Raw genomic sequence first — 57,157 nt, 5'->3', positions numbered from 1 at the left:
GGTTGAGCGGATGCGATCGGCCAGCCCCAAGCGCTTGAGTCCGGCGGCGGCAAGGATGATGGCTGCGTAGTCGCCGCGATCCAGCTTGGACAGGCGCGTATCCAGATTGCCACGCAGCGGCTGGATGACCAGATGAGGAAAGCGCGCGCGCAGCGAAGCTTCGCGGCGCAGGCTGGACGTGCCCACCACGGCGCCGGTCGGCAACGAGGCCAGATCGGCGTAGTGGTTGGAGACGAAGGCGTCGCGCGGGTCTTCACGCTCCAGGATGGCCGACAGCGCGAAGCCTTCAGGCAGCTCCATCGGCACATCTTTGAGCGAATGGACGGCCAGATCGGCGCGCCCCTCGGCCAGCGCGACTTCCAGTTCCTTCACGAACAAACCTTTGCCCCCCACCTTGGCGAGGGAGCGATCGAGAATCTGGTCGCCGCGCGTAGTCATGCCAAGGATGGACACGTCGCACGCGGGATAGTATTTTTGCAATGCAGCACGCACGTGCTCGGCCTGCCAGAGAGCAAGCCGGCTTTCGCGCGAGGCAATGACCAGCTTGGTCGGCGCCTGAGCTGCAGGAGCAGTTACAAGCTGGGATTCGACGGAAGTCGGGCGGGCATGAGAAGACATGCGGCAATGGTAGCACGCAGCATTTTCACCACAGCCCGGCTATCACGTGGAAGTGATGCAGAAAAGAGGGCCATTCAGGCACCTTGACCATCCAACTTAGGAGACACCATGACGCAGCCCGCCGCGCGCCGCGCTTCCTCGCGCGCGACCACCGCCCGCAAGGCTTCCGCCGCCCCCGCCAAGACCATCAAGGCAGCCAAGCCCACCGCCAAACCCGCCCCCAAGGCCAATGGCGCGGACGAAGCCAACGGTGGATCACTTGGCCCAACCTCGCGCCGCTCGTCGGGCAGCGCCGCAGCCAAGGATCAGCCGCTGAAAGAGGACATCCGCTTCCTCGGGCGCCTGCTGGGCGACGTGCTGCGTGATCAGGAAGGCGGCACCGTCTTCGAAACCGTCGAAACCATCCGCCAGACCGCCGTACGCTTTCGCCGCGATGGCGACCGCCAGGCCGAACAGGAACTCGACCGGCTGCTGAAAACCCTCTCGCGCGACCAGACCACCTCGGTCGTGCGCGCGTTCAGCTATTTCTCGCACCTGGCCAACATCGCCGAAGACCAGCATCACAACCGCCGCCGCCGCGTGCACGCGCTGGCCGGCTCGCCGCCGCAGCCGGGCAGCCTGATGCGTGCGCTGCTGTCAGCGGCCGATGAAGGGCTGTCGGGCGACGTACTGCGCCGCTTCTTCGAGTCTGCGCTGATCGTGCCGGTGCTGACTGCGCACCCGACCGAGGTGCAGCGCAAGAGCATCCTGGATGCGCAACGCGACATCGCCCGCCTGCTGGCCGAGCGCGACGCGCCGCTCACCGCGCGCGAGAGCGAACGCAATACCGCTAGCCTGCGCGCCCACGTCACCAAACTGTGGCAGACGCGCATGTTGCGCACCACGCGCCTGATGGTGGCCGACGAGATCGAGAACGCGCTGTCGTACTACCAGACCACCTTCCTGCGCGAGATTCCCGCGCTGTACCGTGAGCTGGAAGAAGATGTTGCCGCCGTGTTCCCGCGCCGCGGTGCACGCGGCGAGCCGGCTCCGCTGCCCGCTTTCTTCCAGATGGGCTCGTGGATCGGCGGCGACCGCGACGGCAACCCCTTCGTTACCGCCGAGACACTGCGCTATGCCGCGCGCAAGCAAGCCAGCGTGATCCTCGCGTGGTACCTGGACGAGATCCATGCGCTGGGCACCGAGCTGTCGATGTCCACGTCGCTGGTGGACGTGAGTGCCGAACTGCAGGCGCTGGCCGAACGCTCGCCCGATCACTCCGAACACCGCGTGGACGAGCCATACCGCCGTGCACTGATTGGTGTGTATGCGCGCTTGGCGGCCACCTGCCGCGAACTGACGGGTGAGGATGCTGGCCGCCACGCTGTGGGCCCGGCCCCCGCCTATGCGAGCGCAGAAGAACTGCGCGCCGACATCCAGATCGTGATCGATTCGCTGGCGGCGCACCACGGCGAGGTGCTGGCCGATGCGCGGCTGGCATCGCTGGCGCGCGCGATTGATGTGTTCGGCTTCCACCTGTCGTCGATCGACCTGCGTCAGGTGTCGGACGTGCACGAAGCGACCGTCGCAGAACTGCTCAAGGTGGCGGGTGTGGAAGGTGCCTACGCGGCGCTGTCCGAGGCCGACAAGCGCACGCTGCTGCTGCGCGAGCTGCAACAGCCCCGCGTGCTGACGCTGCCGTTCCATGCGTACAGCGAACAGACGACGTCGGAGATCGACATCTTCCGTGCCGCACGCGAGGTACGCGCCCGCTACGGCAACCGCATCGTGCGCAACTACATCATCTCGCACACCGAGACGCTGTCCGACCTGCTGGAAGTGATGTTGCTGCAGAAGGAAGCCGGCATGTTCCGCGCCGGCACGAACGGCAACGGCGGCGCCGGGCTGGACGTGATGGTGATCCCGCTGTTCGAAACCATCGAAGACTTGCGCAACGCCCCACAGATCATGGGTGATTTGCTGGCCCTGCCCGGCTTCGATGCCGTGCTGGCCGCGCAGGGCAACGAGCAGGAAGTCATGCTCGGCTATTCGGATTCCAACAAGGACGGCGGCTTCCTCACCTCCAACTGGGAGCTGTACAAGGCCGAGCTGGCGCTGGTGGAGCTATTCGAGCGCAAGGGCGTGCGCCTGCGCCTGTTCCACGGCCGCGGCGGCACGGTAGGCCGAGGCGGCGGCCCGACCTACCAGGCCATCCTGTCGCAGCCGCCTGGCACGGTGAATGGGCAGATCCGCCTGACCGAACAGGGCGAAATCATCTCCAGCAAGTTCGCCAACCCTGAGATCGGCCGGCGCAACCTGGAGACCATCGTCGCGGCCACGCTGGAAGCCACGCTGCTGCCGACACGCAACCGCCCGAAGGGCCTGGAGGAATTCGAAGCCGCCATGCAGGCGCTGTCGGACCACGCCTTTAGCGCCTACCGCAATCTCGTCTACGAAACCCCGGGCTTCAAGGATTACTTCTTCGCCACCACGCCCATCACCGAAATTGCCGACCTGAACCTCGGTTCGCGCCCAGCCTCTCGCAAACTGATGGACAAGAAGCACCGCCGCATCGAAGACCTGCGCGCGATTCCGTGGGGCTTTTCGTGGGGCCAGTGCCGCCTGCTGCTGCCGGGCTGGTTCGGCTTTGGCAGCGCGGTGCAGCGCTGGCTGGACGAGGCTGGCAACGCCAAGGCCCGCGCCGCACGCCTGGCCACACTCAAGCGCATGCACAAGCAGTGGCCGTTCTTCGCCAACCTGCTGTCGAACATGGACATGGTGCTGTCCAAGGCCGATCTGAACGTGGCCTCGCGCTACGCGCAGCTCTGCGACGACCGCAAGCTGCGTAACGCGGTGTTCTCGCGCATCTCGGCCGAGTTCACGCTCACCGAGCAGATGCTCGCGGCCATCACCGGGCAATCGGAGCGACTGTCCGACAACCCGCTGCTGGCGCGTTCGATCAAGAACCGCTTCCCATACCTCGACCCGCTCAACCACTTGCAGGTGGAGCTGCTCAAGCGCTTCCGTTCGGGCAAGACCGGCAGCGACGATGCACGCGTGCGGCGCGGCATCCACCTGTCGATCAACGGGATTGCGGCGGGCCTGCGCAATAGCGGCTAAGGCAAGCGGCTGATCACGCCAATGCGGCGGCGGGGCGACGGCTGATCCACGCCATCGCCACCGCGCCGGTGTAGGACACCGCCATCAGGCCGAACACCGTCGGTAGCGCGCGTACCACGTCGGGCACCACGGTGACGACCGCGCCTGCCGCCGCCACGCCCAGCAGACTGCCGGTCTGACGTGCGGCATTGAGCAGCCCAGACGCCGTGCCCGCCAGTTCGCCCGGCGCCGCAGCGAGGATGGTGGACGTCATGGGCGCGATCGCCAGCGCGGTACCGCCACCGTACGCCACCGTCGCCGCGCAGACCAACCACAGCGGCGCATGCGCGGTGAGCGCGGCCGACGTTGCCAGCAAACCCATTCCGCCGATCACGAGGCCGCTCAGCATCATGCTGGGCATCGAAAAGCGCGCCATCAGCTTGCCCGCGAAGATGTTGCCCGCCGACAGGCTGAACGCCATCGGCAGCAGCGTGAGGCCGGTCTGGCGTGCGCTGAAGTGCTCGACGTTCTGCAAGTGCAGACTCAGCACGAACAGCGCGCCGTAGTAGCCGAAATTCAACAGGAAACCCACGCCGTTGACCGCGCCCAGCGTCCGATGCGCGAACCACGCCAGGGGCACCAGCGGCGCGCGCACCCGACGTTCGGCCCACACGAACAGCATGCCGGCGGCCACGGTCAGCAGTGCGGCGCCCCACACCCACGGCGACTGCACACCGCGCACCGGCCACTCGATGGCCGCAAAACACAACGCCGCGAGCATTGCCGTGCTGGTCACCTGCCCCGCCCAATCGAACGGGCGTGCGCGCGAAAGCTGCACATGGCGCACGATCACCCACGTGCCCAGCATGCCGGCCACGCCCAGCGGCACGTTGATGAGAAACGCGCTGCGCCACCCGTATGCGTCGACCAGCACACCGCCCAGCGCCGGGCCCACCGCCGCCGCAGTCGCCACAATGCCGCCCCACAGGCCGATGGCCCATGCGCGCTCGCGCGGATCTTCAAACGTCGCGCGCACGAGCGACAGTGAACTCGGCAGGAACATCGCCGCGCCCACGCCTTGCAGAACGCGCGCTGCAATCAGCGCAGCCACCGACGGCGCCAGCCCACACGCGGCGGAAGCAGCAATGAACACGGCCATGCCGGCCAGAAACACCGTGCGCGCGCCGATGCGGTCACTCAACAGGCCGCCCGTGAGGATGAAGGCGGCAAAGGCGAGCGTGTAGGCATCGACGATCCACGCGAGTTCGGCAATGCTGCTATGCAGGCTGTCACGCATGGCGATGAGTGCCACGTTGACGACCGTCGTGTCGAGCACTGCCATGAAGACCCCCGAGGTGAGGATGGCCAGCGTGGCATTGCGGCGCCAGCGGCTCAGATCGGCAGCAGGCGGCGCGACAGGAATGGCGGTGCAGGATGGCATGGCGGAACCCCCGGCGGAATCGTTTGGCAATTTCATGTGGCCAAGTGTAGGCTTGGCAAAGCATGCAAAAAAGCAGCGTTTATGCGGCAGAGCAATGCATTTATGCATCACCAAACAACACAGCAACGGAGCCAAACGTGAACTGGGACAACGCGCGCATCTTTCTGGCCGTGGCGCGCACAGGCACGCTGCGCGGCGCGGCACAGCGGCTGGGCGTGGACCAGGCCACCGTCGGCCGCCGCATCGCCGCGCTGGAGGCGGAACTTTCAGCCAAGCTGTTCCTGAGGACTTCGACGGCGCTGGTGCTCACAACCGCCGGTGAAGCGCTGCTCGGCCCGGCCGAAGCCATGGAGCAGGCCGCACACACGATCGAACGCCGCATTGCGGGCACGGACGAGCAACTCGCCGGCACTATCCGCGTGGCGACCACCGATACGCTGGCCGCCGCGTTCGTGCTGCCGGCCATTGCGCAACTGCGGCAGAAACACCCAGGCATCGACATCGTCTGCCTGGTGTCCAAGAGCATCGCCAATCTCACCAAGCGCGAAGCGGACGTCGCGGTGCGCACGCTACGGCCGGACGCGCCGGACCTGATCGCGCGGCGCATCGCACAATTGGAAACCGGCATCTACGCCAGCCGCGCTTACGTGGCGGCGCGCGGCATGCCGGAAGAAGGCAGCGCGTTTGCGGGGCACGACCTTGTGCTATATCCGCGCAACGAAACGCCCTGGTTCTGGGAAGAGCTGTGCGGCGAACCGATCTCACGCGGGCGCGTGGTACTGCAGACCGGCTCCGCCATGGCGATCTTCGAAGCGGTGGCTGCGGGCATCGGCATGACCGAGCTGGTCTGCTGCCGAGCTGATCCGCATCCTCAACTGGTACGCGTCATGCCCAGCCGCCGCCGGTTTCAGGACGTCTGGCTGGTCACGCACGCCGATCTGCACAAGACCGCTCGCGTGCGCGCCCTCATGGATTGCATCGTCGCCGCCTTCGATGCCTACAAAAAAGCCGCCACACCATAACGAGCGGACGGCGCGGCGGCCAGCGTCCGCCCCTCTACCGGACGGACACTGCAGAAGTTTCCGGCTCAGCCGACGAATGCCACCGGCACCGGGTCTTCACCCAGCACCGAAAGCAGCACGGCCCAGTGCATGGCTTCATCGCCCATGATGCTGGCGGCGGCCTTGGTCAGATCGCGCGTGTAGAAATTCGGCATCACGCCCACATAAGCCGAGGTGGCGCCCTTCTCCAGCCCAGCAGCAAAGCGCAGCACGTCGGCCTGCGTCTTCAACTGACTGACCGGAAAGTTGTATTCGGCGGTCTTCTTGGCCATCACCGGCGTGCCGCCCATCTTGGACACCGTACCCGCCAGCACCTGCGCGTGTGCCTTGTGGTGCCCCTGGAACTTGACAGCCGTATCCAGCACAGGCTTTTGCAGCAGACCGCTCTCGGCCCCAACCTGATATGCGGCGATGGCCTGGTACTCCAGCCCCAGCGCCACGTTCAGGATGTTGATGTCATCCTTTACGCTGCCCGACTGGGTCTGTGCCCATGCCGGCATCGACTGCCCCAGCGATACCGCCGCCAGCGAGCCTAGCGCCATCAGCCCCGGCGCGCGTAGCAGCACGCGGCGCCGCGCGTCGATGCGCGGGGTGTCTGCATCGAACAGCTCACCATCTTTGGTCGTATCCATCGTTGCACTCCTTGCGTTCATGGGAGGAGGCACAGCCCTTCTCGGGTCGTGCCGTCGGCGTTTGTCCAGCGCCTGCCCGCTTATACGAAGGTCATCGTCAAACGGATGCAAACCGCAGCGCGCCCCCCGTGAATTGCCCCGACGGCCCCGCTTTCTTCCTACACTTTGGGCAGGCCCCTCCACAAAGCCACCCGTGCTGACCTTCCAACGCACCGCCCCAGACCACGCAGCACCAGACGCCGACACACCGCCGGCGTCCACAGGCCGTGCCCAGAGCGCCGAGGCGGAAGAGCTGACCGCCCTGCTGCAACGCATCGGCCTGGGCGAGCGCGACGCCCTGCGCACGCTCTACACGCGCTGTGCGCCGAAACTGTTTGGGCTCGCGCTGCGTATCTTGGTCAGGAAAGACTGGGCCGAGGACGTCTTGCAAGAAAGCTTCGTCAACATCTGGCGCCACGCCGGCGATTACCGCCCCCACATGGCCGCCCCCATGACGTGGATGACCACCATCGTGCGCAACCGCGCACTCGATTGCCTGCGCAGGCAGCGTGCCGAACGTGTGCAGGAATCCGTGCCGCTGGATGACACCTACGCCGATGTCCTGGCAGACCACGCCCCTGGCCCGGCCGACCTCGCGCTCGCCGGCCAGCAGGCCCGCGCGCTGGCCGAATGCCTCAAGCGCCTGGACCCGAAGCAACGCGAGGTGGTGTCGCAGGCGTATCTGCGTGACCTGTCGCACAGCGAGCTGGCGCAGACGTTGTCGCTGCCGCTGGGCACCGTCAAGTCGTGGATGCGGCGCGGCCTGGAGCGCCTGCGCGAATGTTTAGGAGCGCCGTGATGGACCCGCGCCGCTACCCAGAGCTCGTCGACAAGCTGGCTGCCGAATACGCGGTCGGCACGTTGCGCGCCGGTGCACGCCGCCGCTTCGAGCAGATCATTCGCCACGACGACGCAGTGCGTGCCACGGTCGAGCGCTGGCAACGCTATCTGGCCGACCTGCCCGCATTGCAGCCGGCCACGGCCCCGTTGCCGGAAATCCTCTGCCGCGTGGAAGTGCAGCTTGGCTGGCGCGACCCGGCGCCGCCGCGGAAAGCCCTTTGGCAACGGCTTTGGCAAGGCACCGGCTTCTGGCGCGGCGCCACCGTAATCGCCGCCGTGGTCGCGGCGGTGGCGATCGGGCTGAACCTGCGGCTGGCGCAGCAATTGCGCGAGGCGCCTGTCGCCAACGCCGTTGCCGTGCTGCAGGACGCGCAGGCCCAGGCGGCCGTGCTCGTCACCTGGGATGCGCGCACCGGCACGCTATCGCTCAAGCGGCTGGATGCCACGCCGCTCAACACTGAACAGGCCTTGCAACTCTGGGCGCTGCCGCCCGGCGGGCATCCTCAGTCACTTGGGGTGATAGGGCACCAGCGCGCCGTGCGGCTGACGGTAGCGCAGCCGTTGCGGCAGGTGCCCGCACTGGCCATCAGCGTGGAACCGCGTGGCGGCTCACCCAATCCGGAGGGGCCGACCGGGCCGGTCATCTTCAAGGGCGCGCTGATCGACAACACGCTTTAGCCAGCTCTGGCGCGGGGGCTGAAAGGCCCGCCGGGCGATATAATCGCGGTTTCCTGAATTCGCGGCCGGCGCGTCCTGCCGTCCGCCCTCCTCCAGCTGTCCGCCCATGACCTCCCAACTCGCCAAGAAGGCCGAAGCGTGGTCCGCCCGCTTTAACGAGCCGGTGTCCGATCTTGTCAAGCGCTATACCGCGTCGGTGTTCTTCGACAAGCGCCTCGCACTGTTCGACATCCAGGGCTCGCTCGCGCACGCAGCCATGCTCGCCAAGCAGGGCATCATCGCCGAGGCCGACCGCGCCGCGATTGAGAAAGGCATGACGCAGATCCGCCAGGAGATCGAAGCCGGCGCGTTCGAGTGGAAGCTCGATCTGGAAGACGTGCACCTGAACATCGAAGCGCGCCTGACCGCGCTGGCGGGCGACGCCGGCAAGCGCCTGCACACCGGCCGCTCGCGCAACGACCAGGTCGCCACCGACATCCGCCTGTGGCTGCGCAGCGAGATTGACAACATCGTCGGTTTGCTCAAAGCCTTGCGCGGTGCCCTGCTGGACTTGGCCGAGCTGCATGCCGGCACCATCGTCCCAGGCTTCACGCACCTGCAGGTCGCGCAGCCCGTCACGTTCGGCCACCACCTGCTGGCTTATGTGGAAATGTTCACGCGCGATACCGAGCGCATGCTCGACGCCCGCCGCCGCGTCAACCGCCTGCCGCTGGGCGCCGCCGCGCTGGCCGGCACAAGCTACCCGATCGATCGCGAATTCGTCGCGCAGCAACTGGGCTTTGACGGCGTATGCCGCAATTCGCTGGATGCCGTGTCCGACCGCGACTTCGCCATCGAATTCTGCGCCGCAGCCGCGCTCATCATGACGCACGTCTCGCGCTTCTCTGAAGAACTGGTGCTGTGGATGAGCCCGCGTGTGGGCTTTATCGACATTGCCGACCGCTTCTGCACCGGCAGCTCGATCATGCCGCAGAAGAAGAACCCCGACGTGCCTGAACTGGCGCGCGGCAAGACCGGCCGCGTCAACGGCCACCTGATCGGCCTGCTCACGCTGATGAAGGGCCAACCGCTGGCCTACAACAAGGACAACCAGGAAGACAAGGAACCGCTGTTCGACACGGTGGATACCGTGGCCGACACGCTGCGCATCTTTGCCGACATGGTGCCGGGCATCACCGTCAAGGCCGACGCCATGCGCGCTGCCGCGCTGCAGGGCTACGCCACCGCCACCGACCTGGCCGACTACCTGGTCAAGCGCGGCCTGCCCTTCCGCGATGCACACGAAGCCGTGGCCCACGCGGTGCGCGCCTGCGACGATCTGCGCTGCGACTTGGCTGACCTGTCGGTCGCGCAATTGCGTGACATCAGCGGCCTGGGCGACAAGGCCAATCTGATCGGCGACGACGTGCACGCGGTGCTGACACTGGAAGGCTCGGTGGCTTCGCGCAACCACATCGGCGGGACAGCGCCGGAACAGGTGAAGCAGGCCATCGCGTTTGCACGCGCCGCGCTGGCCGAATAAGCCGTCGCGACGCTCCAAGCAAAAACGCCGCGCAATGATTTGCGCGGCGTTTTGCTTTTGTACGACCCGAACTTAACGCACGCAGTCGACGAAGTACCCCATCTTGCCGTCGACCTCCTCTTCGACCAGCCCGTGGATATCGGTCTCGAAGCCCGGGAACAGTTTGTTGAACTCACGCGCAAACTGCAGGTACTGCACGATCGTCTTATTGAAGCGCTCGCCAGGAATCAGCAGCGGAATGCCCGGCGGATACGGCGTCAGCAAGATGGCGGTGATGCGGCCTTCCAGATCGTCGATGCCGACGCGCTCGGTTTCGCGGTGCGCCATCTTGGCCCAGGCGTCGGACGGCTTCATCGCCGGTTCCATGTTCGACAGGTACATCTCGGTCGTCACGCGGGCCACGTCGTTGGCCTGGTAGACGCTGTGGATGCTGTCGCACAACTCACGCAAGCCGATGCGCTCGTACTGCGGATGCTGGCGCACGAACTCCGGCAGCACACGCCACAGTGGCTGGTTGTTGTCATAGTCGTCCTTGAATTGCTGCAGCTCGGTCACCATCGAGTTCCAGCGGCCCTTGGTGATGCCGATGGTGAACATGATGAAGAACGAGTACAGGCCAGTCTTTTCGACGATGATGCCGTGCTCGGCCAGATAGCGCGTGACGATGGCCGCCGGGATACCCGAATCGCTGAACTTGCCGTCCACGTCCAGGCCCGGGGTGATGATGGTGGCCTTGATCGGGTCAAGCAGGTTGAAGTCTTCAGCCAGGTTGCCAAAGCCATGCCAGCGCTCGTTGGCCTTGAGCATCCATGCTTCGCGGTCTTCGATGCCTTCGTCGGACAGGTCGTTCGGGCCCCAGACCTTGAACCACCAGTCGTCGCCGCGTCCATTGCCGCCATTCGTGCCGACGTATTCCTGCTCCACCTTGCGCATGGCGCGGCGGAAATCCAGCGCTTCGGCAATGCTCTCCTCTACCAGCGCAGTGCCGCCCGGCGCTTCCATCATCGCCGCGGCGACGTCGCACGACGCAATGATCGAGTATTGCGGGCTCGTCGACGTGTGCATCAGATACGCCTCGTTGAAGCGGTACGTATCGAGCTTGCGCGTCTCGGAGTCCTGCACGAGGATCTGCGACGCCTGCGACAGACCGGCCAGCAGCTTGTGCGTGCTCTGCGTGGCAAACACCAGCGCGTCCTTGCTTCGCGGACGGCCGTGGCCGATGGCGTGCATGTCCTCGTAGAACGGGTGGAACGACGCGTGCGGCAGCCAGGCCTCGTCAAAGTGCAGCGTGTCGATTTCGGTCGACAGCATGCTCTTGATCATCTCGGCGTTGTACAGCACGCCGTCGTACGTGCCCTGCGTGATGGTCAGGATGCGCGGCTTCTTGTTCTTGGCCTGGCTGGCGAACGGGTGATCGGCGATCTTCTTGGCAATCGTCTCGGGCTCGAACTCGCTCTTCGGGATCGGACCGATGATGCCGAAATGGTTGCGCGTCGGCATCAGGAAGACCGGGATCGCGCCCGTCATCATGATCGCGTGCAGGATCGACTTATGGCAGTTGCGGTCCACCACCACGATGTCGCCGGGTGCCACGTTGGCATGCCACACCATCTTGTTCGACGTGGACGTGCCGTTGGTCACGAAGAACATGTGGTCGGAGCCGAAGATGCGCGCGGCATTACGCTCGGACGCGGCCACGGGGCCGGTGTGGTCGAGCAATTGGCCGAGCTCTTCCACGGCGTTGCAGACATCGGCGCGCAGCATGTTCTCGCCGAAGAACTGGTGGAACACCTGACCCACCGGGCTCTTGAGGAACGCCACGCCGCCCGAGTGCCCCGGGCAGTGCCACGAATACGAACTGTCCTGCGCGTAGTCGATCAGCGCCTTGAAAAACGGCGGCGGCAGCGAGTCCAGATAGTTGCGCGCTTCACGGATGATGTGCCGGGCCACGAACTCGGGCGTGTCCTCGAACATGTGGATGAAGCCGTGCAGCTCGCGCAGCACGTCGTTCGGCAGGTGACGCGAGGTGCGCGTCTCGCCGTACAGGAAGATCGGAATGTCGGCATTGCGGCGGCGCACTTCGGCCACGAAGGCGCGCAGGTTCTCGACGGCTTCCGGTTCGGGCTTTTCGTTGTCCGGGTTGATGAATTCGTCGTCGTCGATCGAGACGATGAAGGTGGACGCACGGCTGGACTGTTGCGCGAACGAGGTCAGGTCACCATAGCTGGTGAGGCCCGTGACCTCCATGCCCTCTTCTTCAATGGCCTGCGCGAGCGCGCGAATGCCCGACCCGGAGATGTTCTCGGAGCGGAAATCCTCGTCGATGATGATGACGGGAAAGCGGAATTTCATCGGAGTTCCTTGACAGATGAAACAAAAGACACCGCTCCGGACGCGCGGAAACGGAAAACGAAAAACTAGGTCTTGGGCAGCGTGACGCCGTGCTGACCCTGGTACTTGCCACCACGATCCTTGTACGAGGTCTCGCACTCCTCGTCGCTCTCGAAGAACAGCACCTGCGCGCAGCCCTCGCCGGCGTAGATCTTGGCGGGCAGCGGTGTGGTGTTCGAGAACTCCAGCGTCACATAGCCTTCCCATTCGGGCTCGAACGGCGTGACATTGACGATGATCCCGCAGCGCGCATACGTGCTCTTGCCCAGACACACCGTGAGCACCGTGCGCGGGATACGGAAGTACTCCATCGTGCGGGCCAGCGCGAACGAGTTCGGCGGGATGATGCACACATCGCCCTTGAAGTCGACAAACGACTTCTCGTCGAAGTTCTTCGGGTCGACGATGGTGCTGTTGATGTTGGTGAAGATCTTGAATTCGTCGGCGCAGCGGATGTCGTAGCCGTAGCTCGACGTGCCGTAGGAGACGATGCGGCGGCCTTCGGACTCGCGCACCTGACCAGGCTCGAACGGCTCGATCATGCCGTGCTGCTCTGCCATGCGGCGGATCCACTTGTCGGATTTGATGCTCATGGAGCGTCCAGGTACCTTTGGATGAACAAATGGGGGCAGGCTTCGCGGTGCGAAAACTGTCCCCATTTGGTCACGGCAGCAGGGCCGGGCGGCGCTCAAGAACGCGGATTGTACTCCCAAACCCGTGACGGGAAACCCCGCGCGGGCTCATGGCTTGCACTGGCCTTACCGACCGGATTCCACAGCCTGCGGCAGCTCCCCGCGCGGGCCAACCACGCCGGCCATCTCCGCCTCGGCGATGAACCGGTCGCGGCCGGTGTAGAGCAAAAAGTGCCGCCCGGTGCACCGCGCAAACAGCGTCAGATTGACCCGCTGCGCCATCTGGTAGCCCATCTGCGTGACGCCGGAGCGCGACAGCAGGAACGGAATGCCCATCTGCGCGCCCTTGATGACCATCTCTGACGTCAAACGCCCGGTGGTGTAGAAAATCTTGTCGCCGCCATCCATCCCTTCCAGCCACATGCGGCCGGCGATGGCGTCCACGGCATTGTGGCGGCCAACGTCTTCGATGAAGATCAGCAATTCGCCTTGCGCGTCGAACAGCGCGCAGCCGTGCACTGAACCCGCCTGCTTGTAAATCGACTGCTGCAGCCGAATGGTGTCAACCACGCGGTACAGCGTGCTCTGCGTCATGCGCGCCTCGGGGCTCAGGTGGATGGCGTCGATCTCATCCATCAGCGAACCGAACACAGTGCCTTGCCCGCAGCCCGTGGTGACGGTGCGGCGCGCGGTCTTTTCTTCCAGATCGGCAATGCCGGCACGGGTGGTGACAGCGGCGGATTCGGTCTCCCAGTCGACCTGCACGGCGGCGATCTCTTCAACGCTGCCGACGAGGCGCTGGTTGCGCAGGTAGCCGAGCACGAGGGCCTCTGGCGCGCCGCCCAGCGTCATCAGGGTGACGAGCTCGCGCTTGTCGAGGTAGACCGTAAGCGGCCGCTCGCCGGGGATGTAGACGGCGCGCGCGCGGCCCAGCTCGTCGAGCACATCAACCTCATCGAGCAAGGGGACGGAAGCGTTGGTCAGTTCGGGGCGCAGCGGCATTGGGGTCTGTTCAAATAAAAATGCGCACGGCAAGCGTGCGCATTGGTATGCGGCCGGCGCCCGCCAAAGCAGGCGCCGCGTGCGGGCCCAGTCTTAGTTGGCCACGATCACGCCGCAGGCGATGCGCCCGCCGGAATTGCCGGTGGGCTGGGTCACATAGTCATCCTTGCCGGAGTGCACGACCAGCGCATGGCCGACTAGGCTGGTAGACCCTGGCGTAAGCGTCACGCCGGAGAGGACGATGGAGCCGACGGCCTTGCCGTTGGCATCGGATTGCAGCATCGGGATGTCGCCGGCGTGGTGCGGCCCGCTGCGCGGGTCACCATGTTGCTGGCCGGTCGGGTTGAAGTGGCCACCTGCGCTCATGCCGTCGGCCGAGGAGCAATCGCCCTTCTCATGTACGTGGAAACCGAACATGCCGTTGGCCGGCAGGCCGGAAATGTCCACGGCCATGGCAACCCGATTGTCGCCCTGCTGCACCAGCTTCACGCTACCTTGCACAGTGCTGCCGCTCTTGGCCGCCAGCACGGCCGAAGCCGCCATGGCTCCGTCGGCCGCCTTGGCCGTCGACGCGGTATTCGATGCGCAGCCAGCCATTAGGCCGATCACGGCAAGTCCAATCATGAGTTGCTTCATGTGTCACCTCCAGTCAGGGTTCACTTGCGAGCGGACGATTGTACTGCCGGATGATGAACTCGCAACATCGGCGCCGGATCAGCCTTTGGCGGCTGGTGCCGGCGCGGCGGGGGGCGCAGCCGGTGCGGGAGGCACGAACGGCCCCGGATCAGCGCACGGTGCCCCCGATTGCGTATGTGCCCCCTTGCCACTGGCCTGATAGGCCGCTGCCGCCTTGTCCTGCGCTTTGCACAACTGGAACGCGGCCACCTTGTCGCTCCAGGCAGCCTTGGCCTTGTCCACCACCGCCTTGGCCTTCTGTTCTTCGGTGGGCGCCGGCAGCTTGGCGCCGGCCGCCGCGCTCGCCAAACCCAACACGGCGGCAGCAAGCGTCATACCGACGGCGCGCGTCATTGCAGAGAAATGCATGGTGAGGTTCCTTGAATCGATGGCGGTCGGCCGCATCACGGCTTGGCGGGCTGTTCGCTCGGCGCCGGCGGCGCGGGCGGTTGCGAGCGCTGTGCCGGAATCTTGCCAGCCTTGATGTCGTCGTACCAGAGCTCGTGGTGCTCCTTGGCCCAGGCCTCGTCGACGTAACCGTCGCGCATGGCGCGGTAGGCACCCTCCATGCCGATCGTGCCCATGTAGATATGCCCCAGCGAGAGACAAATCATGCCCACCGCCGCGATGGCGTGGATGATCTCGGCCAGTTGCATCGTGCTGCGGTAGTAGTCAACGCCCGGGACGATGCGGTCGAGTACCCAGCCCGAGGCCGACAGGATCAGCCCGAACAGGACGAGGCCGCCCCAGAACCAGAGTTTCTCACCGGCATTGAAGCGGTGCGACGGCGGCTCGTGCCCCCCGCCAAACAAGCCGCCTGCCTTGAGCACCCATTGCAGGTCGATCCCGCGCGGCAGGTTGTCCCGCACCCACATGACAAACGCCACGATGATGCTGACCGTGAACAACGGCCCGATCAGGTTGTGCAGATTCTTCAGCACATAGGTCAGCCAGCCGAACAACTGGTGACCCAGGATCGGCAACAGGAAATGCTTGCCCCACAGCATGACGATGCCCGACACGCCCAGCGTGACGAACGAGATGGCCATAGTCCAGTGCACATAGCGCTCAGTGGGAGTGAAGCGTTCGATCTTGCGGCCCGTGGGCGCTTCCTTCAGGCGAATCTGGCCCTTCCACAGGAAGAAGCCCAGGATGGCCAGCGGCACAAGCACGATCAGCCAACCGCCCCACACCGTGATGACGCCGTTGCGGAATAGTCGCCATTTCTGGCCGGTGCGCTGGATCAGCACGCCGGCCTCCAGCCCGGGAATGCTCGCGTAGTGCGCTTGATCGGAATTCACCTCGCGCCAGACCGGCGCGTTGTTGCCGGGCTGATCGACGCGACGCGCCTTCTGGTCTTGCGCCTCTTTGGCAAGATCACGCTTGGTCAGGTTGAAGACGTTTTCCGAAACGACGTTGGAAAACGGCTGTGCCGGCTGCACCGCCGGATTGACAGGCGCCGCACCGGCGGGCGCGCTGGCTGGCTGCTGCGCACCAGCGATTGCCGCCATGCCGCCGAGCAGCACCGCCATCGCCCAGTGTTTCCAAGAAGTGCCCATGGATGGACCTCCGCTCGCGCGCGTCATGGCGTCTTGTTGTACTCGTTCTGGTACTGGCCGCGCGCGCGGATCTGGTTCTCCCAGCTCGTACGGTCGCCGGGCGTCCAGTTCTTGGCCATGAACGGATCGCCTTCCGCGCCCTTGTAGGCGGGTGCATCGTCCTTGCGGTGCGAAGCGACAGCGGTCTGCGCGCGCTCGCCGCAGGCGGACAGCAGCAGCAAGGTGCCCAGGGCGATCAGCAGGCCGGTCGATCGCACACGTAGGCTCACATGCGGGCTCATGATTGCGCTCCCGATGTGGAAGCCGGCGCGGCGGGCGCAGTTGGAGTGGCCGGCGTTGTCTGGCCACCCTTGCCCTGCGCACCGCCATAAGCCGTGCCCCACCCGAACAACTCTGCGCCCTTCCCCCGCTTCATTACCCGGTTACGCAAAATATCGGCAATCACATCGCCGTCACCGCCCAGCAGCGCCTTGGTCGAGCACATCTCCGCGCACAGCGGCAGCTTGCCTTCGGCCAGGCGGTTGCGGCCGTACTTCTCGAACTCTTCCTCGCTGCCGTTCTTTTCCGGGCCGCCCGCGCAGAACGTGCATTTGTCCATCTTGCCGCGCACGCCGAACGTGCCTTGGCTCGGGAACTGCGGCGCGCCGAACGGACACGCATACGAGCAGTAGCCGCAGCCGATGCAGACGTCCTTGTCGTGCAACACCACGCCGTCTTCGGTGCGGTAGAAACAGTCGACCGGGCAGACTGCCATGCACGGCGCATCGGAGCAGTGCATGCACGCCACGGAGATGGATTTCTCCGCGCCGATCATGCCGTCGTTGATGGTGACCACACGGCGCCGGTTGACGCCCCAGGGCACCTCGTGTTCGTTCTTGCAGGCCGTGGCGCAAGCGTTGCATTCGATGCAGCGCTCGCTGTCACAGATGAATTTCATGCGTGCCATGATCGCTCCCCGTTATGCGAAACGCTCGATCTGGCAGACCGTCGTTTTCGTTTCCTGCATCATCGTCACCGAGTCGTAGCCGTAGGTGGTGGCCGTGTTGACGGCCTCGCCGCGCACGATCGGGTGGGCGCCTTCCGGGTAGTAGCCGAGCAAATCCTTGCCCTGCCACCAGCCCGAGAAGTGGAAAGGGATGAAGGCGTGGTCCGCGCCCACGCGCTCCGTTACCAGCGCGCGCACCTTGATCTGGGCGCCGGTCGGCGTCTTGACCCAGACGAAATCGTTGTGGCGAATGCCCCGGTCAGCCGCGGCCTTCGGGTTGATTTCGACAAAGTTCTCCTGCTGCAACTCAGCCAGCCACGGGTTGGAGCGCGTTTCCTCGCCGCCGCCCTCGTACTCCACCAGGCGGCCGGAGGTGAGGATGATCGGGAATTTCTCGTAGACCTTGTTCTCGATATTGCGCTGCTGCACCGTCTTGTACAGCGTGGGCAAGCGCCAGAAAGCCTTCTTGTCGTCGTGCGTCGGGTACTTGGCGACCATGTCGGGCCGCGTGGAATACAACGGCTCCCGGTGCTGCGGGATGGCGTCAGGGAAGTTCCACACGATGGCGCGCGCCTTGGCGTTGCCGAATGGGTGGCAGCCGTGCTTCATCGCCACACGCTGGATACCGCCGGACAGGTCCGTCTTCCAGTTCTTGCCCTCGGCGGCCTTCTTTTCGGCTTCGGTCAGGTCGTCCCACCAGCCGAGCTTCTTGAGGAACACGTGGTCGAACTCGGGGTAGCCGGTGGTCAAATCCGCGCCCAGTGAGTGCGAGCCGTCTTCGGCCAGCAGGCTCACACCATCGCGCTCCACGCCGAAGTTGGCGCGAAAGTTGCCGCCGCCGTCCATCACGTGCTTGCTGGTGTCATACAGATTGGGCGAGCCCGGATGCTTGAGTTCCGGCGTGCCATAGCACGGCCACGGCAGGCCAAAGTAATCGCCGGTGAGGTCATAGCCGGTTTCCGGATCCTTGCCGCCCCTGCAGCGCAGCGTGCGCACGTCGAACAGGTGCATGTTGCGCATGTGGGCCTTCAGGCGCTCCGGCGATTGACCGGTGTAGCCGATGGTCCAGTTGCCGCGGTTGATCTCGCGCAGGATCGACTCGATCTCGGGCTCGCGCCAGGTCATGCCTGCGCGCTTGTATTCGGTAATTTTGCAGTTCTTCGACAGTTCCTTACCGAAGCCGAGGCGGTCCGCAAAGGCCTGCATGATGACGTGGTCCGGCTGCGATTCGAACAGCGGCTCGATCACCTTCTCGCGCCATTGCAGCGAGCGGTTCGACGCCGTGCACGAGCCCGACGTTTCGAACTGCGTGGCAGCGGGCAGCAGGTAGACGCTACGGTTCGGATTCGGTGGCGTGCCGTCCGCGGCGGGCATGTTGGCCATCGCGGCCGTGGCCGACGGATATGGGTCGACCACCACCAGCAGGTCGAGCTTGTCGAGCGCGCGCTTCATCTCCAGCCCGCGCGTCTGCGAGTTGGGCGCGTGGCCCCAGTAGAAGACCGCGCGGACGTTGTTGTCCTGGTCGATCAGCTCGTTCTTCTCAAGCACCGCGTCGATCCAGCGCGACACCGTCGTGCCGGATTTTTCCATCATCGCCTGCGAGGCGAAGCGGCCCTTGATCCAGTCGTAATCGACGCCCCACACCGATGCAAAGTGCTTCCACGCGCCAGCGGCCAAGCCGTAATAGCCCGGCAGCGAATCCGGGTTCGGGCCGACGTCAGTCGCGCCCTGCACGTTGTCGTGGCCGCGGAAGATGTTGGCGCCGCCACCCGACTTGCCGATGTTGCCCAGCGCCAGTTGCACGATGCACGATGCACGCACGATAGCGTTGCCAATGGTGTGCTGCGTCTGGCCCATGCACCACACCAGCGTGCTTGGACGGTTCATCGCCATCATCTCGGCAACTTTATGCACCTGCGCCTCGGGCACGCCACAGACCTCTTCGACCTTGTCCGGTGTCCACTTGGCGAGCACTTCCTCGCGCACCTTGTCCATGCCGTAGACGCGATCGTGCAGGTATTGCTTGTCTTCCCAGCCATTCTTGAAGATGTGGTACAGCACGCCGAACAGGAATGCGATATCAGTGCCCGAGCGGATGCGCACGTACTCATCGGACTTGGCCGCCGTTCGCGTGTAGCGCGGGTCCACCACGATGACCTTGCAGCCGGTTTCCTTGGCATGCAGCAGATGCAGCATCGACACCGGGTGCGCTTCTGCCGCATTCGAGCCGATATACAGCGCGCACTTGGCGTTCTGCATGTCGTTGTACGAGTTGGTCATCGCACCGTAGCCCCAGGTGTTTGCCACACCCGCCACCGTGGTGCTGTGGCAGATGCGCGCCTGGTGATCGCAGTTGTTGGTGCCGAAGAACGACACCCACTTGCGCAGCAGATACGACTGCTCGTTGCTGTGCTTGGACGAGCCGACGAAGAAGAACGAATCCGGCCCCGTCTCCTGGCGGATCGTCTTCATCTTCTCGACGATCTCGTTGAGCGCCTGCTCCCAGCTGATGCGTTGGTAGCGGCCGTCGACAAGTTTCATCGGCGTCTTGAGGCGGTACTCGCCGTGGCCGTGCTCGCGCAGCGCGGCGCCCTTGGCGCAGTGCGCGCCCATGTTGATCGGCGAATCGAACACCGGCTCCTGGCGCACCCACACGCCGTTCTGCACGACGGCATCCACCGAGCAGCCGACCGAGCAGTGCGAGCACACCGTGCGGCGCACGACGATATCGCCCTTGCCTTCCGCTGCCCGGGCCTCGCCCACCACCGATCTCTTCACCAGCGAGAGCTGCGTGGCCGCCAGCCCCGCGCCCACGCCAATGCCGGAGCGCTTGAGGAAGGTACGGCGGTCCATGGTCGGCAGCGCGCCGGCCAGGCTGCGCGCCAAGCTGCCGGTAAGCGATGCGGCGCCCTGGCGGCGTGCCTGGGCGGTCTTGGTGTCCTGTACCGCCGGTTTGCGGGTCAGAAGCATGGGGGTCACCTGAAGATGTGAAGGACGTGGATTGGTCGATGCGGCAAGCGCGGCGAATGCCGGCGAAGCTGCATCAGATCCACGTCGTCTTGTAGTACTTGCGGATGTGCTCGGTCAGGCGGTAGCCCGAGGCGTCGTCAGCGGCGGGCTCGGCTTGCGGCGCGGCAGAGGCGATCGGCGCCTGTGCGAGATGTCCGGCCGTGGCGGCGGTACCGGCAGCGGCAGCGGCCACGGCGGCACCCATCAGAAAGCGGCGGCGCGTAGGCGCTGACTCAGGGACATCCGCTTGAGAGCGGGTGTGAGGGGCGGTGTTCGGACCTGGCATGTCGATGCTCCCCGGCTTTGGCGAACCGATGACCGAATGTAATAGGAAATTTTGGACACATTTTAGAAGTAATGGCACAGGAAAACCATGCCTGATATCCCTCACTCCAGCAGTTTTCTGACGATTTACCGATGAATTTTTTCAATCGGCATAAGCTGAACCACTCCGCCGTGATGCTGGCGGGGCCTCACTCTTGACCAAATGCTGACTTTTTAGGCAAATACTTGACGCAGCGTCAGGCCAATTCGAGCGCGAGCCGCTCCACTTCAAAAAACGCTTTTGCCAAACCGGCCACATCGGCATAAAACGCGGCGCGCGGATGCTGCAATACAGCATCGCAAGCGGTGTCGACCCACGATGCCAGATGACGCTGGAAGAAGGCGCGTTGCTCTTCCACGTGTCCAATGGCTGCGTCGTCCCCGGCAATCAGGTAGCGCATGACCTCGCACAGCGTGGCGAGGTGGTCTTCGGTTTCGGTGACGCCCTCGGCGCGCTCCAGGCCGTAGCGGTGCAAGTCATCGCGCAGCACCACCAGCGGCTTCTCGTTGAGGAAACCCGCCTGGTAGTACGAGCCATACAGGAACACCTCGGGCTTGCCGACGCCAATGAAAAGCTCGGTGTATTCGTCGTCGGCCTGGGAGGCGGTCGTCTGCCCGGCGCGCGCCACCAGGCGGCGCCAGGCCTGCGTGAGCGCGCTGCTGGCGGCGGCTTCGACGTCGTCCGGACGAGCCCCCTCCTCGTCTGCCGGAGCCGGCGGCGCTGCGGCAATGCGCTGCAGCAAATCGGGCTCGGGCGCACGGAAGAACAGCGTGGCCAGCAGGCCGTACAGATCGGCGCGGGCGAGATCCTCGGCGCTGTCGGCAGGCGTTGCGGCGAGCTGGAATTGCAGGGGCTGGGCGTCGGTCATGGGGTTCGTTCGGTTAGCGGCGGATCAGTGAGCAGCGCCGGGTTGTTCGCCGCGCTCCATCATGTCGATCACGCGACAGTCGGGGCACATCTTGAGGCGTTCCGCCGCCGCGCCGGAGAAGGCTGGGTGCGCGCCCAGCTTGGCGAGCATCGTGGTGATCATCTGCGCGGTGCCGAACGGCTTGCCGCAGCGGATGCAGTGGAACGGCTGCGCCTCGTTGAGCGTGACCGGCTGGCGCGCGGCGGTGCCCAGGTTCAGGCGCGGCACCAGGGCGATGGCGTCTTCGGGGCAAGTGGTCTCGCACAGGCCGCATTGGACGCAGTTGCGCTCGATCATGGCCAACACAGGCCGCTCGGCCGTATCGCGCAGCGCTTGCGAAGGACACGCGCCAACGCAGGCCATGCACAGCGTGCAGCGCTCACGGTCCACTGCAATGGCCCCAAATGGCGCACCGGCGGGCAGCGGAATGATGGCCTCGGTAGCCTTGGCGTGGCGCGCAAGATGATCCAGCGCGAAATCGAGCGTCTCGCGCTTTGCGGCGGCCACGGCGAAAGTGGCGGCCGGCATTTCACGGCGGAAACCACGCAGCGGGCCGGACACCTCCGCGGCATTCAGGCGCAGGTCGAGCGCAGTCACATCGGCCTCATCGATCAGCACAACGCCCGGCGCATCCAGCGGATCGCCCAGCCCCTGCAGCACGGCCTGTGCCACGGCAACCTGCTCGGCGAGCATCTCGCGGTATTGCGGCGCATCGTCCTCGGTGAGCAGGATGGCGATGCGTGCGGCGCCAAGGGCCAAGGCGGTCAACCACAGATCCAGCCCGGTCGATGCCGCATGAAACACTTCCACGGGCAGCACATTCACGGGCACGCCCTGCGCCTTGCCCGTGCGCGCGGCACGACCGAGCTGCTCGATCCGCTTTCGGCCGCGCTCACCGTTGTGCAGCAAAACAACGGCATCGCGCCCGCCGGCCGACGCGTACGTGTTCAACAGCGTCTTGAGCTTGCGCCCCTGATATGGCGCGCTCGGATAGGCATAGGTGATGGCACCCGTCGGGCACGCCGTCGTACATGCGCCGCAGCCCACGCAGAGATTGGGCGTGACGTGCACGCTGCCGCGCCCGTCCTTCCATTGCGACGAGATCGCCGATGCCGAGCACACCGTCACGCACGCATCGCAGCCCACTTGGCCATTGCGTCCGTGTGCGCAGATCGATTCCTTGTACTGGAAGAACTTGGGCTTCTCGAATTCGCCCACCAATTGCAACAGCGCCAGCGACGCCGTCAACTGCCGTCCGGCATCGGTGCCGGCGTGGAAGTAGCCTTGCGGCGGCTGGTGCTGCACAAAGGCCGGCGCATCGTTCAGGTCAAAGATCAGGTCGAACTGGCCCGAGAGCGCTTGCGGCGCGTCTAGGCGGCCGAAGTCGATCGCCATGGCCTCGCCACAGGCCTTCACGCAGTCGCGATGGTCACGGCAGAGATCGAGGTCGATTTGGTAGAGGCTGTCAATCGCCTTTTCCGGGCACACGTCAATGCAGGCATTGCAATGTGTGCAGCGGTCCAGGTCGATCGGATTGCGGTTGCGCCACTGCACCTCGAACGCGCCAAGCCACCCGCTGACCTGCGTCAGTTCGCCGGCGTGGACGGGCCAGCGGCGCTCCATCGGCGGCGAGAGCGGGTCGGCAGCGCGGTCGCGGCCGGTGGCGAGCACCGTCACGCTCAGTTGATCGGCCAGGCGCTCAGCCCACGGCATCACGCGCTCAGCCGGGCCGACGATCAGCAGGTTGCCGGCGCAACGGTACGCAACCACCGGCACCGGGTCAGGTGCGGGCAGCCCGGCCACAGCCAGCAGCGCAGCCGTCTTGGCGTGAAAGCCGCGGGCATGGCGCCGCGTGCCGGCCGACCACCCCCCGGTCTCGCGGATGTTGACGAAATGGATCGGCGCCGTCACGCCATCGCGCTGCGCGACCACTTCAGCAAACAACGCCTTCTCCTGCGTGCAAGCGACGATCACGTCCTCGGTGCCATCCAGCGCCTGCGTGAAGGCGCCGATCTCGCGCCGGCACAGCAGGTGGTGCACCTGACTGGGCGCATCGATGGGCGCACCGGACGCGCGCAAGGCGTCGCCTATCGTATCGACGGCATCAGCGTCGAGCGGCATGGTGTGATTGCAACTGCAGACCAGCGTGGGCATGGAATTGTGCGTATGCGCCCGCATCTGTCGCGCGGGCTGTGGGGACATGGCCGCCCGGTCGCTGCCGCGCGGTCCTCTTTTTTTATTCTACGGACGGCGGCTTAGGGTCGCCATGCGAGGTTGCCTCGGCAGGTGCGTCGGGTGATGGCTGCTCGGCCGATTCGGCAGGTGTTTCGCCCGTCAACATCGGTGGCTCATCGGATGCCGGTTCGACTCCCGTCCGCTCCGCCGTTTCCTCGTCCAACGGCTCAAACAACCGTAATTCGGCCGCCTGACGCAACTCGCGCAGCATCGCAGGCGGAATCGGATCGGGCTGTGAATAATCGTCGATATACGTGTCGAGCCCATCCATCACGTTGAAGTGCGGATCGGCAAAGAGCTTCTTGAGCGCGGCCCGCTTGACCACCTCGTCCACGCCACGCGCGATGAAGGGGGTGAAGTCGTCGGCGGGGGTCAGCTTGGCGGCATCGTCCAACGTGAGCGGCGGCGCGTCGGGCGCCGGCTCCACAGCCTCTGGCTCGGGTGCGGCGATGATGGGCGCAGGCGCCACCTCAGCAGGCAGTGCCGCCTCCAATTCGGGCTCGCCGCGCCGCTCGGCCGCCTTGCGGCGCGACCAGCGCGACAGGAAGGATTCATCGCTCACGGCAGCCTCGATTCAGTACTTCGCGCGGTCTTCCGGCGACAGGAACGACTCGGGCCGGCGCCGCTTCTTTGGCTCAGGTCGATAGTTCTCGGCCACGTACGCCCGCAGCCACTCCAGCGCGGCGGCGTCCAGCGGCACGTTCTCGACGGTCTCACCGCCATCAAGCCAGCGGCCGGCCTCGTTATAGCTGAGCGACACGGTATGCGGGATCGCCCGGTCCTCATCGGCGGTACCGGCCTCGCCCAGTCGCCACAACACGAACCAGCACGGCGCGGCGGAGGTCACGTTCAGGTAGTAGCCCTCGGCCTCGTCATGGAACAGCGTGACGGTAAAGCCCGGGGTGAGCCAGCGCTCCGCATCGTCGGAGCGATCGAGGCAGCGTGGCTCAGTGCCGTATTCGCCCAGGTCCGGCACCACCGCCTCCAGCCGCCACTGGAATGGCTGCCAGCGGTTGGCTGTCGGGCGACGGCACAGCACCACCGCCACGCGCACCGAAGGTCTTTCGGTGGGGCGCTCGTCCTGCAACGGTTCGACGATGTCCATGGTGCTGCGCTCGACTTACGTGTTCTGCACGACGATCGACGGGAACTTGCTCGTCATGTCCTTCGCCTTCTCGGCCACGGCAATGGCGACGCGGCGAGCGATCGACTTGTAGACGCCCGCAATCGCGCCATCCGGATCCGCCACCACGGTCGGGCGGCCCGAATCGGCCTGCTCGCGGATGGAGAGGTTCAGCGGCAGGCTGCCCAGGAACGGCACGCCGTACTGCGCGCACATCTTCTCGCCACCGCCCGCGCCGAAGATGTGCTCGGTGTGGCCGCAGTTGGGGCAGCAGTACACCGCCATGTTCTCGACCACGCCGATGATGGGAATGCCCACCTTTTCGAACATCTTTAGGCCCTTCTTGGCGTCCAGCAGCGCGATGTCCTGCGGCGTGGTGACGATCACCGCGCCCGTCACCGGAACCTTCTGCGACAGCGTGAGCTGGATATCGCCCGTGCCCGGCGGCATGTCGACGATGAGGTAATCCAGATCGCGCCAGTTGGTCTGCTTGAGCAGTTGCTCCAGCGCCGACGTGACCATCGGGCCGCGCCAGACCATCGGGTTGTCCGCCTCGATCAGGAAGCCGATCGAGTTGGCCTGGATGCCGTGGCCTTCCATCGGCTCCATCGTCTTGCCGTCGGCCGACTCCGGCTGGCCCTGGATGCCCAGCATCATCGGCTGGCTCGGGCCGTAGATGTCGGCATCAAGAATGCCAACCTTGGCGCCCTCGGCGGACAGCGCCAGCGCCAGGTTCACGGCGGTGGTCGACTTGCCCACACCGCCCTTGCCCGAAGCCACGGCAATAATGTTCTTCACATTGGGGAGCAGGTGCACGCCGCGCTGCACGGCGTGCGCAACGATCTTCATCGACACCTGCACGCTCACATTTTCGACACCTTGCACCTGGCGCAAAGCGCCGATCACCAGCTTGCGGATCGTCTCGAACTGGCTCTTGGCCGGGTAGCCGAGTTCCACGTCGAGCGACACCTCGCCGCCATCGACCCGGACGTTGCGCACCGACTTGGACGACACAAGGTCGCGCTCGGTATTGGGGTCCACCACGCCGCGCAGGGCTTCGGTGATCTGTTCGATGGTTACGCTCAACTTGGGCTCCAGAAATCTATGCATCTAATGCGAATGGGGGACGGTCCAACAGTGGCGCTGCGTGAACTTTGCAATCCATTCGCCACTCTATGTACTGTTTTGCTATTGTATTTTGCCGGCGCGACATTCGCCCGATTCCCCCCAAATATCCCTCGGCCGCGCCGGTCATCGGTAAGCCAAACAAGAACCGACCCCGTTATTTCGTAGGAGAAATCATGAAAGCCAAGCTTATTTCCGTATCGCTCGTCGCCCTGCTGGCGGCCGGCTGCGCCACCGAGCAGCAGAACCAGACTGCCGTGGGCACGGGCGTTGGCGCGGCCGTGGGCGCCGGCATCGGTGCGCTGGTCGGCAATGGCAAGGGCGCAGCCATCGGCGGCGCACTGGGCGCGGCAACCGGCGCGGCCGTCGGCTACAACTGGGGCGCCATCAAGTCCAAGCTGGCCGGCGACACCGCTGGCACGGGCACGCAAATTTCGGAGCAGCCCGACGGCTCGCTCAAGCTGAATATCCCGAGCCAGGTTTCGTTCGATACCGACAGCGCGGTGATCAAGCCGTCGTTCCGCGGCCCGCTGGATAGCGTGGCACAGACGCTCACGCAACATCCGGAACTCGCCGCCAACGTGGTCGGCCACACCGACAGCACCGGCAATCCGAACTACAACATGACCCTGTCGCAGAAGCGCGCCCAGAGCGTGGCGAGCTACCTGACCGACCGTGGCGTCGCCCGCAACCGCCTCTCCGCCGAGGGCCGTGGGCAGACGCAGCCGGTTGCCGACAATGCCACCGAGGCAGGCCGCGCACAAAATCGCCGCGTCGAAATTTATTTGAAACCAATTCAAGGGTGACCAGTCATAGAAAACGGGTACCGCTTGCCGTACGTTGCTGGCTCGCGATGTGTGGCTGACCTCCCGGGCGGTACCTGATTTCTCCTCCTTTTCCGTTGTGGAAAGCTGCGCCGGCTCTGACCGGCGCTTTTTTTGGGGCCACACCATGCGCGGCATCGTGGCGCATGGGCCAAGCCCGCGATTACACCCGCGATTCCCCAGATCCCTCCTTGGCCGGCCCGCCACCGCCGGGCGCGCTAAAATATGCGTTTCTCCGCGCGCCGCGCCCTGCCCGCGGCCCGCCCGCACTTTTCTGGCCTGCCCATGTCCGAACGTCGCATCCTCGTCACTTCCGCCCTGCCCTATGCCAATGGGCCGATCCACATCGGCCACCTGGTCGAGTACATCCAGACCGATATCTGGGTGCGCTTTCAGCGCATGCGCGGGCATGAGACCTACTACGTGGGCGCCGACGACACGCACGGCACGCCCGTCATGCTGCGCGCCGAGAAGGAAGGCCTGACCCCGCGCCAGCTCATCGAACGCGTTTGGACAGAGCACAAGCGCGATTTCGACAACTTCCTCGTCTCGTTCGACAACTACTACAGCACCGACTCCGACGAAAACAAGGAGCTGTGCCAGAGCATCTACCTCAAGCTCAAGGAAGCCGGCCTGATCGACGTGCGCGAAGTCGAGCAGTTCTATGACCCAGTCAAGGAAATGTTCCTGCCGGACCGCTTCATCAAGGGCGAGTGCCCGAAGTGCGGCGCGAAAGACCAATACGGCGATTCGTGCGAAGTCTGCGGCGCCACCTACCAGCCGACCGATCTGAAGAACCCGTATTCCGTGGTGTCGGGCGCGACGCCTGTGCGCAAGTCGTCGGAGCATTACTTCTTCAAGCTGTCCGACCCGCGCTGCGAGACCTTCCTGCGCGAGTGGGTGGCCGACCTGGCCCAGCCCGAAGCCACCAACAAGATGCGCGAATGGCTCGGCGACGAAGGCGAGGCCAAACTGTCGGACTGGGACATCTCGCGTGACGCACCGTACTTCGGCTTCGAGATCCCGGGCGCACCGGGCAAGTACTTCTATGTGTGGCTGGATGCACCGGTCGGCTACTACGCCAGCTTCAAGAACCTGGCTGCCCGCCTCGGCCTCGACTTCGAATCGTGGATCGCCGAGCACTCGACGACCGAGCAGTACCACTTCATCGGCAAGGACATCCTGTATTTCCACACGCTGTTCTGGCCGGCCATGCTCAAGTTCGCGGGCCACCGCACGCCAACCAACGTGTTTGCCCACGGCTTCCTGACCGTGGACGGCGCCAAGATGAGCAAGTCGCGCGGCACCTTCATCACCGCGCAGAGCTACATCGACACCGGCCTGAACCCCGAGTGGCTGCGCTACTACTTCGCCGCCAAGCTCAACGCGACGATGGAAGACCTCGACCTGAACCTGGACGACTTCATCGCCCGCGTGAACAGCGATCTGGTCGGCAAGTTCGTGAACATTGCCAGCCGCTCGGCGGGCTTCCTGGTCAAGCGTTTCGACGGCCGAGTCAATGATGCGGCGCTGGGTCATCCGCTGATGGTGCAACTGCGCGAAGCCGCCCCGCAAGTTGCCGATCTGTATGAGAAGCGCGAATACAGCAAGGCCCTGCGCGCCGTGATGGAACTGGCCGACGCCGTCAACGCCTTCGTCGACACGGAAAAACCGTGGGACCTGGCCAAGGACGAGGCGAACCGCGACAAGCTGCACGCCGCGTGCTCGGTAGCGCTGGAGGCGTTCCGCCTGCTGGCCGTGTATCTGAAGCCGATTCTGCCGGCCACGGTCGAGCGTATCGAAGCATTCCTCAACGTCGAGCCGCTAAACTGGCGTGCCATCGACTCGCAACTGTCGTCGGCCAAGCCGATCCAGCCGTACTCGCATCTGATGACGCGCGTGGACAAGAAGCAGGTCGATGCGCTGGTGGAGGCCAACCGTCAATCGCTGCAGGCCGCTACGGACGCACCAGTTGCCGCCGCCAACGGCGCCGCCCCGATCGAGCCGATGGCCGAGACCATCACCATCGACGACTTCGCCAAGATCGACCTGCGTGTCGCCAAGATCGTTGCCTGCCAGCGCGTGGAGGGCTCGAACAAGCTGCTGCAGCTCACGCTGGACGTGGGCGAGGGCAAGACGCGGAATGTGTTCTCGGGGATTCAGTCGGCGTATGCGCCGGAAGACTTGGTCGGCAAGCTGACCGTGATGGTTGCCAACCTCGCACCGCGCAAGATGAAGTTTGGGATATCGGAGGGGATGGTGCTGGCGGCTTCGGCTGCCGATGAGAAGGCTCAACCGGGCCTCTACATTCTTGAGCCGCATTCCGGTGCGGTGCCGGGGATGCGGGTTCGCTGATGTTTTTTCTGGGATAGGCCTTGGTGGTTCATCCCGGTTTCGCCCCCGGCAGGGGCGAAACAAGGGATGCACCGCAAGAACAAACCCAGGTCAGAAGCCCAGCCTAAGCCCCATTCAACCGATTATCACTACGAGAAGTCGTAGTCACCCGCCCATCCGGTCCAAAGTGGACATTGAAGAACGCCCGCTCAGTCGGGCTCTCCATCCACCTGTATCCCCAAACCTCTTCCTGCTTCAGTCGAAACGCCTCAACCTTGGTCGGCTTGCCCAGCATGCGCCGGACGTCATCCTTGGTTTGCCCGACGCGCACGCGCCCAAAGTTTTCGGCGGTGAGCGCCTGCTCGATCTTGCCGACGCGGCCATCGGGCGAGATCGTCACCATCCAGGTGGAAGTTCCTTCCGGCCCGCGCGGATACTCAAGCTGCCGCGTGCCATCCTCGTTCTCCCAGATCATCTCCGGCTGCCCTGCGGTGGCCTTCACGTCGGCCTCGGTCGACTGCCCGGCCACGATGTCCTTGAACAGCAGGTTGTCCGGCTTGGCCGATTGCCAGGCCCGCTTGGCAGCATCGCCCGCGCGGTCGACAGCTTGGTCAACTTTTTGCTGATCGCAGCCGAACAGCCCGAGCAATGACGCCAGAATGCCCATGGTGACCCCCACTTGTGCCAGTTGACGTTGCGGCATGGAACCCTCTCGTTGGAACGCGCAAATGCCGCCATTCTGGCAGCGTGCATGCATTCAATTAAAAGCGTTTGTTAAATAGCACCGACGCGCCGTTGATCGTCCCGCCACGCGCCACCACCGACCAGCGTCGCGAGAACTGCCACGTCAGCTTGACGATGGAATCGGCGGTGGAAAGGCTCTGCTCGTAGCCCACCGTGATGCGCTCGGAGATCGCCTTGCCCAGGCTCACCACCTGCGGGTCGGTCAGGCCTGAGGTGGAGGGGCCAATCGAGAACTCATCGAACCCGAAGCGCCGCGCCACGTTCTTGCCGGCCACGTTGCCCAATAGCCCCAGCGCCGCGCCAGACATGGCCTGCTGCTGGCCGAGACCCGCGTTGGAGGCGCTGTAGCCGAACATCAGCCACGAGAGCTTGTCTTCATCTGGCACGTTGGGCTCGGAGACGAGCTTCACGCGCGGCTGCCGCACCGTACCAGTCACCTGCACGCCGGCCTCGACTTCCTGATTGCGACGCATGGCGATGATGTTGAACGACGGGTTGTTGATCGGCCCAATAAAGTTCAGCACGCCCTGTTCAATGGCCAGCTTTCGGCCGAAGGCTTCGTAGGTGCTGCCCTCGCGCACGTAGATCGTGCCGGTGCCGCGCAGGGGCACCAGCGGTTCGCTATGCACATGCATCTGGCCGCCGAGCGAGAGGTCGGCTCCCGCGCCCTTGAAGCGGAAGTTATCGCCAAAATCAACGTCGACTTCGACCACTGGGCTGAAGCGGCCGGCGGGCTTTTCTTCGCGCTTGATGCCTCGCTCGGCCTGGTTGCGGGCGGCATCGGCGCGACGAACGATGACCACGTCGTCGCCGAGCATCGGCGCGCCATCCTTGGGCAGGTTGAACAGGCCTCGGTCCACCTTGAACTTGCCGGTGACGGCCACGCGGTCGTTGTCGTTGGCGATACGTGCCTCGCCTGACAACACCAGCGCACGGTCCGGGTCAGAAAAGAGCTGCAATTTGTCGGCAACGATGGCGCCGGCCAGGTTCGGGTTGGCTTCGCCAAGCTGAACGCGGCCCTGCGCACGCACGGTGCCGTCGCCACCGTGGAACAGCACGTCCTGCAGGTCGACCACGTTCTGGTCCAGCGCCACGCGCACGACACCACCTGTCAGGCGAATGCCCTGGTCATACAGGGCCACGTCGAGGTCCTGCCCGGTCATAAAGCCGCTGACCTTGGGCGCGCCCACCGTGCCGGCAAACGTCAGGCTGGCCGCCAATTGGCCGTCGGTCGCGACGTCCGGCCCCAGCAGGTCACCGATGCCTTTGAGGTGCGGCAGACTCACCGTCAGCCCGCCGGACAGCGGCGACGACGGCGCCATCAGCGCCAGCGACCCCGGCGCGGCATCGCGCGCCAGCCCCACCCCGGCATCGAGATAGAGATTGCCGACGCGCGTCGACTGCACGTTGCCGCGCAGTGCCAGGCGCATGCCCTCGCCGCGCGCTTCCACCGTCGCCTCGGTCAGGCCCAGCGGGGTAAAACCGCGACCGGCGTTGATCGACAGATCGCCGCTGCGGCGGGCAATGCGTGCCGTGCCGCTGGCCGTGCTGCCAAGATCCAAATCCCACTGGCCATCGATCACGAGATCGGTGCGCACCGGCGATGCCTGGCCCGTCCACGTGCGCACGAGTTCCAGCACGCGTGCAATCTGCAAGCCGTCAAAGCGGCCGGCGCTGCGCAGGTGACCTTGATTGGACTCCACGCGGTCGATATGGATGGGCGTCTGGTCCAGCGTCAGATCCGCACGTCCAACCATCAGGCGACCCGGCGCCACCGACACGCGCACCGGCGCCGTCAGTTGCAGGTTGGGCGCGCCCTGTGCCGACAAAGTGGAGAGCGTGCCATCCCACGCATCACCGTCCTTGCCGGGTGTGAGCGCACCTTCGCCCGCCAGCGCGAACTTGAACGGCTGGTTGCGCACGTTGCCATCCGCATCGGCGTGAAAGCGGTGGGCGCGGCGCGTGCCGTCCAGCGTGGCATGCACCTCGCGCAATGACACGCTCGGCGCCGTCACGCGCTGCGCCGTCAGCGCAAGCTGGAGTTGGCCGTCGAGCCCGTCATGCATCTGCGCGCGACCGTTCGCCAGTTCGATCTTGTTGCCTTGATAGGCGAGCTGCTGGGCGCGGAACGTGGCGTCCACCTGTGGGCTCTTGAGGGTGCCCGACACATCGCCCGACAAGGTGAGCGCTCCACTCACGCCAAGCTGCAGGCGCGCGAGCTGGGGCGCGTCGACTTCCACATGCAGGCGGTCGCCCGCAGCGCCAAAGCTGCCACGCAGGTTCGCCTTGTTGCCGGCCACATCCAGCCTGGCGTCGCTCGGCAGCAAGCGCTCACCGCGCAGATGGACGTTGCCGTCGCCGGTCATCGGCAGGCCGGCGTAGTCGCTGTCGCGCACGGCAAATTTGATCGCTGCGTCGATCGGCTCGCCCAGCGTGCCGCGCGCATCGAACTCGGCATTGATGCGCCCCTTGGCCACCTTGGCCAGCCGCGATGGGTCGAATTCGGCCAGGTTGCCCTTGAAGGCGAACGACTGCGCATCGTCGTGCTTGAGCGTGCCCGCCAGCGTCAGCCGCGAACGGCCGAGCGACACCTGAGCGCTCTCCACCGCTACCTGCGCGGCGTCGAGCACTGCCTTGGCTTGTGCCCGCATGTCGCCGCCCGCCAGATCGAGCGCCACGCGCTGCGTGCCGCTCGCAAAGTCCACGGTGATGGGGCCGGCGAGATTGGTCTTCTCCAGCGATGCGTGCAGTGCCTGCAAATCGAGTTGCCGCACATCGACGCGCAGCGTACCGCGCCCCTTCTTCACATCGGCGGCGCCGGTCAGTTGCGCGCCGCCCAGCAGACGTACGTCGAGGCCGGTGAGCTGCTGATCGTCTTCGTTCAGCCGCACCTGCGCGCGCAACGACTGCAGCGGCAGCTTCTGCTTGTCGAGCGTGCCGGCCTGCGCATTGTCGATCTGCACGGGGCCGGCCACGGTCAATGTCTTGGCTTTCTCGTCTGGGCGCAGATCGGCGTGAATGGTGAGCGACGCTTCCGGCGCGCCCGGCGCAAACACGCGCGGGTTGACGTGATCGGCCGACACCACCGCCCGCGACAGCGGTAGCGCGCCAAACGGCGTGGCATCAATCTGCGCCTGCGCGGTCAGCTTGGCGCCGGTACCGGTCGCATCGATATGCAGCGCTTCCAGCGAGCCCGACAGTTGCGCCGACACCGACGCGTCCTGCTTCTGGCCGTTCGCCTCGAACTGCGTGGCGAGCGTCGCGGCGCCCGTCAGCGGATAGGGTCGCGCGCCCGTCATGCGCAGCGTGGCGGCCAGCTTGCCGGCCGGCGTTTCCATGCCGTCGAGCAGCACGTTGTGGTGCGTGCCGTCGGTGTGCAGGCTGCCGACAATCGACTTCAGTTCGGTCGTCGACGTTCCTTCGCGAATGGCGAGGCGGTCGACGGCCAGGCGGTCCACATCGAGCGCCAGCGGCAACACCAGCGAAGCAGGCGGCCCACTCGGGGGTGTCGGCGGCGTGGGATGGAGGATCACCTCGACATTGCCGGCAGTCAGGTAGGCGAAGCGTGCATGCCACGGGCCGCGCGTCACGCTCCAGCGGCCTTCTGCGTGGTCGATGCGCACTTCGGTGCTGCCCGCGCGCACGTGCAGGTCGCGTAGCGACACGCCCTCGCGCAACGTGCCGCCGACCAGCTTGCCCGACACATAGGCGTGGCCGAAGCGCGTGGCGAGCGACCACAACTGCGCCGTGCCCGTCTGCGAATGAACGGCCCAGACGAGCCAGCCCGCGAGCGCGAGCATGATCACCAGCACGAGAGCAATCAGGCCCCCCAGCCAGCGCAGCAGGCGCCGGCCCCAGCCACGTTTCGGACGTGGCGTTTCAGGTTGAGCGGATTTGGGAGTCTGCGTGTCGGTCATACCTATTCTCAGAACGCGATCCCGAGCGACACGCTCGGCCGGAACTGGCGCTGCTGAATGCCGTACGCCAAGTCGACCTGAATCGGCCCGACCGGGCTCTTCCAGCGCACGCCCACGCCCACACCGTTGAACCAGCGACGCTCCGACCAGTTGTCGGTGGCCGTGCCCGTATCCCAGAACACGGCGGCGCCCCATTGTGGCAAGAACCAGCGCTGGTACTCCAGCCCGCCGGTGACAAGAAACTTGGTCGGCAGCGTGCTGCCGTCGACCTGGTTGCCGATGCTCTGGAAGTCATAGCCGCGGATCGACTGCGTGCCGCCTGTGCGGAAGCGCAGCGTGGCCGGCACGCCATCGCCGGTGCCGGAGGTAATGACGCCGCCCAGCTCGGCCCGCGCGACAAAGATGTCGCGCTGCCCCACCGGCACGTATTGGCGGATGCGGCTGTACGAACGCACGAACGACTGGTCGGTCAGCAGGCCCTTGACCGCCGCGCCAATCTGCGTGGTGATGATGTTGCCCCGGCGCGGGAACAACGGGTCGTCCACATTGCGGCGCGTCCAGGCAAAGCCGGGCACCAGCGCCTTGCTCAACTGGCGCGCGGCGCCCTCAGGACGCAGATCATCGTAGTAGTAGTCGATCGTGAACGAGGTCTCGTAGATGCCGCGCACGCGCGTCTGCTTGAAGCCGGATCGGTAGCTGCGCGTGTCGGTGCCCGACGTGTCGGTGCGATCCATGCTGCTGTAAATGCTGTTGACGTACTGCTTCTCGTCGGGCGGCAGGGTCACGCTGCCGAACAGGTATTGCCGGCGCTGCTCGATGCGCGCCTGGGTGTCGAGCACCCACGCCTTGTTGAACAGGTTCAGGTATTGGTAACGCCCTTCCACCGATGCGCCGGTGTCGGTGCCGTAGCCGACACCGCTGGTGATGCGGTTGGGCGGGTACTCGCGCACACGCACGCGCACGGGCGCATCCACCGGGTTCTTAGGGTCTTCGCCCAGGTCGACGATGGCGTTGGCGAAATACGGCTGGCCCTGGATGGCGGCCTGCAGCGACTGCAGGCGATCGGCGGAGTAGTCCTCGCCCACGCGCAGCGGGTTGACGTTGTCGATGATGCTGCGCGGGTAGCGCGACAGCCCCTGCACATCCAGCGGCCCCAGCGTGTAGGCCGGACCGCTGTCATAGGTGACGGACAGGTCGGCCTTGCTCTCGTCCGGGTCGACGCGCGCCTGCGACGCCGTCTGCTTGGCGGCGTAATAACGCTTGCTCTGCAACGCGGCCAGGCTGTCGTCCTTGGCCTTGTCCCAGCCGGCCTGGCGAAAGGCCATGCCTTGCGGCAGGCCCCAGACCTTGTTCAGTTCTTCGATGCGTTTGGGTTCCTGCGTGATGGCGCCGTTGAAGTCCAGCGCCACGCTGTCGATGGTGGTACGCGGGCCGGGATCGACCTTCACCCGCACGACGCGGTGGTCTGGAGGCCCCTCCAACTGGGCGGTCGCCTTGGGCACGAAATAGCCCTCCGTGGCCGTCAGCTTGGCAACCTCCTCGCCCACGGTCTCAACCATGTACTGGAGTTGGGCGTCGGTGATGTCCTTGCGGTCCTGGTAGCGGGAAAGGTCGAGATGGCGCTCCAGCAGGTCGCGGATCGCCTTGGGTGCCTCGATCTTGACCTCATACTCGGCGTGTGCCGGCGCACAGACGATGGACAGGACAAACCCGGCCGCGAGTGCGGCGGCGTGAACAGCAGGAAAGCGAAAGCGTGGCGGTCGCGATGGTCGCTTAAGGCCGGTCATCGTGGCAAGCGTGGCGCCGCGCCCACGGGCCGGCTGAGTCGAAGGAAAGCCGTATTTGACCATACCGGTTCCGGACGGTGCCCAGGCAAATGCAACCAATGCGTCCTTTCGGATCGGTCCGAAGCCCTCCGCAGGCGCCGTGCCCAACGGCCAATACGGTAAAATGCGCCGGTTTTCCGCCCGGGAGCCCTCCCGGCCGGGCAAGGTCATCCAACATCACATACCGCCATGTCCCTGTACAAGTCCGAGATCACCCAGTTCCTGGAAGAACTCAAGACCCAGAAGCCCGATCTGGAAACGCAGCAGCGCCAAGGCCGCTCCCTGCTGTGGGACAAAGACCCGATCGACCTGGACGAGCGCGCACGCGCCCAGGCCGCCCGCGTGGCGCAAAAGCCGTACGTCTACTCGCTGGACTGATCGGCAGTCTGACGACCACCAGCGCCCCGAAACTCGCCGCCGCATGACCACTCCCGCGCAGGACAAACTGCCGCTGCCCGTCGAGCTGCCCAGCGTGGCGGCCGAGCAGGACTCCACGCCGGCACAGGTCGATGGCCTGGCCTTCGCGCGGCTGTACGGCGAGCCGCTGTTCAAGCTCCCGCAAGACCTCTACATCCCGCCCGACGCGCTCGAGATCTTTCTCGAAGCATTCGAAGGGCCGCTGGATCTGCTGCTCTACCTCATCCGCCGCCAGAACTTCAATGTGCTGGACATTCCGCTGGCGCAGGTCACGCGGCAATACCTGGCGTACATCGAGCAGATCCGCGCAACCAACCTGGAACTGGCCGCCGAATACCTGCTGATGGCGGCCATGCTGATCGAGATCAAGTCGCGCATGCTGCTGCCGGTCAAGAAGACCGACTCCGGCGAAGAACCCGAAGACCCGCGCGCCGAACTGGTGCGCCGCCTGCTCGAATACGAGCAGATGAAGCTCGCCGCGCAGAAGCTCGACACCGTGCCGCAGCTCGGCCGCGACTTCCTGCGCGCGCAGGTCTACATCGAGCAGAGCCTCGCGCCGCGCTACCCCGACGTCAATTCCGACGACCTGCGCGTCGCCTGGGCAGACGTGCTGCGCCGGGCCAAGCTCACGCAGCACCACAAGATCTCGCGCGAAGAGCTGTCCGTGCGCGAACACATGAGCCAGATACTGCGCAAGCTGCAGCACGCGCGGTTCATGGAATTCACCGAGCTGTTTGAAGAAGCGATCCAGTCCGGCAAGGGGGCGCCCATCGTGGTGGTCAACTTTGTCGCCATGCTGGAGCTCTCGCGCGAATCGCTGCTCGAAATCACGCAGGCTGAACCGTACGCACCCATCTACGTGCGCCTTGCCTACTCTCCGACGTAATCGGTCGGATCACCACCAAAGCGAATGAAAGTCATCTCGTCCATCCAGGAGCTGCGCGACCAGTTGCGCGGCCAGAACCGCGTCGCCTTCGTGCCGACCATGGGCAACCTGCATGAGGGCCACCTGAGCCTGATGCGCCTGGCACGCCAGCACGGCGATCCGGTGGTGGCGTCCATCTTCGTGAACCGCCTGCAGTTCGGCCCGAACGAAGACTTCGACAAATACCCGCGCACACTGCAAGACGACATCGAGAAGCTGCAGAAGGAAGGCGTGTATGTGCTGTTTGCGCCCACCGAGCGCGACATGTACCCCGAGCCGCAGGAATACCGCGTGGAGCCGCCGCACGACCTGGGCGACACCCTCGAAGGCGAGTTCCGCCCCGGCTTCTTCAAGGGCGTCTGCACGGTGGTGATGAAGCTGTTCTGCTGCGTGCAGCCGCGCGTGGCCGTGTTCGGCAAGAAGGACTACCAGCAGTTGATGATCGTGCGCCGGATGGCCAATCAGTTTGCGCTGCCGGTGGACATCATTCCCGCCGAGACGGTGCGCGCAGAAGATGGCCTGGCGCTGTCGTCGCGCAACGCGTATCTGTCCAGCGACGAGCGTGCCGAAGCGCCCGAGCTGTACCGCCTGCTGCACCAGGTGCGTCAGGATGTGCTGGAAACCGTGCTGCAGGGCCAAGCCTCGCACGAAGAGGTGACGGCCAAGGCGATGGACACCCTGCGCGACCGCGGCTGGCAACCCGACTACGTGGCCGTGCGCCGCCGCTCCGACCTGCAAATGCCAACGCCCGAGAACATCGCCGCCGGCGAGCCGCTGGTGGTGCTGACCGCGGCCAAGCTCGGCAAGACGCGCCTGATCGATAACCTCGAGATCTGAACAACGCGCGGCACCAACAAGAAGCCCGGCAACTGCCGGGCTTTTTTCATACCGCTGCCGACGTATCCGGCGGCGCGACCTGCGCAGCCGCCGCACCGAGCCACCCGAGAATTCCACCCCACTGCTCCACGTCGCGAACCACGCGCGAGGGCGCCACGTCCCACAGCGTCAAGCCGTGCGCGGCCAGTTGCACATAGTTCTGGGTATCGCGCAGATAACCCAGAATGGGCACCTGCAACCCCTGCACGAAGCGCTGAAGCTGCTCGGCTGCGCGCGTGCGCATATCCACGCGCATGCCGACCACGCCCAGCTTGACGTCGCCATGGCGGATCGGCTTTTCGTCTGCCAGCCTGCGCAGGAAGGTCTGCGTAGCGAGGATGTCGAACATCGAAGGTTGCAGCGGCACGATCACGTGATCCGACAGCTTGACCAGGTCGGTCAGCCGCCAGCCGTGCAGGCCGGCGGGCGTGTCGAGCACCACATGCGTGGTGCCCTTGGGCGGCTTGGCGATGTGGTCGGCGTTGATCTCCCACGTGCTGATGGGCTTGGCCGTCGCGGGGCGCAGCGCCAGCCACTCGCGCGACGACTGCTGGCGGTCGGTGTCGCCCAGCATCACCGTGTGATCCTGCGCGGCAAAGTAGCCGGCCAGATTGGTCGCCAACGTCGTCTTGCCCACCCCACCCTTCGGATTCGCTACAACGGCCACCGGCATGCCAGCCTCCTCGCGCTCGAATAATGTGCCGAGTAGGTCACTCGGACGATCTGCATATTTGCAGATTATGGCTCAGCCGGGATGCCCAGGGCGGCAAACAGGGCCGGCAGGTCCAGATGGGCCTCGCAGGTATCAGCCAGGCGTTCCAGCGAGGCTTCGCGCAGGGCGGCATAGTCCAGCGCCTGCGCATCGCGCACGCCGGCCCAGGCGAGCAGCGTGCGGCAGGCCTCGGGAGCATCGAACAGGCCGTGCAGATACGTGGCGAGAATCTGGCCGTCGGCAGAAATCGCGCCGTCTACGCGGCCATCGTCCAGTTGCACGGCAGGCCGCGCGAGCGCCGGCCCGTCCGTCACACCCATATGGATTTCGTAGCCGGCGATGGCTGCCCCTATCGCCCCTCCTGCCACGCCCCCGGTCAGCGTGCCGCGCACTTGGCGCAGTTGCTTGGCCGCGTCGAGCGTGGTTTCGAATTCCAGATAACCGAGGCCGTCGACACTGCCCGGCGTCCCTTCCAGCCCGTGCGGATCGTGCAACCGGCGCCCCAGCATCTGCATGCCACCGCAGATGCCGATCAGCTTGCCGCCGTAGCGAAGGTGCCGTGCGATGGCGGCCTCCCAGCCATTGGTGCGCAACCAGGCGAGGTCCGCCTGCACGCTTTTGCTGCCGGGCAGGATGATCAGGTCTGCGGGCGGAATCGGCTGGCCGGGGCCAATCAGCCGCACATCCACCTGCGTGTGCGCACGCAGCGCATCGAAATCGGTGTGGTTGGAGACGCGCGGCAGCACCGGAATCACCACGCGCAGCGCTTCGCCCGCATTCCCCGAAACGGCGCGCTGCGCTGTCTGCACCGCGTCTTCCGCATCGAGATGCAGGCCATGCAGATACGGCAGCACGCCAAAGACCGGCTTGCCCGTCTGCGCCGTCAGCCAGTCGAGCCCCGGCGTGAGCAGCGAAATGTCGCCGCGAAACCGATTGATGACAAAGCCGGCCACGCGCGCGCGTTCGCTCTCCGACAGGCAGGCCAGCGTACCCACGAGATGCGCGAAGACGCCGCCACGGTCGATGTCGGCAACCAGCACGACCGGGCAGTCCACCGCTTCGGCAAACCCCATGTTGGCGATGTCGCGGTCACGCAGGTTGATCTCGGCAGGGCTGCCGGCGCCTTCCACGAGCACGAGGTCGTATTGCGTGCGCAGGCGGGCGTGCGACGCCAGCACGGCGGCCATCGCGGTGGGCTTGTAGTCGTGATAGGCGCGTGCATCCAAGTCGCAGCGCGGCTGGCCGTGGATGATGACCTGCGCGCCGATGTCGCTGTTGGGCTTGAGCAGGACGGGGTTCATGTCGACCGTGGGCGCAATGCCGGCGGCCTGCGCCTGCAGCGCCTGGGCACGGCCGATCTCGCCACCGTCGGCGGTGACGGCGCTGTTGAGCGCCATGTTCTGCGGCTTGAACGGGGCCACGCGCACCCCCGCGCGATGGGCGACGCGGCACAGGCCGGCCACCAGCGTGCTCTTGCCGGCATCGGACGTGGTGCCCTGGATCATCAGGGTGCCCCTCGGAGGCACGGTAAGCAGTGGCTTTGGCATGCGCCGGATTATCGCACCCGCACCTGCGCGCGAAGGGCACCGCGTGGCTAAAATGCACGGATGTCTCGCCGTCTTACGCTCGTCCTCGGTGGTGCCCGCTCGGGCAAGAGCCACCACGCTGAACAACTCGCGCTGCAATGCGCGGGGCCGGTCACGTATATCGCCACCGCACATGAGGGCGACGAAGAGATGCAACTGCGCATCGCCCTGCACCGCGCACGTCGGCCCGAGCACTGGACAGTCGCTGAAGTACCGGAGCACCTGGCCGAAGCGCTCTACACGCACGCACAGCACGGCGGCTGCGTGCTGGTCGATTGCATCACGCTGTGGCTCAACAACCTGCTCTTCGCCGAGCAGCGCGACTACCCCGAGACTGGCCTCATCACCCCGCCCGAAGTTTGGACGGCTGAGATCGATGCGCTGCTCACCGCCCTGCCGCTGCTGCCGGGCGAGATCATCCTCGTGAGCAACGAGATCGGCCTGGGCGTGGTGCCGATGGGCGCCCTCACGCGCTTTTACGTGGACGAGCTGGGCCGCTTGAACCAGCGTCTCGCTGGCCTGGCCGACAACGTGCACCTGCTGGTGGCCGGCATTCCGATGGTGATCAAAGGGCCGGCACTCGGCGCCGCATCGTGACCGGGAGCGTCGGCCTTCCAACGGGCGGTGTGTTCGATCTTGGGTGGCCGCTGGTTGCGCTTGCCGCGTTGGCCGGCGTGCTGCTCGACCGGCTGTTCGGCGAGGTGCCGCGCTGGCATCCACTGGTCGGCTTCGGGCGGATCACCACCGCCATCGAACGCCGCATGAACCGCAATCCTGCCGCGTTGGCGTGGTCGCGCGCCATTGGACTCATCGCCTGGGCGACGGCCGCGCTGCCGTTCGTACTGCTGGCGGGATGGCTGGCCGCCACGGCGCGTGCGGCTTCGCCCTGGGCGGTGGTCGCGCTCGATGCCGCAGCCCTCTACTTTGCGATCGGCGCGCGCAGCCTGCATGACCACATCGCGCCGATTGCCGCTGCGCTGCGTGATGCCGACCTGCGTCGCGCGCGCGCGCTCGCCTCGCGCATCGTCTCGCGCGATCTCCGCAATGCAAGCGACGAACCCATCGCCCGCGCGGCTGTGGAATCGGCGCTGGAAAACGGCAGCGATGCCGTGTTCGCGCCACTGTTCTGGCTCGTGGTGGCCGGCGCGCCGGGCGTGATGCTGTACCGCCTGGCCAACACGCTCGATGCCATGTGGGGCTATCGCAATGCGCGCTTCACGGGCTTCGGTTGGGCGGCCGCGCGCATCGACGACGTGCTCAACTGGATGCCCGCGCGGCTCACGGCGATGAGCTATGCACTCCTCGGCCACACCGCCGATGCGCTGTGCTGCTGGCGCGCGCAGGCGCCGCAATGGTCGAGCCCCAACGCGGGCCCGGTGATGGCCGCCGGCGCGGGCAGTCTGCGCGTGCGGCTGGGCGGCACGGCGCGCTACGAAGGCGTGGACGAAGCGCGGCCACCGCTGGGCACTGGCGAGCCCGCGACCGCCGCCGATATTTCGCGGGCGCTGATGCTGGTGTCGCGCACGTTGTGGCTTTGGCTCGGCGTGTTGGGCGTGATCGGTGCCGTCGCGCGGAGCTGGTCTTGAGCGGCATCGCCCACGGCGGCAACCTTGCCGCAGCGCGCGCGCTGTACGGCGAGCAGGACGAACAGGCGGGCGGCTGGCTGGACCTGTCCACCGGCATCAACCCGCACGGCTATCCCATCCCACCGATCCCGCCCGATGCCTGGCTGCGCCTGCCCGACGACGATGGCCTCGAAGCATTCGCCGCCGCGTACTACGGCGTCAACGATGGCGGCGCGGTGCTCGCAGTTGCTGGCTCGCAGGCTGCCATCCGCACGCTGCCGACCCTGCTGCCGCGCGGGCGCGTCGGTGTTGCCCAGATCGGCTACAGCGAATACGCGCCGGCCTTTGCACGCGCCGGACACGACGTCACGCCATTGCCTGAAGCCGCGTTCCTGGGCGGCCTGCCCGACGATGTTCTGCACCTCGTCATCGTCAATCCAAACAACCCGACCGCCCGCCTGCTGCCAGCCAAGACGTTGCGCGACTGGCATGCGCGACTGCAAGCCCGCGGCGGGACGTTGGTCGTGGACGAAGCCTTCATCGAGGCGCTGGAGGATGGCCCGACGCTCGCCCCGCTGACAGGCGCGCCGGGGCTCGTTGTCCTGCGTTCGATCGGCAAGTTCTATGGGCTGGCGGGAGCACGCATCGGCTTCGTGCTGGCGGCGCCCGATCTGCTGGTCGCCCTGCGCGATGCGCTGGGGCACTGGACCGTCAACGGCCCAGCCCGCGCGGTGGTGCGCACTGCACTGGCGGACTTGCCCTGGCAAACAGCCATGCGCGCCCGATTGCAGCGGGAAGGCACGCGACTGCACACGTTGCTGGATCGCCACGGCCTGCCGAATGCCGCCACGCCGCTGTTTGCCTGGGCACCTACGCCACGCGCGCAGTCGCTGCACGCAAGCCTGGCGCGCATCGGCGTCTGGACCCGCTTGTTCGACTCATCTGTGCCCGGATTGCGCTTCGGCTTGCCTCCGGATGAAACCGGATGGCGCCGCCTTGACGATGCGCTAGCATCGCTGTCGCTTTCCGTTTGAATCATCCCCCTGATGCCCGCCCGTCTCTCCCGTCTTGTTCGTTGCCTGCGCGCGCTCGGCTTCGCTGCACTGGCCTCTGCTGTTGCTCCGGCTCTTGCCGCCATCTCCGTCACCGATGACAGCGGCGCCACCGTCACGCTGCAACGCCCCGCGCAGCGTATCGTCAGCCTGGCACCGCATGCCACCGAACTGCTGTTCGCGGCTGGCGGCGGCGCGCGCATTGTCGGCACGGTGGCCTACAGCGACTATCCGCCGCCTGCGCGCGACATTCCGCACGTGGGCGACAACCGCGCGCTCGACCTCGAACGCATCGTCGCGCTCAGGCCCGATCTGGTGGTGGTCTGGCGTCATGGCAACGCGCAGAAGCAGATCGACCGCCTGCGCGCGCTGGGGATTCCGCTGTTCTTCTCCGAGCCGCATCGTATGGGCGACATTCCGCGCTCGATCGAAGCGCTCGGTACGCTGCTCGACACACGCGCCAGCGCCCACAACGCCGCACAGCAGTTCCGCCAGCAGGTCGACGCGCTGCGCCAGCGCTATGCAAGCCGGCCGCCAGTGTCCGTGTTCTATCAGGTGTGGGAACAACCGCTGATGACGCTCAACGGCCAGCACATCTTCTCCGACATGCTGGCGCTATGCGGCGGCCGCAACGTGTTTGCCGGCGAACCGCTACTGGTACCGACCGTGTCCGCCGAGGCCGTCATCGCAGCCAACCCCGAAGTCCTGCTGACTGCCAGCATGGGCGCCACGCAAGGCAGCCGTCCGATCGATACGCTCGACGGCTGGAAACGCTGGCCGCACTTGCTGGCCGTGCAGCGCGGCAACCTGTTCAGCATCAATGGCGACCTGATCAACCGTTTCGGCCCGCGCCTGGCGGAAGGTGCAGCGCAGTTGTGTGAAGACCTGGAACAGGCGCGCGCACGGCGTCCGGCAACGCAGGCGGCGGGCGGCGCCTGAGCGTCGATCAGCGGTTCCAGAACAGCAGCACCGGCAATGCGTCGGGCTGCACGCGAAAGCCGCAAGCGCCGCCCCATTGCAACGGCCATTGCAGCGTCTCGGCCAGCGGCCGTTGCAGCCAGTGCGCGGCGAGCGCCCGCATGCAACCGGCATGTGTGACGGCCCAGAGGCACGGCACAGGCTCTGCCGCCATCGCATCGGCCCACGTGCTGACACGCGTCAGCAGGTCGGCTGCCGATTCCCCGCCATGCGGATTACCGTGCACCAGATCGCGCGCCCAGCGTTCGATTTTGGCGCGCGGAAGGTCGTCCCACTGGCAGCCCTCCCAGGCGCCGAAATCCAGTTCCATCAATTGCGCCTCAATCTCGATGGCGGGCAGGCCAGCGGCTTGCGCCATCGCCTGCGCCGTCAGGTGGCTGCGTTGGAGCGGGCTGGCCAGCAGGCGTTGCGGCGCGTGCGCGCTGAGTTTCTCGATGATGGCCGATGGGTCGGGGTCCATCGGGGTGTCCAGTGGCAGATCGGTGCGGCCATAGCAGAGGCCAGTCGCCATGGCAGGCCGCGCGTGGCGGATCAGGATGACATCCATGCCAGCAGCCCCCACAGGATCAGCAACTCGAAAATCTGCTGCGCCATGCCCAAGCAATCGCCCGTGATGCCGCCGATGCGCCGCAGGAAGTAGCGGCCCAGCAGCCAGCGCGCAACCAGCAAGCCCGCGACGACGCCCACCGCGCACACCGGCCCGAACCACAGCAGCGGCGCGATGCCGAACACGCCCGCCCACAGAGCATCGCGCCAACGCATGCGCTGCGCAACCGGCTTGGCCTTGCCCTCGGCCCGCACGTAGTCGTGCGTGAGCAAGTAGCTGACGGCTGCCGCGCGGCTGGCGGCGTGTGCGGCCACCATGGCGACCAGGATTGCGACACCGTGTGGCGCCATCGCCGTCAGCAGTTGCCACTTCAGCAGCAGCGCCATGCATACGGCAATCGCGCCGAACGCGCCGATGCGCGAGTCGTGCATGATGCGCAGCCGGTCTTCCGCCGTATAGCCACCGCCGAAGCCATCGGCGCAATCGGCCAGGCCGTCTTCATGGAAGGCACCGGTCAGCAGCAGCGTGGCGACCATCGACACAGCCACGGCAACGCCCGGCGCGGGCACCGTGTGCGACACCAGCCAGTACACACCCGCAGCCGCCGCGCCCACCAGCCAACCGACCAGCGGAAAGTAGCGCGCCGCGCGATTCAACCCCGCCTGCGAGAACCCGACCGATGCCGGCACGGGGATGCGGGTGAAATACCCGACGGCCGTCCATAGCGCCTGCCAGTGCTCGCGCAGCGCGTGCATCAGCCGGCCCGCTCGCTCACGCCCGCGCTGGCGAAGGTCGCCATCTCGCGCAGGAAGGTCACGGCGGAGACGACCAGCGGATACGCCAGCACCGCCCCGCTGCCCTCGCCCAGGCGCAGCGACAGCGACAGCAACGGCCGCGCATCGAGCACCTCCAGCAACGCGCGATGCCCACGCTCGTCCGACACGTGCCCGAACACGCAGAAGCGCAGCACCTCCGGCATTACGCGCGCGGCCACCAGCACCGCCGCCGTAGCGATGAAGCCGTCGACGAGGATGACCATGCGCCGCTGCACAGCCTCCAGCACCGCCCCCGTCATGGCCGCAACCTCGAACCCACCGAAGCAGGCGAGCACGTCCAGTGGATCGCGCACATCCGCATGGTTGGCCAGCGCCGCTTCCAGCACCGCGCGTTTGTGGGCGAGGCCATCATCATTGAGCCCCGTGCCGCGACCGACGCATTGCGCCACCGGCAGATTGCACAGCCGCGCCATCAGGCACGCGGCGGAAGCGGTATTGGCGATGCCCATCTCGCCGAGTGCGATCACGTTGGAGCCCAGCGCCGCATGGTGCGCCACACGCTGTGCGCCGAGCACCATGGCGCGATCGCGCTCGTCGGCCGTCATGGCGGGCTGCTCGGCAAAGTTGCGGGTGCCGGGGCCAACCGGTGCGTCGACCAGGCCGGGTGTGTCAGCCGTCCACAGCGGCGCGGCCACGCCGGCATTGACCACCTCCAGCGCGAAGCCATGCTGACGACAGAACACGTTGATGGCTGCACCACCGGCAACGAAGTTCAGCACCATCTGCGCCGTCACCGCTTGCGGATAAGCGCTCACTCCTGCGTGGGCGATGCCGTGGTCGGCCGCAAACACCACCATGGCCGGGCGCGTCAGTACCGGAGTCTCGGTGTTCTGAATCAGGCCGATCTGCACGGCCAGCGATTCAAGCCGGCCCAGCGCACCAAGCGGCTTGGTCTTGCTGTCCACGGCGGTCTGCAGGCGGGTGTGCAGCGCCGGATCAAAGGAAGGAATCTGCATGATGGAAAGTCGACAACTACAGTTCAACACCCGGCTGCGCCTGGATGCCTTGGGAAAATGCATGCTTGACGAGCGTCATGTCGGTCACGGTATCGGCCGCCTCGATCAGCTCGGGCGGCGCGCCGCGGCCGGTGACGACCACATGCTGCGCAGCCGGGCGCGCATGCAGATCGGCCAGCACGATCTGCACATCAAGGTAATGGTATTTGAGCGCGATGTTCAGTTCATCCAGCAGCACCAGGCCGATGGATGGGTCCCGCAGCAGTTCGCGCGCGCAGGCCCAGGCGGCTTCGGCTTTCTCGATATCGCGCGTGCGGTCCTGCGTCTCCCACGTATAGCCATCGCCCATCACGTGAAAGCGGCATTGCTCGGAAAAACGGCGCAGGAAACGCTCCTCGCCCGTCGGGATCGCCCCCTTGATGAACTGCACGACGCCGACCTGCATGTCGTGGCCCATGGCGCGAATCACCATGCCGAAGCCCGAGCTGGATTTGCCCTTGCCGTTGCCGGTGTTGACCAGAAGCACGCCGCGCACGTCAGTGGCGGCGGCAATCTTGGCATCCACCACGGCCTTCTTGCGTTGCATGCGTGAGCGGTGGCGCTCGTTCAAGCCGTCGCTGTCATCGGTTTCAGGAGTTGTCATCGCAATCGTCAATCTCGTCCGGAATCAGGGCCGTACGGCGGCCGTCAATCACCTCGGCGATCGGGGTGCGCAGCACACGGGCGCAGTGCTCAGGCGTGAGCACGTCGGCGGCGGGGCCAGCGGTGGTGTGCCCGGCGCCGTCCATCAGCAGTGCGTGCGTTGCAAAGCGGCGCGCCAGGTTCAGGTCGTGCACGGTCAGCACGACCAGCCAGCCATGTTTGCGGCAGCCCTCGCGCAGCAGGCACAACACTGCAATTTGCTGATGCAGGTCGAGGTGCGCGACGGGCTCGTCGAGCATCAATACGCGGGCGTCCTGTGCCACCACGGCAGCCATCGCCACACGCTGACGTTCGCCACCGGAGAGCGTGCGCACGTCGCGCTGCGCCAAGGGCTCCAATGCAAGCGCAGATATTGCTGCATCAACGGCGTGTGCATCGGTTTCGCCCTCCCACTCCCAGCGCGCGAGGTGCGGATGGCGGCCCGTCATCACGGCCTCATACACCGTCATCGGGAAGGCATCGTGCAGCGTCTGCGGCAGGAAAGCACGACGGCGGGCCATCGCCAAGGCAGGCCATTCACCAAGCGGTTGGCCGTCGAGCATGACGCTGCCACCGTCCGCCGCGCGCAACCCGGCCAACACGGACAACCATGTCGATTTGCCTGCGCCGTTCGGGCCGATCACGCACCAGAGCTGGCCAGCCGTCGCCGTCATCGACAAGCGCTCGATCAATACCCGGCCATCGACCGTCACGCGCAGATCGCTCAGCGAAAGTTCAGGCGCAGCATCCACGTGTGCAAAGGCGTCGGGCGCTGGCGCGTGACGTGCACGAAACAACCAGCTCATCGCCCGCTCCGCGTCAGCAGATAGAGGAATGTCGGCACGCCAATCATGGTGGTGATCACGCCCACCGGCAGTTGCGTCGGTGCGATCAGCGTGCGGGCAATCAGATCGGCGAGCATCAGCAGCCCGCCGCCGGCCAATGCGGTAGCAGGCAGGTGGATGCGCACATCGCGCGTCCATGCCAGGCGCACCATGTGCGGCACCAGCAGGCCGACGAAGGCCACCGAGCCGGCAATCGTTACCGCCACTGCCGTGCACAGCGACGCCACTACGTAGATCAACGCCCGCACGCGCGCCACCGGCACACCAAGGGCGCGAGCGCGAGTCTCACCGGTCAACAGCACGTTCAGGTCGCGCGCATGCGGCAGCACAACGGCCACTGCCGCAACCAGGGCAATCAGCGCGCCGATGTAGCGATCCGCACCGCCCAGGTCACCGACCATCCAGAAAATCATGCCGCGCAGCTTGCCCTCGGGCGCGACCGTCAGAATGAGGGTAATCAGGCCAACCCAGCCGGAAGCCATGACGATGCCGCCAAGCAGCAGGCGCGCGTTGGCCTCGCCGGGCTCGCCGCGCCACAGATGCTGGCGCGCAATCGCCGCCACCAGCGCCATCGACAGCAGCGCACCGGCGCCGGCACTCATCTGCACGCCCCACCACGGCATCGAGAACAGCATGGCCGTCAGCGCCGCTACCGCGCCGCCGCCGGACACACCCAGCACATAGGGGTCCGCCAGTGGATTGCGCAGCAGCATCTGCATCAGCGCCCCCGCAAAGGCCAACAGCCCGCCAGCGGCAAACGCTGCGCCCGCGCGCGGCAGGCGCAGCTCGGTGACGATGCCTGCCGCCAGACTGTCGCCACCGCCAATCAGGGCCCGCCAGACTTCGGCGGGCGACAGCCGTACGCTACCTAGCATCAAGGACGCCACCAACACCACCGCGCACGCGAGTGCCAGCAGCGACCACAGTCGCCAGGCAAAACCGCGTGCGGGTAGTGCGGGTGTCATCGCTCGTTCGTCACTTTGGCTCGTGCTGTTGCCACGACAGCGTGAAGAACACCCCACGCGACGCCGTGTTGTACGGATAGATCAACTGATAGTTCTTGTTCGTCACGTTCTCAAGGCGCGCCGACAACGCCCAGTCACGCGTGATCTGGTAGCGGCCGACCAGGTTCAGCAGGCCGTACCCGCCGAGCGTCTTGGTCGAATCCTGCCGATCACCCGCGGCGTTCCACTCCACGCCCGCCGAGAACGGCCCGAAGGTCTTGTACGCCGACACGCTGCCAAAATGCCGCGCACGGCGCGACAGCAACTGATTGGCCGACAAGTCCTGCGGGTTCTGCATGGTAAAGCTGGCGCGTACATCCACGCCATAGATCGAACCGCGGTACGAGGTCTCCAGCCCATTCACACGTGCACGGTTGACGTTGGCGGCCGTGCAGTTGAACGAGGCATCGCACACGGCGGTGATCAGATTGCTGTAGTCAGTCTCGAACACCGTCATGCGGACCAGGCCGATGCTGCTGCTGTATTCAACGCCGCCCTCCACCGAGCGCGCCTTCTCGGGCTGCAGGTTCGGGGAGCCGAAGAACGGGTAGTACAGCTCGTTGAAGCTCGGTGCGCGGAAGGCATTGTTCACACTCGCCACGGCCTTCCACTGCGGGTTGAAGGCGAAGCCATAGCCAGCGTAGTAGCTATTGGCACCGCCGAAGTCCGAGTAGCGGTCGCGGCGCAGGTTCAACTGAAGTTGATGCGGGCCAAACTTGCCTTCGTAGCCGATGTAGCCGGAATCGACGTTGCGCGTGGGCACGTTATAGGCGTCGCTGTCGATGCTGGTCTGCAGGTGCTCCAGGCCCACCTTGAGCAGTTGGTCAGGCATGAACGCCCAGTCGTTCTGCCAGCTGGCCTGCTGGTTGCGCGTGTTGAAACGGGCCGGAACCTGCAGCACGCCGTTGGTGAAATTCAGGCTCCGATCATCGCCCTGCGACAGCGTCAGGCGAGTCTTCCAGTCCTGCGTCACCTTGCCGTCCACATATGCCGACATCGAGCGCACCACGTTGTGCGCAATATTGATGTCGGTCGGCGTGCCGAAGGCATTGTCGTAGCTGACGTCACCCCAGGTCTGGAAGTACGTCAGGCCCGCCTGCCAGTCTGCGGAGAACCGATGCGACAACTGTGCCGACACGCTCTTGTTCGTGTACGGGTTGTCGTTCGGGTTGGCCTTGGGCGCCTGCAGCGGATTGATCGTCGAAAAACCGTTGGTCTTGAACTCCGACACCGACACTGCGAACGACGTATCGCCGTTCTCGCCCAGCGAGCCGCTGATGCCCGCCTGCGCGCGCTTGGTGTTGCGCGCGCCGTATTCGATTTCCGCGTTGGCCAAGGGCGCATGCCCCTTGCCATTGCGCGTGAAGATCTGCACCACGCCGCCGATCGCATCCGAGCCGTACAGCGCGGACACGTTGCCGCGCACGATCTCGACGTGGTCGATCTGGTCTGCCATCAACTGCGAAATCTGCGCGCCCCCCGAGGTGCCGGAACTCACTCGCACGCCGTCAATCAGAACCAGCGTCTGGTTGGAGCTGGCGCCGCGCATGAAGATGCTGGCGTTGGTGCCGGGGCCACCGCTCTGCGTGATCTCGATGCCGGCCTCGCGGCGCAGCAGCGTCACTGCATCGGGTGCCTGCGAACGCTCGATATCGGCGCGCGAGATGACCGTGGTGTGCGGCAGCGCGTCGGACAGCGGTTGCTCGCCGCGCGAGGCGGTTACCACCGTCGGGTTCAGTTCACTCACCGGTGTGCCGGAGGTCTGTGTGCCCGTGTTGTTTTGTGCCCAGGCCGGTGCTGCTGCACCCGCCATGACCCCCGTCAGCGCGCCAAGTTGTGCACAAACAAGCGCGCGCATGGCCGCCCGGTTTTTCCGGTGCGACCGCTTTGTAGTCAAGCTCATATTGAAAAGACAAGAAGCGTCAGCCGGACCCGTTCCCCCGCGGGTCGCTGGCAGCAGGATCTCGATGCGGTTCCCTCCAGGGTCACACATCAGCTCTGAAATCCACCGTCCTGGCCGGTATCCGGGCTGGCGAAGCGGCCTGTCCGCCTTCCCATTCCCGAAGGAACAGTGGCGTGTGGACGGGACGCGCGGCGCCCTCCTCTTCTTGCGAGAGATGGCGGGCACACGCGACGTTCGCTTACCGTTGCGGGGGCAGCGCAGGTTGGCGCATTGCTTGAGTGGCGGCGCTCCCTGCTTCCCGTTTAACTGCAGATGGTGCTGCGGGCACCAGGACGGCAGCGAGTGTAGCGGAACCCGACCCGCCACGCCAATGCACCCCGAGATGTCTGCACGCCCCTCACGTAGTCCATTTGCGGACAGGCACAGCTCGCATGATCGGCTAAAATCCCCAGATTCGATTCTGATTGACAACCGATGCTGAACGAACTCGAACAACTTGCCGACAAGATCGCGCGCGTGCTGCGTCACGCCGATGCGCTTGCCGCCGAGAACCAGCGCCTGCGCGCCGAAGTCGAACGGCTTACCGCGGAGGCCGAGGTCTCCAGGACCGAGCGCGACGCCATGGTGGCCGATCGCAGCGTGCTCAATGCCAAGATCGAAGAAGCGCAACTGCGCATCCAGTCAATTCTCGACAAGCTGCCGACGGCCACCGACGCCCGCCAGCTCGACCTCCTCGGCCAGGCCGCCGGCGCCGACGACACGACGGCCCCTGCCCCGCACTCGGAGACACCCCATGAGCAGTAAGCAGATCGAAGTGAACATCGCCGGGCAAGCCTACAAGTTTGCCGTCTCGGCCGATAACGAAGCCGCGCTGCGCGAAGCCGCCGCGATGGTCGACACCCAGATGACCCGCATCAAGAACGGCTCGAACACCAAGGGCATCGAACGCATTGCCGTGATGGCGGCCATCAGCATCGCGTCGGATCTGCTGTCGATGCAGCGTCAGGCTGCCTCCGATTCGGCACTACCGATCGACACGATCCGCGCCAAACTGGCCGACCTGAACGCCCGCGCCGACGAGGCCTTGCGCCAGTACGGCGAAGCCGTCTGATGCAGCATTTGATGCGGCACAACGTCTTTGTAACCGGATCGCATGCGGGCTTGGGTTCGGATGCGAACGGGTGTATAGTGTGACCCAACGGCTTCCGATCGCCTCCCGCAAACCCTTACAGCATAAGGCTTTAGCGGCTACAGACTGGCTAATCGGTTGCTTGCGATGAATCTCTCAGACGCATCGTCATGTCTTCAAAGGCATGCATTCGCAACGTGGTGATGCGTCTGACAGTTTCCCTGCCTGGTTCGCCATGGCCATTAATTCCTTGAACCGATAAGCATTGCTTGGTGCGGGATATGCCGTGTGGGCGAGCGCGTCTTCCAGTGCACAGCGTGCGACGCAAGTCGTAAGCTCCCTGCGCCGGTGATGTACCCAAAATGCGGCTTCCGCAGCCACTCTGAACCTCACTTGGGTTCAGGATGCGGGTCTAGCGGCCGAGGTGGGGACCCAACACAAGGCGGTAGTGCATTGCGCGCTACCGCCTTTTTCTTTGTGCTTTCCGCGACGACCTCGCCAATGGCGAGGCCACGACGGTATTGCTATGCTGCGCACACCGTCACCTTCGCACGTCGCGCACCATGGCCGCCCAATACTGGTTGATGAAGTCCGAGCCCGACGAGGCCAGCATCGATACGCTGCAAACCGAGGGCACCCTGCCCTGGACCGGCGTGCGCAACTACCAGGCGCGCAATTTCATGCGTGACCGCATGCGCATCGGCGACGGCGTGCTGTTCTACCACTCGTCGTGCCCGCAACCGGGCATCGCAGGGCTTGCAGAAGTCTGCTCGACAAGCTATCCCGATCCCACTCAGTTCGACGCCAAGAGCCACTACCACGACCCCGCTTCCAAACCCGAGGCGCCACGTTGGATGCTCGTCGATGTGAAGTTCGTGCGCAAATGCGCGCTGATCGACCTGCCCACGCTGCGTGCGGAGGAATCGCTGGCCGACATGATCGTGCTCCAGCGCGGCAACCGCCTGTCGATCACGCCGGTCACGCCCGCGCAGTGGCGCTACATCACCACCCAATTGATGCGCGATCCTGAGTGAATGGCTTGCAACGGTTGGGAATTGTTACAAACGTGATGAACGATGCGCGTTGCCATCGGTCAGACGCATCACATTGCTTTTTCGGGAGAACACGATGAAATCTGTCCTGGCCGCAACCATTCTGGGGACCGCAATGATGACGACTGCTTTCGCACAAGCCGCACCTGAGGCAACGCATTCGGGCGTGCTGTCGCTGGATGCCCAGGCCGTGGCCGAAGTGCCGACCGACACCGTGACCCTGACCCTGGGCGCCGAACAGGAAGGCGCAGATCCGGGCGCGATCTCCACCGCGTTGTCACGCAAGGCCGATGAGGTGATCAACCAAGCCAAGCGCACCACCGGCGTGCAGGCGGAAACGGGCGGCTTCAACATTTACCCGAATACCGATCGCAACGGCAAGATCAGCGTCTGGCGCGGCCGCGCCGAGGTGCGCATCACCTCAAAGGACTTTGCCGCAGCCTCCAAGCTGGCCGGCCAACTGGCCAACCAGATGCAGGTGCAGAACGTGAACTTCACGCTCTCGCGCGAAGCTCGCACCGCCGCCGAGACCAAGCTGATCGACCAGGCCGTCAGCGCGTTCCGCGACAAGGCGCAGGCGACGACCAAGCTGTTCGGCTACACGAGCTACACGATCCGCGACGTGCATGTGAGCGAAGGCAGCAACAACCCGGGCCCGCGCCCGATGATGCGCATGGCGGCAGCGCCTGCCTCGTACGATTCGGCGCCGGTGCCCATCGAGGGCGGCAAGGCGCAGGTGACGGTGTCCGTCTCCGGCTCCGTGCAGATGCTGAAGTAACGAGGCCATCGCCCATGAAAAAGCCACCGGAATCCGGTGGCTTTTTTGTTTGCGTTGATGCCGCGTCAGGCGTGCGCCTGTGCTTTTGCACCGTTGCCGTTGCGCCCGGCTCGGCGATAGGCCCACACCAGCATCGCCACCCCCGCCAGGATCATCGGCAGCGACAGCCACTGCCCCATAGACAGGTTCATCGCCAGCAGGCCGAGGAAGTTGTCCGGCTCGCGCGCAAACTCGGCAGCAAAGCGAAACGCGCCATAGCCGAGAAGGAAGGCGCCCGACACCGCACCCATCGGCCGCGGTTTGCGTGCGTACAGCCACAGCAGAATGAAGAACAGCACGCCTTCGCCAAGGAACTGATAGATCTGAGACGGGTGGCGCGGCAGCATGTGGTACTGGTCGAACACGACCTGCACGCCGCTGGCAACCGCCTGCTGTGCGTGCGAGGCAAGCCACGCCTGGTCTTCGCCTTGGGCCTGCGGAAACAGCATCGCCCACGGCAGGCTGGGCGACGACACACGCCCCCACAGCTCGCCGTTGATGAAGTTGCCCAGGCGCCCGGCGGCCAGCCCGCACGGCACCATCGGCGCGATGAAATCGGTCACTTGCATCCACGAGCGGCCACGCATGCGGGCGTACACCATCATCGCGATGACCACCCCCAGGAAGCCGCCGTGGAAGGCCATGCCGCCTTCCCACACCTTGAAGATGTCGAGCGGGTGAGCCAGGTACCAATCGGCCTTGTAGAACAGCACGTAACCCAGGCGCCCGCCCAGGATCACGCCGAGCACGCCGTAGAACAGCATGTCGTCGAGGTCGCGGCCGGTCCAGCCTTCGGCGGCGATATGCGGCTGGCGCGTGCGCAGCCGGCCAAACCACAGGAACATGATGAACGCCGCCAGATACATCAGGCCGTACCAGCGGATGGCGAGCGGCCCCAGGTGCAGGGCGACGGGATCGAATTGCGGATGAATAAGCATGAATCCTGGGGGTTCGAAGGAATCAGGGTTGGTTGTTGTCGTGCAGCTTGGCGACGGCCTCGGCGCTTGCCACAAACCACGGCAGCACCGGCGAAGCCGCATCGCGCCGCCACACGAGGCCGGTCTCGATGAACGGGCTCGGCGCGGCGAGTTCGAGATAGACCACGCCGGTACGCTGCAGGTTGCATAGCGATGCCGGAACCAGCGCCACGCCCATCTCCGCAGAGACGAGGCTGACAATGGTCTGCATCTGGATGGCTTCCTGGCCGATGCGTGTGGCAGTATCCCCACCGCCATGCGCGGCATGATAGCCGGTAATGATGTCATACAGCGCAGGCGCAGACCGGCGCGGGAAGATGATGAGCGGTTCAGTCGCCGCATCGGCCAGGGCGATCGCCTGACCCGGCCCCACGCGCCACTGCGCAGCGCGCGAGGCCGGCACCGCCAGCACCAGCCGCTCACGCACCAGCGGCCGATACTCCAACTCTCCGGGGACGGAGCCCGCGTGGTGCGCGATCACCACGCCTGCATCGATCTCATCTGCCAGGAGCGCCTCGATCTGCACATCGCTGGTTGCCTCGCGCAACTGGAGTTGCACGTCCGGCCGCGCATTGCGAAAGTGCCGCAACAGGGCGGGCAGGATGCCGTAATCGGCTGTGCTGACGAAGGCCAGCGAGAGCGACCCCACCTCCCCGCGCGCCAGCCGCTGGGCCAGCGCCGGCAGTGCGACGGCCTCCGCGAGCACGCGGCGCACCTCCACCAGCCAGCGCGCGCCCACCGGTGTGAGCGCCACCGAACGCTGCGTGCGATGGAACAGCATCACACCCAATTCCTCTTCCAGCGCGCGAATCTGCTGCGACAGCGGCGGCTGCGTCATCGAAAGACGCTCGGCGGCGCGGCCGAAATGCAGTTCCTCGGCAACGGCCACAAAGTAGCGAAGCTGGCGCAAATCCATGGTCAGAATTGATATGTTTTTCGACTCAATAATCGCTAAATAATATATTTGACGCGCCATTTGTCCAAGCGCATGCTGGGCGCCAAGCTGTTTCCCAGAACGACAGACTCGGCCCCACGGAGACTCCCATGCCAGACAACAAGCGTTCCCAGCACATCACACAGGGTGTGGCGCGCTCACCCAACCGCTCGATGTACTACGCGCTGGGCTACCAGAAGGAAGACTTCAACAACCCGATGATTGGCGTGGCGAATGGCCACTCGACCATCACGCCGTGCAACTCGGGCCTGCAGAAGCTGGCCGATGCGGCGGTGGCGGCCATCCAGGCATCCAATGCCAACCCGCAGACGTTCGGCACGCCGACCATCTCCGACGGCATGTCGATGGGCACCGAGGGAATGAAGTACTCGTTGATCTCGCGCGAAGTCATTGCCGACTGCATCGAGACCTGCGTCAACGGCCAGTGGATGGACGGCGTGGTCGTCATCGGCGGCTGCGACAAGAACATGCCGGGCGGCATGATTGCCCTGGCGCGCACCAACGTGCCGGGCATCTACGTGTACGGCGGCACCATCAAGCCGGGCCACTGGAAGGGCAAGGATTTGACCATCGTGTCGTCGTTCGAGGCCGTGGGCGAGTTCACCGCCGGCCGCATGAGCAACGAAGACTTCGAAGGCATCGAGAAAAACGCCTGCCCGACCTCGGGTTCGTGCGGCGGCATGTACACGGCCAACACGATGAGCTCGTCGTTCGAGGCGCTGGGCATGTCGCTGCTGTATTCATCGACGATGGCCAACCCCGATCAGGAGAAGGTCGACAGCGCCGCCGAATCCGCCCGCGTGCTGGTCGAAGCCGTGCGCCGCGACCTGAAGCCGCGCGACATCATCACGCGCAAGTCGATCGAGAACGCCGTGGCCGTCATCATGGCAACCGGCGGCTCGACCAACGCCGTGCTGCACTACCTGGCCATTGCCCACGCGGCCGAAGTGGAATGGACCATCGATGATTTCGAACGCGTGCGCCAACGCGTGCCCGTCATCTGCAACCTGAAGCCATCAGGCCAGTACGTGGCGGTCGACCTGCACAAGGCCGGCGGCATCCCTCAAGTGATGAAGATCCTGCTGAACGCCGGGCTGCTGCACGGCGACTGCATCACCATCACCGGCAAAACGCTGGCGGAAGAGCTCGCCCACGTGCCCGACCAGCCACGTGCTGATCAGGACGTGATCCTGCCGATCGAGAAGGCGCTCTACAAGGAAGGCCACCTCGCCATTCTGAAGGGCAACCTGGCCGAGGAAGGTGCCGTGGCGAAGATCACCGGCCTGAAGAACCCTGTCATCACCGGCCCGGCCCGCGTGTTCGACGACGAGCAGAGCGCAATGAGCGCCATCCTGGGCGACCAGATCAAGGCGGGCGACATTCTCGTCCTGCGCTATCTCGGCCCGAAAGGTGGCCCAGGCATGCCGGAGATGCTGGCTCCGACCTCGGCCATCATCGGCAAGGGTCTGGGCGAGTCGGTCGGCTTCGTGACCGACGGGCGCTTCTCGGGCGGCACGTGGGGCATGGTGGTTGGCCACGTCGCGCCGGAAGCCTACGTGGGCGGCACCATCGGTCTGGTGCAGGAAGGCGACTCGATCACCATCGACGCACACCAGCGTCTGCTGCAACTGAACGTGCCGGAAGACGAACTGGCCCGCCGCCGCGCTGCGTGGACACAGCCGGCGCCGCGCTATACGCGCGGCGTGCTGGCGAAGTTTGCGCAACTGGCGCTGCCGGCCAACAGGGGCGCCGTGACGGGCTGATTCCGCTCTCGAGCGCACTGACAAAAAACCCGCCATCTGGCGTAATGCCGTTCAGTTAA

General features: G+C 65.6%; 51 protein-coding genes, 1 other RNA gene and 1 riboswitch (1 of these 53 cut by a window edge). Of the genes, 20 read left to right on the top strand and 32 right to left on the bottom strand.

Going from position 1 to position 57,157, the window contains the following annotated elements; all coding sequences use genetic code 11:
* Positions 1 to 618 carry the 5' portion of a hydroxymethylbilane synthase gene (hemC, locus tag B4F51_RS03080; RefSeq protein ID WP_296223621.1) on the bottom strand. It extends 399 nt beyond the left edge of the window, so the window shows 618 of its 1,017 coding nt (coding positions 1–618); it begins with the start codon at positions 616 to 618; its stop codon lies beyond the left edge, outside the window.
* Positions 619 to 726: 108 nt separating this feature from the next.
* Here hemC and ppc point away from each other — a divergent pair, with 108 nt between their 5' ends.
* Complete coding sequence (gene ppc, locus B4F51_RS03075) at positions 727 to 3,717, top strand: phosphoenolpyruvate carboxylase (RefSeq protein ID WP_296223620.1); 2,991 nt, start codon at positions 727 to 729, stop codon at positions 3,715 to 3,717.
* Between the two features lie 13 nt (positions 3,718 to 3,730).
* Here the strand turns inward: ppc and B4F51_RS03070 are convergent, their stop codons facing one another.
* Positions 3,731 to 5,137 carry an MFS transporter gene (locus B4F51_RS03070; protein ID WP_296223619.1) on the bottom strand — a complete coding sequence of 469 codons (1,407 nt, stop codon included), beginning with the start codon at positions 5,135 to 5,137 and terminating at the stop codon, positions 3,731 to 3,733.
* Positions 5,138 to 5,274: 137 nt separating this feature from the next.
* On the opposite strand from B4F51_RS03070, the gene B4F51_RS03065 reads away from it, so the two are divergent.
* The gene (locus B4F51_RS03065) at positions 5,275 to 6,159 is read left to right on the top strand and encodes a LysR family transcriptional regulator (protein ID WP_296223618.1); all 885 of its coding nucleotides are present in this window, start codon (positions 5,275 to 5,277) and stop codon (positions 6,157 to 6,159) included.
* A gap of 65 nt (positions 6,160 to 6,224) precedes the next feature.
* On the opposite strand, the gene B4F51_RS03060 is transcribed toward B4F51_RS03065, so the two are convergent.
* Positions 6,225 to 6,830 carry a ferritin-like domain-containing protein gene (locus tag B4F51_RS03060; RefSeq protein WP_296223617.1) on the bottom strand — a complete coding sequence of 202 codons (606 nt, stop codon included), beginning with the start codon at positions 6,828 to 6,830 and terminating at the stop codon, positions 6,225 to 6,227.
* Between the two features lie 193 nt (positions 6,831 to 7,023).
* Here B4F51_RS03060 and B4F51_RS03055 point away from each other — a divergent pair, with 193 nt between their 5' ends.
* The 3 genes from B4F51_RS03055 to argH all read left to right on the top strand — a co-directional run bounded on the left by B4F51_RS03055 (position 7,024) and on the right by argH (position 9,909).
* Entirely contained in the window at positions 7,024 to 7,668 is a 645-nt protein-coding gene (locus tag B4F51_RS03055; RefSeq protein ID WP_296223616.1) for an RNA polymerase sigma factor, read from the top strand.
* Entirely contained in the window at positions 7,668 to 8,387 is a 720-nt protein-coding gene (locus B4F51_RS03050; protein ID WP_296223615.1) for an anti-sigma factor, read from the top strand. The genes B4F51_RS03055 and B4F51_RS03050 overlap by 1 nt, the downstream gene beginning before the upstream one ends.
* 106 nt (positions 8,388 to 8,493) lie before the next feature.
* On the top strand, positions 8,494 to 9,909 hold the full coding sequence (gene argH, locus B4F51_RS03045) for an argininosuccinate lyase (protein ID WP_296223614.1): 1,416 nt from the start codon (positions 8,494 to 8,496) through the stop codon (positions 9,907 to 9,909).
* A gap of 72 nt (positions 9,910 to 9,981) precedes the next feature.
* Here the strand turns inward: argH and B4F51_RS03040 are convergent, their stop codons facing one another.
* The 15 genes from B4F51_RS03040 to apbC all read right to left on the bottom strand — a co-directional run bounded on the left by B4F51_RS03040 (position 9,982) and on the right by apbC (position 25,838).
* Positions 9,982 to 12,261, bottom strand: a complete 2,280-nt coding sequence (locus B4F51_RS03040) for an arginine/lysine/ornithine decarboxylase (RefSeq protein WP_296223613.1) — start codon at positions 12,259 to 12,261, stop codon at positions 9,982 to 9,984.
* A gap of 65 nt (positions 12,262 to 12,326) precedes the next feature.
* A complete protein-coding gene (gene dcd, locus B4F51_RS03035) occupies positions 12,327 to 12,893 on the bottom strand; it encodes a dCTP deaminase (RefSeq protein ID WP_012762552.1) in 567 nt (188 codons plus the stop codon).
* Positions 12,894 to 13,058: 165 nt separating this feature from the next.
* Positions 13,059 to 13,934, bottom strand: a complete 876-nt coding sequence (locus tag B4F51_RS03030; protein ID WP_296223612.1) for a formate dehydrogenase accessory sulfurtransferase FdhD — start codon at positions 13,932 to 13,934, stop codon at positions 13,059 to 13,061.
* Positions 13,935 to 14,027: 93 nt separating this feature from the next.
* Positions 14,028 to 14,570 (bottom strand): superoxide dismutase family protein, encoded by a 543-nt coding sequence (locus tag B4F51_RS03025; RefSeq protein WP_296223611.1) that lies wholly within the window; start codon positions 14,568 to 14,570, stop codon positions 14,028 to 14,030.
* 78 nt (positions 14,571 to 14,648) lie between these two features.
* Entirely contained in the window at positions 14,649 to 14,978 is a 330-nt protein-coding gene (locus B4F51_RS03020) for a hypothetical protein (RefSeq protein ID WP_296223610.1), read from the bottom strand.
* A 35-nt stretch (positions 14,979 to 15,013) separates the two neighbouring features.
* Positions 15,014 to 16,168, bottom strand: a complete 1,155-nt coding sequence (locus B4F51_RS03015) for a formate dehydrogenase subunit gamma (RefSeq protein WP_296223609.1) — start codon at positions 16,166 to 16,168, stop codon at positions 15,014 to 15,016.
* 23 nt (positions 16,169 to 16,191) lie between these two features.
* Complete coding sequence (locus B4F51_RS03010; RefSeq protein WP_296223608.1) at positions 16,192 to 16,449, bottom strand: hypothetical protein; 258 nt, start codon at positions 16,447 to 16,449, stop codon at positions 16,192 to 16,194.
* A complete protein-coding gene (gene fdh3B / locus B4F51_RS03005) occupies positions 16,446 to 17,114 on the bottom strand; it encodes a formate dehydrogenase FDH3 subunit beta (RefSeq protein WP_296223607.1) in 669 nt (222 codons plus the stop codon). The genes B4F51_RS03010 and fdh3B overlap by 4 nt, the downstream gene beginning before the upstream one ends.
* Before the next feature lie 12 nt (positions 17,115 to 17,126).
* Complete coding sequence (locus B4F51_RS03000) at positions 17,127 to 20,123, bottom strand: molybdopterin-dependent oxidoreductase (RefSeq protein WP_296223606.1); 2,997 nt, start codon at positions 20,121 to 20,123, stop codon at positions 17,127 to 17,129.
* 73 nt (positions 20,124 to 20,196) lie between these two features.
* Positions 20,197 to 20,448 carry a twin-arginine translocation signal domain-containing protein gene (locus B4F51_RS02995; protein ID WP_296223605.1) on the bottom strand — a complete coding sequence of 84 codons (252 nt, stop codon included), beginning with the start codon at positions 20,446 to 20,448 and terminating at the stop codon, positions 20,197 to 20,199.
* A 235-nt stretch (positions 20,449 to 20,683) separates the two neighbouring features.
* On the bottom strand, positions 20,684 to 21,355 hold the full coding sequence (locus tag B4F51_RS02990; RefSeq protein ID WP_296223604.1) for a TorD/DmsD family molecular chaperone: 672 nt from the start codon (positions 21,353 to 21,355) through the stop codon (positions 20,684 to 20,686).
* Positions 21,356 to 21,379: 24 nt separating this feature from the next.
* A complete protein-coding gene (locus B4F51_RS02985; RefSeq protein WP_296223603.1) occupies positions 21,380 to 23,548 on the bottom strand; it encodes a 4Fe-4S binding protein in 2,169 nt (722 codons plus the stop codon).
* 82 nt (positions 23,549 to 23,630) lie between these two features.
* A complete protein-coding gene (locus B4F51_RS02980; RefSeq protein WP_296223602.1) occupies positions 23,631 to 24,191 on the bottom strand; it encodes a DUF3306 domain-containing protein in 561 nt (186 codons plus the stop codon).
* A gap of 12 nt (positions 24,192 to 24,203) precedes the next feature.
* Entirely contained in the window at positions 24,204 to 24,734 is a 531-nt protein-coding gene (locus tag B4F51_RS02975; protein ID WP_296223601.1) for a DUF3305 domain-containing protein, read from the bottom strand.
* Between the two features lie 15 nt (positions 24,735 to 24,749).
* Positions 24,750 to 25,838 (bottom strand): iron-sulfur cluster carrier protein ApbC, encoded by a 1,089-nt coding sequence (gene apbC / locus B4F51_RS02970; RefSeq protein ID WP_296223600.1) that lies wholly within the window; start codon positions 25,836 to 25,838, stop codon positions 24,750 to 24,752.
* 215 nt (positions 25,839 to 26,053) lie between these two features.
* Here apbC and B4F51_RS02965 point away from each other — a divergent pair, with 215 nt between their 5' ends.
* Positions 26,054 to 26,683 (top strand): OmpA family protein, encoded by a 630-nt coding sequence (locus B4F51_RS02965; RefSeq protein ID WP_296223599.1) that lies wholly within the window; start codon positions 26,054 to 26,056, stop codon positions 26,681 to 26,683.
* Between the two features lie 303 nt (positions 26,684 to 26,986).
* Positions 26,987 to 29,056, top strand: coding sequence for a methionine--tRNA ligase (gene metG, locus B4F51_RS02960; RefSeq protein ID WP_296223598.1), 2,070 nt, complete (start codon positions 26,987 to 26,989; stop codon positions 29,054 to 29,056).
* 103 nt (positions 29,057 to 29,159) lie between these two features.
* Here metG and bamE read toward each other — a convergent pair whose 3' ends face one another.
* From bamE to B4F51_RS02945, 3 genes are all read right to left on the bottom strand, one after another.
* Entirely contained in the window at positions 29,160 to 29,702 is a 543-nt protein-coding gene (gene bamE, locus B4F51_RS02955) for an outer membrane protein assembly factor BamE domain-containing protein (RefSeq protein WP_296223645.1), read from the bottom strand.
* Positions 29,703 to 29,796: 94 nt separating this feature from the next.
* Positions 29,797 to 33,696, bottom strand: a complete 3,900-nt coding sequence (locus B4F51_RS02950; protein ID WP_296223597.1) for a translocation/assembly module TamB domain-containing protein — start codon at positions 33,694 to 33,696, stop codon at positions 29,797 to 29,799.
* An 8-nt stretch (positions 33,697 to 33,704) separates the two neighbouring features.
* Positions 33,705 to 35,483: an autotransporter assembly complex protein TamA gene (locus B4F51_RS02945; protein WP_296223596.1), complete on the bottom strand. Its 1,779-nt coding sequence runs from the start codon at positions 35,481 to 35,483 to the stop codon at positions 33,705 to 33,707.
* A gap of 228 nt (positions 35,484 to 35,711) precedes the next feature.
* On the opposite strand from B4F51_RS02945, the gene B4F51_RS02940 reads away from it, so the two are divergent.
* The 3 genes from B4F51_RS02940 to panC are packed head-to-tail and all read left to right on the top strand — an operon-like array spanning position 35,712 to position 37,701.
* Positions 35,712 to 35,900 (top strand): DUF3460 family protein, encoded by a 189-nt coding sequence (locus B4F51_RS02940; protein WP_296223595.1) that lies wholly within the window; start codon positions 35,712 to 35,714, stop codon positions 35,898 to 35,900.
* 43 nt (positions 35,901 to 35,943) lie between these two features.
* Positions 35,944 to 36,825, top strand: coding sequence for a segregation and condensation protein A (locus tag B4F51_RS02935; protein WP_296223594.1), 882 nt, complete (start codon positions 35,944 to 35,946; stop codon positions 36,823 to 36,825).
* 24 nt (positions 36,826 to 36,849) lie between these two features.
* The gene (gene panC, locus B4F51_RS02930; protein WP_296223593.1) at positions 36,850 to 37,701 is read left to right on the top strand and encodes a pantoate--beta-alanine ligase; all 852 of its coding nucleotides are present in this window, start codon (positions 36,850 to 36,852) and stop codon (positions 37,699 to 37,701) included.
* Positions 37,702 to 37,747: 46 nt separating this feature from the next.
* Here panC and B4F51_RS02925 read toward each other — a convergent pair whose 3' ends face one another.
* Both B4F51_RS02925 and B4F51_RS02920 read right to left on the bottom strand, forming a co-directional pair.
* Positions 37,748 to 38,413, bottom strand: a complete 666-nt coding sequence (locus B4F51_RS02925) for a ParA family protein (protein ID WP_296223592.1) — start codon at positions 38,411 to 38,413, stop codon at positions 37,748 to 37,750.
* A 65-nt stretch (positions 38,414 to 38,478) separates the two neighbouring features.
* Positions 38,479 to 39,957, bottom strand: coding sequence for a cobyric acid synthase (locus B4F51_RS02920; protein WP_296223591.1), 1,479 nt, complete (start codon positions 39,955 to 39,957; stop codon positions 38,479 to 38,481).
* Between the two features lie 102 nt (positions 39,958 to 40,059).
* Here B4F51_RS02920 and cobU point away from each other — a divergent pair, with 102 nt between their 5' ends.
* The 4 genes from cobU to B4F51_RS02900 are packed head-to-tail and all read left to right on the top strand — an operon-like array spanning position 40,060 to position 43,594.
* The gene (cobU, locus tag B4F51_RS02915; protein WP_296223590.1) at positions 40,060 to 40,635 is read left to right on the top strand and encodes a bifunctional adenosylcobinamide kinase/adenosylcobinamide-phosphate guanylyltransferase; all 576 of its coding nucleotides are present in this window, start codon (positions 40,060 to 40,062) and stop codon (positions 40,633 to 40,635) included.
* Positions 40,632 to 41,624: an adenosylcobinamide-phosphate synthase CbiB gene (gene cbiB / locus B4F51_RS02910; protein ID WP_296223589.1), complete on the top strand. Its 993-nt coding sequence runs from the start codon at positions 40,632 to 40,634 to the stop codon at positions 41,622 to 41,624. The genes cobU and cbiB overlap by 4 nt, the downstream gene beginning before the upstream one ends.
* The gene (cobD, locus tag B4F51_RS02905; RefSeq protein WP_296223588.1) at positions 41,621 to 42,637 is read left to right on the top strand and encodes a threonine-phosphate decarboxylase CobD; all 1,017 of its coding nucleotides are present in this window, start codon (positions 41,621 to 41,623) and stop codon (positions 42,635 to 42,637) included. The genes cbiB and cobD overlap by 4 nt, the downstream gene beginning before the upstream one ends.
* A gap of 12 nt (positions 42,638 to 42,649) precedes the next feature.
* A complete protein-coding gene (locus B4F51_RS02900) occupies positions 42,650 to 43,594 on the top strand; it encodes a cobalamin-binding protein (RefSeq protein WP_296223587.1) in 945 nt (314 codons plus the stop codon).
* 7 nt (positions 43,595 to 43,601) lie between these two features.
* Here B4F51_RS02900 and cobC read toward each other — a convergent pair whose 3' ends face one another.
* The 7 genes from cobC to B4F51_RS02865 are packed head-to-tail and all read right to left on the bottom strand — an operon-like array spanning position 43,602 to position 50,360.
* On the bottom strand, positions 43,602 to 44,180 hold the full coding sequence (gene cobC / locus B4F51_RS02895) for an alpha-ribazole phosphatase (RefSeq protein ID WP_296223586.1): 579 nt from the start codon (positions 44,178 to 44,180) through the stop codon (positions 43,602 to 43,604).
* On the bottom strand, positions 44,165 to 44,935 hold the full coding sequence (locus tag B4F51_RS02890; protein ID WP_296223585.1) for an adenosylcobinamide-GDP ribazoletransferase: 771 nt from the start codon (positions 44,933 to 44,935) through the stop codon (positions 44,165 to 44,167). Before B4F51_RS02890 ends, cobC begins: the two co-directional genes overlap by 16 nt.
* Positions 44,935 to 45,972, bottom strand: coding sequence for a nicotinate-nucleotide--dimethylbenzimidazole phosphoribosyltransferase (cobT, locus tag B4F51_RS02885; RefSeq protein WP_296223584.1), 1,038 nt, complete (start codon positions 45,970 to 45,972; stop codon positions 44,935 to 44,937). The genes B4F51_RS02890 and cobT overlap by 1 nt, the downstream gene beginning before the upstream one ends.
* 16 nt (positions 45,973 to 45,988) lie before the next feature.
* Positions 45,989 to 46,615, bottom strand: a complete 627-nt coding sequence (cobO, locus tag B4F51_RS02880; RefSeq protein ID WP_296223583.1) for a cob(I)yrinic acid a,c-diamide adenosyltransferase — start codon at positions 46,613 to 46,615, stop codon at positions 45,989 to 45,991.
* Entirely contained in the window at positions 46,602 to 47,459 is an 858-nt protein-coding gene (locus B4F51_RS02875) for an ABC transporter ATP-binding protein (RefSeq protein WP_296223582.1), read from the bottom strand. The genes cobO and B4F51_RS02875 overlap by 14 nt, the downstream gene beginning before the upstream one ends.
* A complete protein-coding gene (locus B4F51_RS02870) occupies positions 47,456 to 48,463 on the bottom strand; it encodes a FecCD family ABC transporter permease (protein ID WP_296223581.1) in 1,008 nt (335 codons plus the stop codon). Before B4F51_RS02870 ends, B4F51_RS02875 begins: the two co-directional genes overlap by 4 nt.
* Positions 48,464 to 48,473: 10 nt before the next feature.
* The gene (locus B4F51_RS02865; protein WP_296223580.1) at positions 48,474 to 50,360 is read right to left on the bottom strand and encodes a TonB-dependent receptor plug domain-containing protein; all 1,887 of its coding nucleotides are present in this window, start codon (positions 50,358 to 50,360) and stop codon (positions 48,474 to 48,476) included.
* Positions 50,361 to 50,500: 140 nt separating this feature from the next.
* Positions 50,501 to 50,752, bottom strand: a riboswitch (cobalamin riboswitch).
* Positions 50,753 to 50,879: 127 nt separating this feature from the next.
* Here B4F51_RS02865 and B4F51_RS02860 point away from each other — a divergent pair.
* The 5 genes from B4F51_RS02860 to B4F51_RS02840 all read left to right on the top strand — a co-directional run bounded on the left by B4F51_RS02860 (position 50,880) and on the right by B4F51_RS02840 (position 53,364).
* On the top strand, positions 50,880 to 51,209 hold the full coding sequence (locus B4F51_RS02860) for a hypothetical protein (protein ID WP_296223579.1): 330 nt from the start codon (positions 50,880 to 50,882) through the stop codon (positions 51,207 to 51,209).
* A complete protein-coding gene (locus tag B4F51_RS02855) occupies positions 51,199 to 51,516 on the top strand; it encodes a cell division protein ZapA (RefSeq protein WP_296223578.1) in 318 nt (105 codons plus the stop codon). The genes B4F51_RS02860 and B4F51_RS02855 overlap by 11 nt, the downstream gene beginning before the upstream one ends.
* Before the next feature lie 233 nt (positions 51,517 to 51,749).
* A non-coding RNA gene (ssrS, locus tag B4F51_RS02850) (6S RNA) lies at positions 51,750 to 51,969 on the top strand.
* A 128-nt stretch (positions 51,970 to 52,097) separates the two neighbouring features.
* Positions 52,098 to 52,568, top strand: coding sequence for an EVE domain-containing protein (locus tag B4F51_RS02845; protein WP_296223577.1), 471 nt, complete (start codon positions 52,098 to 52,100; stop codon positions 52,566 to 52,568).
* A 94-nt stretch (positions 52,569 to 52,662) separates the two neighbouring features.
* Positions 52,663 to 53,364, top strand: a complete 702-nt coding sequence (locus B4F51_RS02840) for an SIMPL domain-containing protein (RefSeq protein WP_296223576.1) — start codon at positions 52,663 to 52,665, stop codon at positions 53,362 to 53,364.
* Between the two features lie 65 nt (positions 53,365 to 53,429).
* Here the strand turns inward: B4F51_RS02840 and lgt are convergent, their stop codons facing one another.
* Positions 53,430 to 54,341, bottom strand: coding sequence for a prolipoprotein diacylglyceryl transferase (lgt, locus tag B4F51_RS02835; RefSeq protein WP_296223575.1), 912 nt, complete (start codon positions 54,339 to 54,341; stop codon positions 53,430 to 53,432).
* Positions 54,342 to 54,363: 22 nt separating this feature from the next.
* A complete protein-coding gene (locus tag B4F51_RS02830; protein ID WP_296223574.1) occupies positions 54,364 to 55,296 on the bottom strand; it encodes a LysR substrate-binding domain-containing protein in 933 nt (310 codons plus the stop codon).
* Between the two features lie 128 nt (positions 55,297 to 55,424).
* Here B4F51_RS02830 and ilvD point away from each other — a divergent pair, with 128 nt between their 5' ends.
* Positions 55,425 to 57,098, top strand: coding sequence for a dihydroxy-acid dehydratase (gene ilvD / locus B4F51_RS02825; RefSeq protein WP_296223573.1), 1,674 nt, complete (start codon positions 55,425 to 55,427; stop codon positions 57,096 to 57,098).
* The last annotated feature ends 59 nt before the right edge of the window (positions 57,099 to 57,157 follow it).

Source organism: Ralstonia sp. UBA689 (assembly GCF_002298975.1).
Taxonomy (GTDB): domain Bacteria; phylum Pseudomonadota; class Gammaproteobacteria; order Burkholderiales; family Burkholderiaceae; genus Ralstonia.
This window is presented reverse-complemented; position numbering and strand designations above follow the sequence as displayed.

Coding starts and splice junctions, on each gene's coding strand:
- cobO (WP_296223583.1), bottom strand. CDS start 46,615: ATGACAACTCCTGAAACCGATGACAGCGACGGCTTGAACGAGCGCCAC.
- B4F51_RS02995 (WP_296223605.1), bottom strand. CDS start 20,448: ATGCCAGGTCCGAACACCGCCCCTCACACCCGCTCTCAAGCGGATGTC.
- B4F51_RS03010 (WP_296223608.1), bottom strand. CDS start 16,449: ATGAGCCCGCATGTGAGCCTACGTGTGCGATCGACCGGCCTGCTGATC.
- dcd (WP_012762552.1), bottom strand. CDS start 12,893: ATGAGCATCAAATCCGACAAGTGGATCCGCCGCATGGCAGAGCAGCAC.
- B4F51_RS02900 (WP_296223587.1), top strand. CDS start 42,650: ATGCCCGCCCGTCTCTCCCGTCTTGTTCGTTGCCTGCGCGCGCTCGGC.
- B4F51_RS03040 (WP_296223613.1), bottom strand. CDS start 12,261: ATGAAATTCCGCTTTCCCGTCATCATCATCGACGAGGATTTCCGCTCC.
- cobU (WP_296223590.1), top strand. CDS start 40,060: ATGTCTCGCCGTCTTACGCTCGTCCTCGGTGGTGCCCGCTCGGGCAAG.
- B4F51_RS03000 (WP_296223606.1), bottom strand. CDS start 20,123: ATGCTTCTGACCCGCAAACCGGCGGTACAGGACACCAAGACCGCCCAG.
- ilvD (WP_296223573.1), top strand. CDS start 55,425: ATGCCAGACAACAAGCGTTCCCAGCACATCACACAGGGTGTGGCGCGC.
- B4F51_RS02990 (WP_296223604.1), bottom strand. CDS start 21,355: ATGACCGACGCCCAGCCCCTGCAATTCCAGCTCGCCGCAACGCCTGCC.
- B4F51_RS02975 (WP_296223601.1), bottom strand. CDS start 24,734: ATGGACATCGTCGAACCGTTGCAGGACGAGCGCCCCACCGAAAGACCT.
- bamE (WP_296223645.1), bottom strand. CDS start 29,702: ATGGGCATTCTGGCGTCATTGCTCGGGCTGTTCGGCTGCGATCAGCAA.
- B4F51_RS02945 (WP_296223596.1), bottom strand. CDS start 35,483: ATGACCGGCCTTAAGCGACCATCGCGACCGCCACGCTTTCGCTTTCCT.
- argH (WP_296223614.1), top strand. CDS start 8,494: ATGACCTCCCAACTCGCCAAGAAGGCCGAAGCGTGGTCCGCCCGCTTT.
- B4F51_RS02890 (WP_296223585.1), bottom strand. CDS start 44,935: ATGCACGCGCTGCGCGAGCACTGGCAGGCGCTATGGACGGCCGTCGGG.
- B4F51_RS03030 (WP_296223612.1), bottom strand. CDS start 13,934: ATGCCGCTGCGCCCCGAACTGACCAACGCTTCCGTCCCCTTGCTCGAT.
- B4F51_RS03050 (WP_296223615.1), top strand. CDS start 7,668: ATGGACCCGCGCCGCTACCCAGAGCTCGTCGACAAGCTGGCTGCCGAA.
- cobT (WP_296223584.1), bottom strand. CDS start 45,972: ATGCAGATTCCTTCCTTTGATCCGGCGCTGCACACCCGCCTGCAGACC.
- B4F51_RS03070 (WP_296223619.1), bottom strand. CDS start 5,137: ATGCCATCCTGCACCGCCATTCCTGTCGCGCCGCCTGCTGCCGATCTG.
- B4F51_RS02875 (WP_296223582.1), bottom strand. CDS start 47,459: ATGAGCTGGTTGTTTCGTGCACGTCACGCGCCAGCGCCCGACGCCTTT.
- ppc (WP_296223620.1), top strand. CDS start 727: ATGACGCAGCCCGCCGCGCGCCGCGCTTCCTCGCGCGCGACCACCGCC.
- B4F51_RS03020 (WP_296223610.1), bottom strand. CDS start 14,978: ATGCATTTCTCTGCAATGACGCGCGCCGTCGGTATGACGCTTGCTGCC.
- B4F51_RS02940 (WP_296223595.1), top strand. CDS start 35,712: ATGTCCCTGTACAAGTCCGAGATCACCCAGTTCCTGGAAGAACTCAAG.
- metG (WP_296223598.1), top strand. CDS start 26,987: ATGTCCGAACGTCGCATCCTCGTCACTTCCGCCCTGCCCTATGCCAAT.
- B4F51_RS03025 (WP_296223611.1), bottom strand. CDS start 14,570: ATGAAGCAACTCATGATTGGACTTGCCGTGATCGGCCTAATGGCTGGC.
- B4F51_RS02845 (WP_296223577.1), top strand. CDS start 52,098: ATGGCCGCCCAATACTGGTTGATGAAGTCCGAGCCCGACGAGGCCAGC.
- B4F51_RS02865 (WP_296223580.1), bottom strand. CDS start 50,360: ATGCGCGCGCTTGTTTGTGCACAACTTGGCGCGCTGACGGGGGTCATG.
- B4F51_RS02860 (WP_296223579.1), top strand. CDS start 50,880: ATGCTGAACGAACTCGAACAACTTGCCGACAAGATCGCGCGCGTGCTG.
- B4F51_RS02985 (WP_296223603.1), bottom strand. CDS start 23,548: ATGCCCACGCTGGTCTGCAGTTGCAATCACACCATGCCGCTCGACGCT.
- fdh3B (WP_296223607.1), bottom strand. CDS start 17,114: ATGGCACGCATGAAATTCATCTGTGACAGCGAGCGCTGCATCGAATGC.
- B4F51_RS02855 (WP_296223578.1), top strand. CDS start 51,199: ATGAGCAGTAAGCAGATCGAAGTGAACATCGCCGGGCAAGCCTACAAG.
- cobC (WP_296223586.1), bottom strand. CDS start 44,180: ATGGATGTCATCCTGATCCGCCACGCGCGGCCTGCCATGGCGACTGGC.
- B4F51_RS02840 (WP_296223576.1), top strand. CDS start 52,663: ATGAAATCTGTCCTGGCCGCAACCATTCTGGGGACCGCAATGATGACG.
- B4F51_RS03015 (WP_296223609.1), bottom strand. CDS start 16,168: ATGGGCACTTCTTGGAAACACTGGGCGATGGCGGTGCTGCTCGGCGGC.
- B4F51_RS02830 (WP_296223574.1), bottom strand. CDS start 55,296: ATGGATTTGCGCCAGCTTCGCTACTTTGTGGCCGTTGCCGAGGAACTG.
- B4F51_RS03060 (WP_296223617.1), bottom strand. CDS start 6,830: ATGGATACGACCAAAGATGGTGAGCTGTTCGATGCAGACACCCCGCGC.
- B4F51_RS02950 (WP_296223597.1), bottom strand. CDS start 33,696: ATGACCGACACGCAGACTCCCAAATCCGCTCAACCTGAAACGCCACGT.
- lgt (WP_296223575.1), bottom strand. CDS start 54,341: ATGCTTATTCATCCGCAATTCGATCCCGTCGCCCTGCACCTGGGGCCG.
- B4F51_RS02965 (WP_296223599.1), top strand. CDS start 26,054: ATGAAAGCCAAGCTTATTTCCGTATCGCTCGTCGCCCTGCTGGCGGCC.
- panC (WP_296223593.1), top strand. CDS start 36,850: ATGAAAGTCATCTCGTCCATCCAGGAGCTGCGCGACCAGTTGCGCGGC.
- B4F51_RS02870 (WP_296223581.1), bottom strand. CDS start 48,463: ATGACACCCGCACTACCCGCACGCGGTTTTGCCTGGCGACTGTGGTCG.
- B4F51_RS02925 (WP_296223592.1), bottom strand. CDS start 38,413: ATGCCGGTGGCCGTTGTAGCGAATCCGAAGGGTGGGGTGGGCAAGACG.
- B4F51_RS02920 (WP_296223591.1), bottom strand. CDS start 39,957: ATGATCCAGGGCACCACGTCCGATGCCGGCAAGAGCACGCTGGTGGCC.
- B4F51_RS02935 (WP_296223594.1), top strand. CDS start 35,944: ATGACCACTCCCGCGCAGGACAAACTGCCGCTGCCCGTCGAGCTGCCC.